Source organism: Pseudoalteromonas ardens, from assembly GCF_030125445.1.
GTDB classification, from domain to species: domain Bacteria; phylum Pseudomonadota; class Gammaproteobacteria; order Enterobacterales; family Alteromonadaceae; genus Pseudoalteromonas; species Pseudoalteromonas ardens.
The window spans coordinates 1-57671 of the sequence record NZ_JASJUV010000006.1 but is presented as its reverse complement, the minus strand read 5'-3'; the positions used below and the strand labels follow the sequence as shown (position 1 = coordinate 57671).

48 protein-coding genes, 7 tRNA genes and 1 rRNA gene (1 of these 56 running past the window's edge) are annotated in these 57671 nt (G+C 49.0%); 34 read left to right on the top strand and 22 right to left on the bottom strand.

Annotated elements, in window-relative coordinates:
* From QNM19_RS17470 to QNM19_RS17455, 4 genes are all read right to left on the bottom strand, one after another.
* On the bottom strand, positions 1-1126 hold the 5' portion of the coding sequence (locus QNM19_RS17470; RefSeq protein WP_049865830.1) for an MATE family efflux transporter. Its footprint begins 254 nt before the window's first position; only the first 1126 of its 1380 coding nucleotides appear in the window; it begins with the start codon at positions 1124-1126; its stop codon lies beyond the left edge, outside the window.
* A gap of 99 nt (positions 1127-1225) precedes the next feature.
* A complete protein-coding gene (locus QNM19_RS17465) occupies positions 1226-2128 on the bottom strand; it encodes a substrate-binding periplasmic protein (protein ID WP_197094374.1) in 903 nt (300 codons plus the stop codon).
* Between the two features lie 192 nt (positions 2129-2320).
* Positions 2321-3289, bottom strand: a complete 969-nt coding sequence (gene cysK, locus QNM19_RS17460; protein ID WP_049865829.1) for a cysteine synthase A — start codon at positions 3287-3289, stop codon at positions 2321-2323.
* Positions 3290-3491: 202 nt separating this feature from the next.
* Entirely contained in the window at positions 3492-5801 is a 2310-nt protein-coding gene (locus QNM19_RS17455; protein WP_284027010.1) for a carbohydrate binding family 9 domain-containing protein, read from the bottom strand.
* 214 nt (positions 5802-6015) lie between these two features.
* On the opposite strand from QNM19_RS17455, the gene QNM19_RS17450 reads away from it, so the two are divergent.
* From QNM19_RS17450 to QNM19_RS17400, 11 genes are all read left to right on the top strand, one after another.
* A complete protein-coding gene (locus QNM19_RS17450) occupies positions 6016-7182 on the top strand; it encodes a dicarboxylate/amino acid:cation symporter (protein ID WP_284027009.1) in 1167 nt (388 codons plus the stop codon).
* 206 nt (positions 7183-7388) lie between these two features.
* On the top strand, positions 7389-8039 hold the full coding sequence (uvrY, locus tag QNM19_RS17445; RefSeq protein ID WP_010385932.1) for a UvrY/SirA/GacA family response regulator transcription factor: 651 nt from the start codon (positions 7389-7391) through the stop codon (positions 8037-8039).
* Positions 8040-8077: 38 nt separating this feature from the next.
* Positions 8078-9901, top strand: a complete 1824-nt coding sequence (gene uvrC, locus QNM19_RS17440; RefSeq protein WP_284027008.1) for an excinuclease ABC subunit UvrC — start codon at positions 8078-8080, stop codon at positions 9899-9901.
* 43 nt (positions 9902-9944) lie between these two features.
* Entirely contained in the window at positions 9945-10490 is a 546-nt protein-coding gene (gene pgsA / locus QNM19_RS17435) for a CDP-diacylglycerol--glycerol-3-phosphate 3-phosphatidyltransferase (RefSeq protein ID WP_058795033.1), read from the top strand.
* Between the two features lie 265 nt (positions 10491-10755).
* A tRNA-Gly gene (locus QNM19_RS17430) sits at positions 10756-10831 on the top strand.
* A 32-nt stretch (positions 10832-10863) separates the two neighbouring features.
* Positions 10864-10937: transfer RNA gene (locus QNM19_RS17425), tRNA-Cys, on the top strand.
* 37 nt (positions 10938-10974) lie between these two features.
* Positions 10975-11061 (top strand) — tRNA-Leu (locus tag QNM19_RS17420).
* A gap of 44 nt (positions 11062-11105) precedes the next feature.
* Positions 11106-11181 (top strand) — tRNA-Gly (locus tag QNM19_RS17415).
* 32 nt (positions 11182-11213) lie between these two features.
* Positions 11214-11300: transfer RNA gene (locus tag QNM19_RS17410), tRNA-Leu, on the top strand.
* Positions 11301-11399: 99 nt separating this feature from the next.
* Positions 11400-11475 (top strand) — tRNA-Gly (locus QNM19_RS17405).
* A gap of 33 nt (positions 11476-11508) precedes the next feature.
* A tRNA-Cys gene (locus QNM19_RS17400) sits at positions 11509-11582 on the top strand.
* Between the two features lie 18 nt (positions 11583-11600).
* Here QNM19_RS17400 and QNM19_RS17395 read toward each other — a convergent pair.
* The 7 genes from QNM19_RS17395 to QNM19_RS17365 are packed head-to-tail and all read right to left on the bottom strand — an operon-like array spanning position 11601 to position 20006.
* Positions 11601-12695 (bottom strand): hypothetical protein, encoded by a 1095-nt coding sequence (locus QNM19_RS17395; RefSeq protein ID WP_156202538.1) that lies wholly within the window; start codon positions 12693-12695, stop codon positions 11601-11603.
* 17 nt (positions 12696-12712) lie between these two features.
* Complete coding sequence (locus QNM19_RS17390; protein WP_082225620.1) at positions 12713-14047, bottom strand: sensor histidine kinase; 1335 nt, start codon at positions 14045-14047, stop codon at positions 12713-12715.
* Positions 14044-15375, bottom strand: coding sequence for a sigma-54-dependent transcriptional regulator (locus tag QNM19_RS17385; protein WP_284027007.1), 1332 nt, complete (start codon positions 15373-15375; stop codon positions 14044-14046). Before QNM19_RS17385 ends, QNM19_RS17390 begins: the two co-directional genes overlap by 4 nt.
* A gap of 52 nt (positions 15376-15427) precedes the next feature.
* Positions 15428-16648: an ABC transporter permease gene (locus tag QNM19_RS17380; protein ID WP_284027006.1), complete on the bottom strand. Its 1221-nt coding sequence runs from the start codon at positions 16646-16648 to the stop codon at positions 15428-15430.
* A 4-nt stretch (positions 16649-16652) separates the two neighbouring features.
* The gene (locus QNM19_RS17375) at positions 16653-18014 is read right to left on the bottom strand and encodes an ABC transporter permease (RefSeq protein WP_284027005.1); all 1362 of its coding nucleotides are present in this window, start codon (positions 18012-18014) and stop codon (positions 16653-16655) included.
* A 9-nt stretch (positions 18015-18023) separates the two neighbouring features.
* A complete protein-coding gene (locus QNM19_RS17370; RefSeq protein WP_010385947.1) occupies positions 18024-18719 on the bottom strand; it encodes an ABC transporter ATP-binding protein in 696 nt (231 codons plus the stop codon).
* An 18-nt stretch (positions 18720-18737) separates the two neighbouring features.
* Positions 18738-20006, bottom strand: coding sequence for an efflux RND transporter periplasmic adaptor subunit (locus tag QNM19_RS17365; RefSeq protein ID WP_284027004.1), 1269 nt, complete (start codon positions 20004-20006; stop codon positions 18738-18740).
* Positions 20007-20284: 278 nt separating this feature from the next.
* Between QNM19_RS17365 and QNM19_RS17360 the strand changes: the two genes are divergently transcribed.
* From QNM19_RS17360 to QNM19_RS17350, 3 genes are read left to right on the top strand one after another with little or no spacing between them, the layout of a single operon-like run.
* On the top strand, positions 20285-20941 hold the full coding sequence (locus QNM19_RS17360; protein ID WP_284027003.1) for an ABC transporter ATP-binding protein: 657 nt from the start codon (positions 20285-20287) through the stop codon (positions 20939-20941).
* The gene (locus tag QNM19_RS17355; RefSeq protein ID WP_049865590.1) at positions 20934-23348 is read left to right on the top strand and encodes an ABC transporter permease; all 2415 of its coding nucleotides are present in this window, start codon (positions 20934-20936) and stop codon (positions 23346-23348) included. Before QNM19_RS17360 ends, QNM19_RS17355 begins: the two co-directional genes overlap by 8 nt.
* 10 nt (positions 23349-23358) lie before the next feature.
* Positions 23359-24435, top strand: a complete 1077-nt coding sequence (locus QNM19_RS17350; protein ID WP_049865589.1) for a lipocalin-like domain-containing protein — start codon at positions 23359-23361, stop codon at positions 24433-24435.
* A gap of 170 nt (positions 24436-24605) precedes the next feature.
* Here the strand turns inward: QNM19_RS17350 and QNM19_RS17345 are convergent, their stop codons facing one another.
* Positions 24606-25532: an acetoacetate decarboxylase family protein gene (locus QNM19_RS17345; protein ID WP_284027002.1), complete on the bottom strand. Its 927-nt coding sequence runs from the start codon at positions 25530-25532 to the stop codon at positions 24606-24608.
* A 305-nt stretch (positions 25533-25837) separates the two neighbouring features.
* Here QNM19_RS17345 and QNM19_RS17340 point away from each other — a divergent pair, with 305 nt between their 5' ends.
* Positions 25838-26209 (top strand): hypothetical protein, encoded by a 372-nt coding sequence (locus QNM19_RS17340; RefSeq protein ID WP_284027001.1) that lies wholly within the window; start codon positions 25838-25840, stop codon positions 26207-26209.
* Positions 26210-26232: 23 nt separating this feature from the next.
* Entirely contained in the window at positions 26233-26529 is a 297-nt protein-coding gene (locus QNM19_RS17335; RefSeq protein WP_049865587.1) for a hypothetical protein, read from the top strand.
* A 36-nt stretch (positions 26530-26565) separates the two neighbouring features.
* Here the strand turns inward: QNM19_RS17335 and feoB are convergent, their stop codons facing one another.
* The gene (gene feoB, locus QNM19_RS17330; RefSeq protein WP_049865586.1) at positions 26566-28650 is read right to left on the bottom strand and encodes a ferrous iron transport protein B; all 2085 of its coding nucleotides are present in this window, start codon (positions 28648-28650) and stop codon (positions 26566-26568) included.
* Positions 28651-28669: 19 nt separating this feature from the next.
* Positions 28670-28894 (bottom strand): FeoA family protein, encoded by a 225-nt coding sequence (locus QNM19_RS17325; protein WP_049865585.1) that lies wholly within the window; start codon positions 28892-28894, stop codon positions 28670-28672.
* 269 nt (positions 28895-29163) lie between these two features.
* Between QNM19_RS17325 and QNM19_RS17320 the strand changes: the two genes are divergently transcribed.
* Together QNM19_RS17320 and QNM19_RS17315 are read left to right on the top strand one after the other, a co-directional pair.
* Positions 29164-30669 carry a YHYH protein gene (locus QNM19_RS17320; RefSeq protein ID WP_049865584.1) on the top strand — a complete coding sequence of 502 codons (1506 nt, stop codon included), beginning with the start codon at positions 29164-29166 and terminating at the stop codon, positions 30667-30669.
* Between the two features lie 10 nt (positions 30670-30679).
* Positions 30680-31165 (top strand): hypothetical protein, encoded by a 486-nt coding sequence (locus QNM19_RS17315; protein ID WP_284027000.1) that lies wholly within the window; start codon positions 30680-30682, stop codon positions 31163-31165.
* Between the two features lie 34 nt (positions 31166-31199).
* Here the strand turns inward: QNM19_RS17315 and QNM19_RS17310 are convergent, their stop codons facing one another.
* From QNM19_RS17310 to QNM19_RS17300, 3 genes are all read right to left on the bottom strand, one after another.
* Positions 31200-35435 (bottom strand): DEAD/DEAH box helicase, encoded by a 4236-nt coding sequence (locus QNM19_RS17310; protein ID WP_284026999.1) that lies wholly within the window; start codon positions 35433-35435, stop codon positions 31200-31202.
* Positions 35436-35517: 82 nt separating this feature from the next.
* Positions 35518-36027, bottom strand: a complete 510-nt coding sequence (locus tag QNM19_RS17305) for a GNAT family N-acetyltransferase (RefSeq protein ID WP_049865441.1) — start codon at positions 36025-36027, stop codon at positions 35518-35520.
* Complete coding sequence (locus QNM19_RS17300) at positions 36014-36442, bottom strand: hypothetical protein (RefSeq protein ID WP_049865442.1); 429 nt, start codon at positions 36440-36442, stop codon at positions 36014-36016. The genes QNM19_RS17305 and QNM19_RS17300 overlap by 14 nt, the downstream gene beginning before the upstream one ends.
* A gap of 122 nt (positions 36443-36564) precedes the next feature.
* Here QNM19_RS17300 and QNM19_RS17295 point away from each other — a divergent pair, with 122 nt between their 5' ends.
* Both QNM19_RS17295 and QNM19_RS17290 read left to right on the top strand, forming a co-directional pair.
* Positions 36565-37374: a helix-turn-helix domain-containing protein gene (locus tag QNM19_RS17295; protein ID WP_049865443.1), complete on the top strand. Its 810-nt coding sequence runs from the start codon at positions 36565-36567 to the stop codon at positions 37372-37374.
* Between the two features lie 215 nt (positions 37375-37589).
* On the top strand, positions 37590-38522 hold the full coding sequence (locus QNM19_RS17290) for a GGDEF domain-containing response regulator (protein ID WP_010385976.1): 933 nt from the start codon (positions 37590-37592) through the stop codon (positions 38520-38522).
* Between the two features lie 32 nt (positions 38523-38554).
* Here the strand turns inward: QNM19_RS17290 and QNM19_RS17285 are convergent, their stop codons facing one another.
* Entirely contained in the window at positions 38555-39829 is a 1275-nt protein-coding gene (locus QNM19_RS17285; RefSeq protein ID WP_049865444.1) for an aromatic amino acid transport family protein, read from the bottom strand.
* Between the two features lie 324 nt (positions 39830-40153).
* On the opposite strand from QNM19_RS17285, the gene QNM19_RS17280 reads away from it, so the two are divergent.
* The 3 genes from QNM19_RS17280 (at position 40154) to QNM19_RS17270 (ending at position 42423) form a co-directional block, all read left to right on the top strand.
* Entirely contained in the window at positions 40154-40624 is a 471-nt protein-coding gene (locus tag QNM19_RS17280; RefSeq protein ID WP_049865445.1) for a GNAT family N-acetyltransferase, read from the top strand.
* A 78-nt stretch (positions 40625-40702) separates the two neighbouring features.
* A complete protein-coding gene (locus QNM19_RS17275; RefSeq protein ID WP_049865446.1) occupies positions 40703-41926 on the top strand; it encodes a DEAD/DEAH box helicase in 1224 nt (407 codons plus the stop codon).
* A 41-nt stretch (positions 41927-41967) separates the two neighbouring features.
* A complete protein-coding gene (locus QNM19_RS17270) occupies positions 41968-42423 on the top strand; it encodes a GNAT family N-acetyltransferase (protein WP_049865450.1) in 456 nt (151 codons plus the stop codon).
* Between the two features lie 10 nt (positions 42424-42433).
* On the opposite strand, the gene QNM19_RS17265 is transcribed toward QNM19_RS17270, so the two are convergent.
* Positions 42434-43285 carry a DMT family transporter gene (locus tag QNM19_RS17265; protein WP_049865447.1) on the bottom strand — a complete coding sequence of 284 codons (852 nt, stop codon included), beginning with the start codon at positions 43283-43285 and terminating at the stop codon, positions 42434-42436.
* A gap of 216 nt (positions 43286-43501) precedes the next feature.
* Positions 43502-43771 (bottom strand): hypothetical protein, encoded by a 270-nt coding sequence (locus QNM19_RS17260; protein WP_049865448.1) that lies wholly within the window; start codon positions 43769-43771, stop codon positions 43502-43504.
* Between the two features lie 245 nt (positions 43772-44016).
* Here QNM19_RS17260 and QNM19_RS17255 point away from each other — a divergent pair, with 245 nt between their 5' ends.
* Both QNM19_RS17255 and QNM19_RS17250 read left to right on the top strand, forming a co-directional pair.
* Positions 44017-44580 carry a lipid-binding SYLF domain-containing protein gene (locus QNM19_RS17255; RefSeq protein ID WP_010385986.1) on the top strand — a complete coding sequence of 188 codons (564 nt, stop codon included), beginning with the start codon at positions 44017-44019 and terminating at the stop codon, positions 44578-44580.
* A gap of 143 nt (positions 44581-44723) precedes the next feature.
* Positions 44724-45446, top strand: coding sequence for an NAD(P)-binding oxidoreductase (locus tag QNM19_RS17250; protein WP_284026998.1), 723 nt, complete (start codon positions 44724-44726; stop codon positions 45444-45446).
* Here QNM19_RS17250 and QNM19_RS17245 read toward each other — a convergent pair.
* Complete coding sequence (locus QNM19_RS17245; protein ID WP_284026997.1) at positions 45443-46642, bottom strand: porin; 1200 nt, start codon at positions 46640-46642, stop codon at positions 45443-45445. The two genes, QNM19_RS17250 and QNM19_RS17245, sit on opposite strands and share 4 nt — an antisense overlap.
* Positions 46643-46732: 90 nt before the next feature.
* Between QNM19_RS17245 and QNM19_RS17240 the strand changes: the two genes are divergently transcribed.
* From QNM19_RS17240 to QNM19_RS17215, 6 genes are all read left to right on the top strand, one after another.
* Positions 46733-48616 (top strand): methyl-accepting chemotaxis protein, encoded by a 1884-nt coding sequence (locus QNM19_RS17240; RefSeq protein WP_010385991.1) that lies wholly within the window; start codon positions 46733-46735, stop codon positions 48614-48616.
* A 57-nt stretch (positions 48617-48673) separates the two neighbouring features.
* Positions 48674-49135 (top strand): YaiI/YqxD family protein, encoded by a 462-nt coding sequence (locus QNM19_RS17235; protein ID WP_049865786.1) that lies wholly within the window; start codon positions 48674-48676, stop codon positions 49133-49135.
* A gap of 230 nt (positions 49136-49365) precedes the next feature.
* Positions 49366-49848 carry a GNAT family N-acetyltransferase gene (locus tag QNM19_RS17230; protein WP_049865787.1) on the top strand — a complete coding sequence of 161 codons (483 nt, stop codon included), beginning with the start codon at positions 49366-49368 and terminating at the stop codon, positions 49846-49848.
* Positions 49849-49956: 108 nt separating this feature from the next.
* Entirely contained in the window at positions 49957-50310 is a 354-nt protein-coding gene (locus tag QNM19_RS17225) for a hypothetical protein (protein ID WP_284026996.1), read from the top strand.
* Between the two features lie 178 nt (positions 50311-50488).
* Complete coding sequence (locus tag QNM19_RS17220; protein WP_049865792.1) at positions 50489-51655, top strand: efflux RND transporter periplasmic adaptor subunit; 1167 nt, start codon at positions 50489-50491, stop codon at positions 51653-51655.
* Positions 51656-51666: 11 nt separating this feature from the next.
* A complete protein-coding gene (locus QNM19_RS17215) occupies positions 51667-54810 on the top strand; it encodes an efflux RND transporter permease subunit (protein WP_284026995.1) in 3144 nt (1047 codons plus the stop codon).
* A 48-nt stretch (positions 54811-54858) separates the two neighbouring features.
* Here QNM19_RS17215 and QNM19_RS17210 read toward each other — a convergent pair whose 3' ends face one another.
* Positions 54859-55782 carry a DMT family transporter gene (locus QNM19_RS17210; RefSeq protein WP_049865789.1) on the bottom strand — a complete coding sequence of 308 codons (924 nt, stop codon included), beginning with the start codon at positions 55780-55782 and terminating at the stop codon, positions 54859-54861.
* Between the two features lie 233 nt (positions 55783-56015).
* Here QNM19_RS17210 and QNM19_RS17205 point away from each other — a divergent pair, with 233 nt between their 5' ends.
* From QNM19_RS17205 to QNM19_RS17195, 3 genes are all read left to right on the top strand, one after another.
* A complete protein-coding gene (locus tag QNM19_RS17205; protein WP_049865790.1) occupies positions 56016-56480 on the top strand; it encodes a nuclear transport factor 2 family protein in 465 nt (154 codons plus the stop codon).
* A gap of 94 nt (positions 56481-56574) precedes the next feature.
* Positions 56575-56910 carry a hypothetical protein gene (locus QNM19_RS17200; RefSeq protein ID WP_049865791.1) on the top strand — a complete coding sequence of 112 codons (336 nt, stop codon included), beginning with the start codon at positions 56575-56577 and terminating at the stop codon, positions 56908-56910.
* A 651-nt stretch (positions 56911-57561) separates the two neighbouring features.
* Positions 57562-57671 (top strand): 16S ribosomal RNA (locus tag QNM19_RS17195); the annotation flags it as partial.

The window sequence follows — 57671 nt, the reverse complement described above, 5'->3', positions numbered from 1 at the left end:
AGGCGACGAGTGGCAGTCCCCACAGTGCGGAGTGTATCATTTCCTGACCCTGATATATCAGTAATGACTGGCTGGTAAACCAGGCCATGATATTTGGGGCAAACAAAACAAGTTGGATTGTCACGAGTGTGGCATACAGCATCATTGATATGAGCGCGATTTCAATTGATTTACGCACTCGTTCGGTGTTTTGTGCTGCAAGGTTGTAGGCACATAAGGTTTGAAAGGTAACTAGCATGGCAACTATGGGCAGAGTTGCGAAGGTTAGCACCCGACTTAGCATACCGTAAGTGATCACCCAGGTTTCTCCGGCGGTTTGCATGAGCTGAAAATTCATGATGGCCGTTTGCCAGCCCAGGCAGAGATGCGTGATCAGTACAGGTGTCCCTGTCAACACAATAGGTAACCAGGCTTTATAATCAACCGCAAAATCAATGGGGGTAAATCTGTCTGGTCTGAGTAGCAGGTATAAAGCCAGTATCAAGGCGATAGCCTGCGATACCACCGTGGCGAAAGCTGCGCCGGTAACACCCCACTCAAATACGGCAATAAACACGTAATCCAGCACAATATTGAGCCCGGAGGCCGTTAACATTATCAGCATGAGCTTATGCGGTTGGCCTTCTGCACGAAAAATATCTCCCAATACAGGCAAAATTATCGCAACAAAACTGCATAGCATAATGGGGTGAAGGTAGGCGTAAGCGTCGGCTTTGAATACCGGGTCGACGCTGAGCCAATTTAGTATCTCAAGAGGGTAGAGCCAGCCTAGTATCAGGAGAATTACGCTTAATAGCATGGCCATTTGTAAGGTGTGGCCAATTATGATCCCGGCTTTGGCTCTTTGTTTGGCGCCCAGCAGCCTGGTAACCATGGTTGCCATGCCGGCAGAGAGCATCGCGGCTAGCGCGGCGATCCCCATTTGTACAGGGAACACCATGGCAACCGCGCCCAGTGCCTGTTCGCCAACAAAATGGCTGATAAACAGGCCATCAATCAGGTTGTACAGGCCGATGACCAGCATACCGATACATATTGGAAAAAAATGTTTCAAAAACAAGATGGCGACCGGCTCGGTCGCGAGGTGCTCTGAACTACTAGACGAGCGATTTGGATCAACAGACATCCATCATTACCTGATATTGAATTAATGTCTGGCTAGTCTATTGCGCTCATTCTATGAAAAATATTCAAATCTTGCGCACTTGAGCAAAGTAAGTATCAGTTAATAACACTCTGAACTGCCCATTTCGATGATGCGATCGGTCTCACCACTGTTTTTAAACAGATAAAGGCCTTTATTGAGGTCATTCAGGACGCCACGCCAGTTGGGCTTGGCTTTACTGAGTGCAAAATAAAGATTGTTGTACCTCAAAGCTGGCTCCACATTTTCCAGCCCCCTTAATAAGGTGACCTTTTCAGATTTAGCCAAATCTGAATAACTTACGGTAAAGCGCAGCACTTTGGGATCGCCAATAATCAGGTCAACACGTTTACCTATCAGCAGCTTAACCAGTTGTAAATCATCGACGGCTTCGACAATGATGAATTCATTGTTGTCCATCATGGCGTCAAACTCAGGGGTGTTCTGATAGCCCCGCACCACACCTATGGTAGCGCCTTTGAGTGCATTGAGGTTGCCCTCAAAGCTGTCTGACTCACCGCGACGTTTTAGCAGGGTAATTTCACCACCCGGGTATGCATTAGACAGTGCCAGTAATTCACGGCGTGTTTTGCCGGGGTAGTTATCAGAGGGGGAGGCATCTTCGATAAAGTACTCAGGAAAGAGAATGTCAGCCCGGCCGGACTCAACGGCTTTGACAGCGCGGGCCCAGGGCAGGAATTCGACATAAACAGGGTAGTCCTGATCCGCCAGTAAGGAGATTGTAAATTGAAACACCCAACCTTTGTTGCACAACTGGTCGCCAATATAGGGAGGCCAGTCCAGTGTTACCAGATGCAATAACGGCTTATCTCCGCTTTTATTGTACAGGTACCCATTTTTATATTGCTCACCCTGAACCATCAGGTACTTGCCTTGTTTAAAGTAGCCGACATTCAAGCTCGCAAAGGCAGTCACAGAGACGCTGCACAATAACAGCAACAATAGCCGGGTGAGTATTTTCATAACCTGTTTCCTGGTGCGCACAATTGAGATAAAAGCGTTTAAAAATAAAACGATGAGTTTGCTTTTAGGCTACATCGATTATTCATTAAGTCTAGACATTATCACGCTAAAAGGAAGGGAAGAAGACAATAAGGCCAGCATTTAGCTGGCCTTATTATAGACAATTAGTCTAACGAGCGTGAGGGATTCAGATTACTGAACCAACTCCTGATCGGTGAACTCATCAGCAAACATTGGGCTCGATAAGTAACGCTCTGTTGCACTTGGCAGAATAACGACGATGTTCTTGTCTGCATTTTCAGGCTTCTCTGCCAGGCGCTTTGCGGCAACCACAGCAGCACCAGAAGAAATACCGACTAAGATACCTTCGTCTTTCATTAGCTGATGCGCCATTGCAATCGCATCTTCGTTTGACACTTGTTCTGTGCCATCAAGCAGCTCAAGATCCAGGTTGCCAGGAATGAAACCTGCGCCGATGCCCTGAATTTTGTGCGGGCCAGGCTTCAACTCTTCACCAGCCAGAGCTTGAGAAATAACGGCTGAATCAACCGGCTCTACCGCAATTGATTTAACGTCCAGGCCTTTTTCTTTCTTCAGGAAGCGAGTTACACCAGAAATTGTGCCACCTGTACCAACACCGGCTACGAAGTAGTCGATTGCACCGTCCATCGCTTCGAAAATTTCAGGACCTGTGGTCTCTTCATGGATTTTCGGGTTAGCCGGGTTCTCGAACTGTTGCAGCAGTACGTATTTTTCAGGGTCGCCAGCCAGGATTTCATTGGCTTTCTCGATGGCGCCTTTCATACCTTTAGCACCTTCAGTTAGTACCAGGTTTGCACCTAGTGCTTTTAGTAGCTTACGGCGCTCAAGACTCATGGTATTTGGCATGGTCAGGGTTAGCTTGTAACCACGGGATGCTGCAACGAAAGCCAGTGCAATACCTGTGTTACCAGAAGTTGGCTCGATCAGCTCTTTGCCTTCGCTTAGCAAACCGGCTTTCTCGGCTTCCCAAATCATAGAGGCACCGATGCGGCACTTTACGCTGAAGCTCGGGTTGCGAGATTCAATTTTGGCAAAGACATTGCCACCAGTTACGCGGTTAAGTTTAACAATCGGGGTGTTGCCAATTGCCAGGCTGTTATCTGCAAAAACGTTCGACATAATTTTCCCTTCAATGAGCTAAGGATATTTAATACTAGTCACACTTTACTGGGGCTGGAGCAAAACAAAAGGAAAGAATGGCTATAAGATATATTAAAAAGGCTTATGCCCTGATGGAATAAAAAAATAAATATGTATAATAAAAGAGCAGTAAAGGCCCGGGCAGAGTAAATGTGTCTGATCAGGCCTTACCGTGTCAGGTTTACAGCAACCAGGCGTAACTAAACTTGGCAAAAAACGTCTTGTTGTCTTTGCTGATTTTACTCAAATCGTCATCCTGATACCCATTGTCTGAATAGCCGGCAAAAAACACGGTCTGCGGATTCAGCTTATAAGCGTAAAGTAATTGGGTGCTCAGTCGTTTATAGTGACTGTCTACATCATCAATGTAGTTGGCCTGATTACGGCGAATATCCGTTTTAATGAAGGCCAGCCTCAGATAACTGTTAATGTTAAACTGATAGGTGAAGCGCACGTCGCTCAGGTTCGCTGTAAACACTTCCATACCTTCAGCGGTGAGCTTTTGATACGTATGACGAAGTCGGATCTCAAAGTGCTGGCCAAGGTAGAAGTCCAGCAGTGGGCGTATGTAACGCTCGTCCGCCATGCGATTATTGGCTAAATCAACGCGGTTACCTCTACGTAAGGTGAGCCCACTGAATACGCCTGGTGCGGGTTTACTCTCCAGGTAAATCCATTGCGTGTTTTCGGTAAATAAATCCGTGTTGCCATCAATGGCCAGGCTGGTTTCGTCATGGCGTAATCCGGTACGCTTACGATGGTCGAAACCAAAATCAATGATACTTTGCAATGGTCCGCTGATAGCAATATTACTCTGGACTTCTTTTTCCAATAATTCACCGTTTTCATTGTGGCTGATATCCCAGTCAGTATACCAGCGTGTGCGGTTCCACCAGGTGTTTTCGTCACCATACCAACGGTATTCAAACCCGGTAATAAACTTATTGAAGTCTACTTGCGACAAGAACCCCATGTCGGCACGCAGCGCGGCATCATAGTTGCGATAGCTGGCAAAGGCTTTCCAATGCTTGCGGTTATGACGATAGTCCAGCATATAACCCAGGCCTTGATTATCATCTTCAAGCTGAGTGCGCAGTACGCTTTCGTCTATTTCACACTCTTCCAGGATTTCGTCATCACAAAGCTCTTTGACCATAGCCGGATCATAGTCTGTTTTTGACGTTAAGATCTGTGCTTTGAAGGTATCGTTAGCAGTGGGCTCGTATTTACCGTCCAGGCTGAACAGCTGATTCTTGTAATCATTACTTTGCCGGGTTGTGGTTAATGCGCCCACAGAGAGTGTCTCGTCGGCATCATAGCGGTAGCGCAGTGCGGCATTTTCACTTTTTTGTTCTAATGAAACGACATTGGAGCCCAGGTTTCCCGGCACCATCACATTGGTAAACTCATCGTTAGTGACAAAAGCGGCATAGGTGTGGCCTTGCTTGCTACCGGTCAGTTTGGCACCGTAATCCGGCGCAGCAATGTTACGGGTGTGCAATAAATTGATGTGTGAGGAAAAGTAGTCTGCATTGTCGAGGAAGAAGGCCCGTTTTTCCGGGAAGAACAAGCTAAAGCTGTTATTTACACTGAGTTGACCATTGTCGGCTTCTACCTGAGAAAAGTCCGGGTTGAGCGTTGCATTCATTGTTGTGTCTGGGGTGATTGCCCATTTGACATCCAGCCCGGGTTCATAGTCGGTGTCGTTTTCCCAATCCGGGATCGTGCTGCCGTCAATGTCTCTGGTTTGCTGGCGACTGACAACCATAGAAGGTATCACGGCAAGGTTGCTGCTTTGCTGTGCGCCAGAAAATCCGGTGTATGCTGGCATCTGGCAAACCCAGCATTGATTTTCGTGGGCGATTTGCATGCTGGAAATGCGCAGCCTTTCGCTACGTGGGTAAAAGCGCAGAAACTCCATGGCCATAGTTTTGGTGTCCTGGCTGTTATCAAAATTGAGTACACGTAAGGGGATCTCTACTTCAACCACATACCCAGATTCATTGATTTGTCCGGCAGAGTCCCAGATGCCATTCCAGGAATCGTCCTCGCTGCCACTGAGTACATTTTCTATCGAATCTTGTTGAACACCCAGTGGGTTGATGAAAAATTGATAAGCACTGCGACCTGTGTTGAAGGAGTCTATTTTTATGCCGACCAGGTCATCGTTCCAGTTGCGGTCCCGGTCACGGAAAAACGCCCTGATCTGACTGGGGTCTGGATCTTTGGCATCAAACGCCAGAAATAGCGACTGACCATTTTCGAATACCCGTACACTGGTTTTTACCGGGCTTGGCGCATTTTCGTAAGGCCAGGTGACATTATCGATGGCAACCACTTTGGCCTGTTGCCATATAGTCTCGTCTAGTTTTCCGTCGATGGATATGCTGGCATTGAGATAAGGAATAGCAGGCTCCGCTGCAAAGGCGCTGGCACTGAACCACAAAGAGGGAACAGTGAAGCACAGTGAACTAAAAATTTTATTTAACATTATTAGAGAGTTCGATAGCACAACTTTGATGGTGCATTAAATAACAGAGATACAGTGTGAACAATTGTTTATCGTTTAATAGCGAACTAGCGGGGTTAAGTGGTGTTTTATTTCTATTTTGTGAACAGTTGGTCAACTCGTATCGCACAACTATGTACCTGCATTGTCATTCCGTGGTAAAAAGGCGCATCTGTTTTTTACTCGGGCGTGTTGTATGTCTCTTATTTTAAAACTTGTCGCTGGTATTTTCGCCGGTGTCCTGGCGGGCTTTTATCTGCCTATACTGATGGTCGAGCTGCTGTACACTGTAAAAGTGATTATTGGTCAGCTTATTTCCTTTACTATTCCGCTTATTATTTTGTTCTATATCGCGTCAGGCATTGCCGGCTTGCCTAAGGCATCAGGGCATTTACTGGGTAAAACGGTTGGTTTTGCTTATGGCTCTACCGTGATTGCTGGTACTTTGGCGGTGGTGCTGGTCGGTATGGTTGTGCCTATGTTTGACGGCAGTGTGGCCTATCAGGCCGCAGAAGCGACGGAAGTAGAGAGCCTTATCAAGCTTGAAGTTCCCCCTCTGATGGGCGTGATGACCGCACTGGCGACTGCTTTTGTGTTTGGTATTGGGATCAGCCAGCTTCACCTGACACAGCTGAAGCAGGTTGTGGATCAGGGGCGCGATGTCATTGATGCTTTACTTGCTAAAGTGATTATCCCGGCTTTGCCATTTTATATCGCCGGCGTGTTCGCTGAGATGGCGGTTGCGGGCACGGTAGCGGATACCCTGAGTACGTTTGGCGTGGTATTGCTGGCTGCAGTTGCCATGCACTGGTTGTGGTTGGCATTTTTATATATCACCTCAGGCGTGTTGTTAAAACGCAACCCGGTGGAGTTGATTAGAAATATGCTGCCGGCTTACTTTACCGCAATCGGTACTATGTCCAGCGCCGCGACGATCCCGGTTTCCCTGCGAGCCAGTAAATCCAATAAGGTGAAAGAGGAAGTCGCTAACTTCACTGTACCTTTATGTGCAACTATCCACTTGTCTGGTTCTACGATTACCATTGTTACCTGTACTATGGCTGTGATGTTGCTGTCACCAACGATGGCTTTACCCTCGCTGGCTGAGATGCTGCCTTTCATCTTTATGCTGGGTATCGTTATGATTGCCGCACCAGGTGCGCCGGGCGGGGCGGTTATGTCTGCTCTGGGATTACTTAGTACCATGCTGGGCTTCGATGAAAGTGCGGTTGCGCTGATGATCGCTTTGTATCTGGCACAGGATAGTTTTGGTACCGCGTGTAACGTAACGGGTGATGGTGTAATTGCATTGTGGGTAGACCGTTTTTCGGAGCGGGATCTAAAATTACACGGTAATTCTTAGTCTTACTGTCATACTAAAGACTGTTTTTACCTTAATTGGAAACTGGAATTGATTATGCTTTGCAATTTTCTGTGTTACTCTTGCAGAGCATAATCGCACACCATCTGTGTGCAATAATGGATGTATAATGCATTCATTATCAGACGATTATATAAATGACATTTGGCAGTTATTGCCATTACCAAGGCTAGTGTGAGGGTGACCCGTTGATTAACGTACTTTTAGTTGATGATCATGAACTTGTCAGAACCGGTATAAAGCGCATTCTGGATGACGTGCGCGGGTTTAAAGTGGTCGGAGAGGCTAAAACGGGTGAAGAGGCGGTCAGTTACTGCCGCCAAAGTGAACCTGATATCGTGTTAATGGATATGAATATGCCAGGTATTGGCGGTCTGGAAGCAACAAAGAAAATTTGTCGCTACTGCCCGGACGTGAAAGTGATTGTACTGACCGTGCATTGTGAAGATCCGTTTCCCAGCAAGGTCATGCAGATTGGTGCACACGGTTATTTAACCAAAAGTGCAGGCCCGGATGAGATGATCAACGCGATCCGAGCTGTAAATGCAGGCCAGCGTTATATCGCGCCTGAAATTGCTCAGCAAATCGCGTTGGCGCAATTCAGTGGCAAGGTAGATGAAAATCCGTTCCAGTCTCTGTCTGATCGCGAACTTCAAATCATGCTGATGATCACCAAAGGTGAAAAAGCGCAGGACATTGCGGACAGGCTTAACCTAAGCTCTAAAACAGTGAATAGCTATCGCTATCGTATGTTCGAGAAGCTGAATGTCAGTGGCGATGTTGAGCTAACACACCTGGCCATTCGCCATAAAATGATTGATATAGACAGCTCTCACTAAGTGAGTCAGTTGTTCTAAGTAAGAGACAAGTCTCAACCATGGCAGTGTTTGATAGTCAGGCGTTTCTCAGAACGCTGACCACGGAACCTGGTGTGTATCGTATGTATGACGAAGACCACCAGGTTATTTATGTCGGTAAAGCTAAAAACCTCAAAAAGCGCGTCAGCAGCTACTTTCGCAGCAATATTCCAGATGCCAAGACCCGGGTCCTTGTGAGTAATATTCGTCATATCGAAGTGACCTTGACGAATACCGAGACCGAAGCGTTATTGCTGGAAAATAACCTGATCAAAAAATATCAGCCCAGGTACAATATTCTCCTGCGTGATGATAAATCCTATCCTTATATTTTACTGACCGATCATCGTCACCCCAGGCTTGCCTTTCATCGCGGTTCCAGAAAGAAAAAAGGCGAGTACTTTGGCCCTTTTCCCAGCAGTGCTGCTGTATCCGAAAGCTTGCGTCTGATGCAGAAGATTTTTCCTGTCAGACAATGTGAAGATGCTTACTACCGGGCGCGCAGTCGTCCTTGTTTGCAACATCAATTAAAGCGATGTTCCGCGCCTTGCGTAGCAAAAGTCAGCGATGATGACTACGCTGAGCAGGTTGATATGGTGCGCCAGTTTCTTAGCGGTAAGTCACACCAGGTGATTGCCACTTTGGTCGGTAAAATGGAACAGGCGAGCATGACACTCAACTTTGAAGCGGCGGCTAAGTATCGGGATCAAATTGCATTGCTACGGCAAATGCAGGAGCAGCAATCCGTGGCCGGTAATTTTGCCGAAATGGATGTGATAGGTTTTGCCCAGCTAAATGGCTTGTGTGCGGTTCATATGCTAATGATCCGGGAGCACAAAGTGTTGGGGTCCAAAACGTTTTTCCCTAAAATACCAAAAGACTCAGGCAGTGAGGAAATTCTGACCAGTTTTGTCGGCCAGTATTACGTGTCTACGGGTAGTCATGGTCGGATTGCCAAAGATATAGTGCTGCCCTTTGAGATTGCTGAGTTAGACGATTTGGCCGCAGCGCTCACCCAGGTTGCCGAACGTAAAGTACAATTACGGGTAAACGTGCGAGCAGAGCGGGCACAATATCTGGAGCTGGCCAATAAGAATGCGCTCAATAGCATTATGGTCAAGCAAAATGCACAGGATTCTATCGACAAACGGTATGCCAGATTAAAAGTGGCGCTTGGCCTGTCCGATATCAATCGTATGGAATGTTTTGATATCAGTCATACCATGGGTGAAAACACCGTGGCATCCTGTGTGGTATTTGACGGTCAGGGACCTAATAATCGTGAATATCGTCGCTATAATGTGACCGGTATTACACCGGGAGATGACTATGCGGCCATGGCGTTTGCACTGAATAAGCGCTACGGCAAAGTCACCGATCCCGATAAAGTGCCTGATATCATTTTTATTGATGGTGGTAAAGGTCAGCTATCCAGAGCAGAATCTTTCTTTGAATCCTGGACGCTGGATAAGTTACCTATGCTGATTGGTGTGGCGAAGGGCACCAGTCGTAAGCCTGGTTTGGAAACTTTGCTCATTGATGGTGGGCGTAAAACCATTAATCTGGAAAGTGACTCACCAGCATTGCATCTGATCCAGCATATCCGTGACGAATCTCATCGTTTTGCCATTGCGGGGCACAGAAGCAAGCGTCAGAAACAACGTACTCAATCGGTTCTGGAAGAAATAGAAGGCGTTGGCCTGAAGCGACGCCAGGCACTACTCAAATACCTTGGAGGAATGCAAGGCGTAAAAGCCGCCAATATACAACAACTAAAACAAGTGCCCGGGATCAGCCCTCAGCTGGCTGAAAAGATATTTAACCATTTGCATGACAAAGCTTAAGCGTTCATGCGAACATAGTAAAAAAGAGTCTCTCTTAGTAGTTATGTGGAACATTCCAAACACGCTCACAACATTTAGGTTGTTACTTATTCCTGTTTTCGCAGTGGTCTTTTACTTGCCTTATTCATGGGCGTTTTTTGCTGCCGCTTTTATCTTCTGGCTGGCATCAGTGACTGACATTCTCGATGGCTATCTGGCACGCAAGCTGGAGCAATCAACGCCATTTGGCGCTTTTCTGGATCCTGTGGCTGACAAAGTGATGGTCAGTGTGGCACTGGTCGTATTAGCAACGCATTATCAGAACATGTTTATGACGGTAGCCACCATTGTCATTATTAGTCGTGAAATTGTTATCTCTGCATTGAGAGAATGGATGGCAGAGCAGGGCAAGCGCGGTCATGTGGCTGTATCTTCTTTAGGTAAGTTTAAAACGGCAGCACAAATGTTGGCCATTATTGGTCTTATCTGGCAGTTTGCACCCTGGATGGTGACATTGAGTTATGCATTGTTAGCCATTGCAACTTTGCTAACTGTGGTGTCTATGGTGCAATATTTCTATGCTGCCCGTACAGAATTGATTAAATCTTAGTTTAGGTTGGCTGAATACAAAGCGTTTTAGATAAAAAATAAGCAAACGATTAAAAAGCTTCATTTTTTATGTTGACGCCTCCCGGAACTTCTGTAGAATGCGTCCGTGTTGAGAGGCAACAGCCTAACAAAAAGAGAAGTTCAAAACGCTTCAATTTACTGAAAGTATTGAACTTGTACGGAAGATGAGTATAACTCAGCTGGATTAAAGGAAAGACGCAACCTTGCATCTTACCCATTCACTAAGTTAAAAAAGCTTCTGGAGTGCGAGTATAGCTCAGCTGGTAGAGCGCAACCTTGCCAAGGTTGAGGTCACGAGTTCGAACCTCGTTACTCGCTCCAAATTCTCTTTTCTGACTTGGTCAGGTTAGTGTGGCGGAATGGCAGAGTGGCCATGCAGCGGATTGCAAATCCGTCTACCTCGGTTCGACTCCGGGTTCCGCCTCCATTTTCTCAACAAACTCCACATGCGAAAGCAGCCCGATGCCCGGGTGGTGGAATTGGTAGACACAAGGGATTTAAAATCCCTCGCTGGTAACAGCGTGCCGGTTCAAGTCCGGCCCCGGGCACCATTGTTTAGAGCAAGTTAACTTAATTGTTAAAAAGCTACTGGAACGCGAGTATAGCTCAGCTGGTAGAGCGCAACCTTGCCAAGGTTGAGGTCACGAGTTCGAACCTCGTTACTCGCTCCAATTTAAACAATGAATGCTCTAGCAAGCCCGATGCCCGGGTGGTGGAATTGGTAGACACAAGGGATTTAAAATCCCTCGCTGGTAACAGCGTGCCGGTTCAAGTCCGGCCCCGGGCACCATTGTTACTCACAGCTTAATCGCTTGATATGACAGTAAGATTAAGTTAAAGTAGCGAAAATAAAATGTGTTTTTATTTTCTATAAAACACAATATGGAACGCGAGTATAGCTCAGCTGGTAGAGCGCAACCTTGCCAAGGTTGAGGTCACGAGTTCGAACCTCGTTACTCGCTCCAATCTTTCTGATACACTAAGTATCAATACAATACGGCGGAATGGCAGAGTGGCCATGCAGCGGATTGCAAATCCGTCTACCTCGGTTCGACTCCGGGTTCCGCCTCCATTTCCTTATCAAATCTTCTTAATTCATTATTTCCAATAACCAGACATAAATCACCGGCACATCATTTTTGTACTGAATTTTCAGGTCAATCAACTCACCGCTGACATGTTCGTTAATGGTAAACTCGCTGCTTTCGAGCAGGTAGTGCCCTTTGTGTTGTGTTACTTCAACCTGCGTCTCTATCGTGATCCCTTTGTTCTTTGCAAGCTCGATCAGTGCGTCCTGGATGGCGAGTCTGATGGCTGTGCTGAGCAGGTTATCTGAAGTCATCGTACCATCTTCACCAAAGGCCCCCAATACAAGCTTGCCCTGTTGCGTCATGTCGTTAATATCTGGCAGCACTGGCGCATTGAGTACAGCCTGGTCTGCGGGCTTATACTGGCCTATCAGCGTTGAGCCATACTGACAGCTTTGATGTAAAGCCAGGCGTGTGGGCGTGCCCCGAGCATCGACTTCAGCGTTGCGATTGTAGTTCACTTCATGATGTACGTTGCCTTCACGGCTGACAGCCCGCTGTTTTAGGTATTCTGTGGCATTGACCTGGGCCTGCATCAGAAAGCTCGCGACGGTCATTGCGTTGCGCTCGCTAATCTGGAGCTGCTCATGCGGCGACGCGGTATAGTAACTGACACCCAGGACCTGCCTGTGCGTATCATTGTCGCATAGCCAGGCAGGCTGACACTGCACAAAATCACACTGGCGAACAACACAGGTGGCACTGGTTTTCAGCGGCTCGAAGCTAACGTAACTGTATTGTGTATCTTCGGTGTTAAAGGGCGTGGAGTAATAAACAGTGTGGCCTGAGGATAAAACTTGAGTGGGTTGATCATGTGTGACGTTTTGCATATCACGGCGTTGCAATTGAATATTGTGGTAGGCCGCCAGTTTCTTCAGTGCCCGGGTGCGACTGGCCAGCTCAGACCCATTGGGGATCGCACTGAATGGGGCTGCGGTGCCGACAAAGCCAAGTTGATTGGCTTGTTTTGGGGACTGAACCCAGCAAGGCAATGTGCTTTCTTTCGGGGCTTGGGGGATCTGAGAGCGCATTTTACAGCCACTAAGTATTAGGGTTCCAAGCAGCAGGCTACAAAGCAGAGGTGAGTGAACAGTCATTCCTTGTCCTATTTAGGTTAGTGGGGGTTTTCCCCTAAAGGTAAATCGAATTCTACCATCAGGCCACCCTTTTCTCGGTTGCGCAGCCTCAACTGACCCTGATGAGCCGTGATAATGTCATGACACAGGCTTAAACCCAGCCCGGTTCCTTGTGCTTTGGTTGAATAAAAAGGTTGCAGTGCCTGATGTAAATTACCTGGCAGGATCCCAGAGCCTCGATCGACAACGGCAAACCTCAGGCGTGTTTGGGATTGAACTACTCTTACAGAGATCTCGCCCTTGTCACTCCCTGACTCATGCGCATTTTTGAGCAAATTCAGTAAAACCTGTTCAACTTGCGCAACGTCGAAGTAGCCGGTGTCCGCAGGAACTGTCCCCAGCAAAGTAAAAGGATACAGAGCCTGCAAACGTTCGAGTAGCGGTGCAATCGCATGGGCTGCGCAGCTGGGGGCTGGCAAGCGCGCATATTCAGCATAACGCTGGATAAAATCGCTGAGGTTATGAGCGCGTTGTGACACGGTATCCAGCATGTCTGGCAGCAGCTCTAGGTGCTTTTGTTGGCTTAACATGGTTTGTGCCGAGCCAGTCAGTGACTGGATCGGTGCCAGCGAGTTATTCAATTCATGGCTGATCAGACGTATGGCATTTTTCCATAGCATGATCTCTTCGCGGTTTTGTTCTGCAGAGACGTTTTTGCAAATGACCAGACTATGTGGCTGGTAATTCAGCGTGACAGGTTCAACACCAAGATAATAGGTATGTTTTTGTTCTTGTTGCTCGAAACTCAGCATGCCGGTATATCCGCTATTGAGTGCCTGAGCCAGTGCTGTCGGCAAGTCATCGCACGCGACTTCTAGTGAGCTGCCTGTGAGTGCGCCTGGTTGTTTTTTCAATAGCTGGCGAGCAGCGGCATTGTGGTAAACAATGTGACGCTGTTTATCAAGTAACAAGGTTGCCATAGGGGAGGCCTGAACTATGCTGTCCAGTACCAGTTCTTTTTGATTCAGCTTTTGTTTTTGTTGCTTGAGGTTTGTGGTGAGCTGGTTATATAAGTCAATCAGCCTGGCCAAATCAGGATCCGGAGTTGGTGAAATGCGCAGTGACAGATCGCCATCCTTGATACTTTTGATCCCATCTTCCAGCGTGGCCAGTATGCGCTGACGACGTCTGGTATAATGGCCCAGCAGCAAAAACAACATCATCAATGACACCAACAGGATCACTGAGCAGGCAAAGAGCACTGGTACCTGATGGTGCAGCGCAATGGCCAGTGCAAGCAGTGCACACGTAAGCACAAAACCACTGCTGAGCAATATTCTGCCTGAAAAAGACCAATGTGAGGACGTGCTCATCGCTTGATCCCAAACTTGTCCATACGGCGGTACATTGCCTGACGACTCAATCCCAGGCTTTTTGCTGCATGGGTGACGTTACCCTGGTGTTTGTCCAGCGCCTGGGTTATATCTTCGATGCTAAATTCATGATTGACCATAGTTGAGGCCGAAGTGCTCAGTCCCAGATCTGCGGCCTCAATCCGTTGTCCACTGGCAAGCAGTTCTGCCCGACCTATGACATTTTGCAGCTCGCGAACGTTGCCCGGCCAGCTGTAGCGCTTGAGCAAACGCTGGGCACCTTCACTGAGTACTTTATCTGTGGCTAAAAAGTATTGGGCAAGTGGAATGATGTCGTCAGGGCGCTCTGCCAGCGGTGGCAAGCGCAGTTCAATCATATTGAGTCGATAGTATAAATCTTGCCTGAATGTGCCTCGCGCTATGGCTTCATTGAGGTTGGCATTGGTTGCGCTGATCACTCTGACTTTAACCCGCTGGGTTTTACTGCTGCCGACGGCTTCGAACTCGCCGGTTTGCAGCACTCTCAATAGTTTTTGCTGGCCTGTCAGTGGCAAATTACCAATTTCATCGAGGAACAGGGTGCCCCCATCAGCGGCAGCAAACCGGCCTTCACGACTTTTCGTGGCCCCGGTATACGCGCCACTGACGACTCCAAATAGCTCAGCTTCAATCAGCTCAGCAGGCAGTGCACCGGCATTGACGCGAATAAAGGGCTTATCCCGGTAGGCACTGTTGGCAACCAGGAGTTCTGCAATTTTCTCTTTACCCGCACCGTTGGGACCAGTGATTAACACTTGCGCGTCGGAGTAGGCCACCTGTGTTGCCGTTTCAAGCAGTGACAGCATAGCCTGATCGGCAAAGATCAAACCGCTGAGATCATAGTGCGCGCTCAGCTTATCTCGTTTGAGCTTGAACTGCTTGTTGCTGCGTGTCTGGGACTGTTGCAGCTGATACATCTCTAGCAGGTTATTGACCGAACTGAGCAATTTATCATCCTGCCAGGGCTTGGCGATATAATCTGCGGCCCCGTGCTTAATTAACTCTACGGCCATTTCCAGCTGGGCCCAGGCGGTCAGCAGGATAATGGGCAGATCCGGGTTGAGTGTTCGGATCTGGTGGTACAGGGCCTTACCCTCTTCGCCGGAGGTGGTGTCACTGGTAAAGTTCATATCCTGGATCACTAAGTCGTAGTCCTGGGACTTTAGCATTGCCAGCCCTTGTTCAGGCGAGCTGGCACCTTCGCAGTCGATGTCATTTATTAAAAAAAGAATCTTGAGCGCTTTTATGACATCTGTATTGTCATCAATGACGAGAATTTTATGTTGCATCGTGTTTTTATCGTTATTGTTGTAAACATGAAAGGGCTTTTCAGCCCTTATTTTAATTGGTCTTGGTAACCCTGGCTGGGGCTATATTAGCTGCTTTACGGACAGGAATATAGACCGCAGCGGCGCTGAGTAGCCAGACTGAGAGTGCAACCAGCACGGCGAGCCAGGGTTCAACCAGGCCTTGTGCGCGCAAATGGGTGACAAAATAATTGTTTAACCACAGGGCCGCGAAACTACCCAACAGAATGCCAGCCAGTGCCAGCAGGGCGTTTTCCATCAGCAGCGCCTTGAGCACAGTATGCTGGCTGGCACCCAGTGCACGCAGGATCCCAATGTCTTTTTTACGGATAGAGACCGAAAAGGAAACCAATCCAATAATACCAAATCCGGTCACAATAATGGCGATAACGCTGATCCCTATCATGATGAATGCAAAGGTACTGCGGCCATCCCACAGGCGTTTTTTCGCTCTGGCGGCAAACTCAACCCGCTCTACGATCCGTCCATGTTGTAGATACAATTGATCTTCAACTTCCTGAAGAATGGCTTCGCTGGTGCCTTTTTTGACTCTGAGTAAGTAGTTTATGTCTGTGCTGCCAAAGTGCGCCTGAGGCACTATGGTAGAGTGGTACCAGTGTTGTTCATAAACAGCACCTTCCCCCAGCATCTTATCGGCATACACACCGACCACCTGGTAGGGGCGACGGGCGCGTTGTAAATAGATGGTTTGACCCAGCGCGCTTTGCTCGCCAAACAGCGTTTTGGCAAGGGCTTCGCTGATCAACACGACACTGGCGTAGCGATTTTGCGAGGCAGCGGCATAAACAAACTCATTGGGGTAGAAGTCGCGCCCTTGTGTGATGTTTAATCCCAGCGTAGCTACCCCCTGTGAGGTTACGTCAAATTGCGCGTTTTCAAAGCCTGCTTCATCTTCCTGGATGGTTTTATATACCAGGTTGCTGCCTGCGACGGTGGCCAGTACCAGCTCATTGCTGGCGTAGGTCACCTGAGTCACATCAGACAACGCGCTGAGGTTAGTTAAATCCCGTTGGATCATCGCCGATTTATCCACCTGGTTGTCGAATACTTTGGTGTAAACGTTGAGTATCTCCACTTCGTCCAGGTGGGAGGGGATCAACCAGTTTTTGAGCGTACCGTAGCTGATAAAACTGGCGTTGCCGACTATAGTCACCGCAATGGCAATTTGGATCAGGATCATCAAGGAGATATTGCGGTGCTTAAAGATGATTTTGATTATATGTTTCAAAGACATAATTTTATCCTCTTAACTGTGCTGCGGGCGCGGTGCGACTGGCTTTCATTATGGGGTAAAGTCCGGCGGTAAATATCGCCACAAAAATACCCACGGCTGCTTGCAGCGCAAAGGGGATGTCCATGCTGTACATACGACGTACCTGCTCGGCGTCAGCCAGGTAATCGGCCTGATACAAGGCCAAATGGAACATCGCAATCAAGCCAAACTGTGCCAGTAATAAGCCCAGTACAATGGCAGCACTGCTGAGCATACTGAGCTCCAACAGTTGGATTTTAAGGATATAAAGTTTGTTTGCGCCCAGCGCCCGGTACAAAGACACCAGTTTTGCCCGGCTCTGGTTTTTTGCCAGTAGAATACCAATGGTGTTGATCAAACAGATAGCAAATAGTAAGTAGGCGAACTTGAGATAAATTTGCTCCCAGTACAGGTTGTCACTCATTCTGTCATTGAGGCTGGTCAGCTGTGTCAGGTAGTAGGGCTCGGCGTGACTGAACCGCCCCTGTGAGGTCTGTTGCTGTGCGTAATTACGTGCCCACAAGGTCAGCTCTGCATGACTATTATTGAGTTGCATGGGGTCCAGCATTGCCCAGCCATGTAGATATCCACATTCGGCGTTTTTAAGCCCCTGCACATCTTCGCGACGATACCGTGTCCGCGCGGTTTCTTCTTGAGTCCGGCAGGGCATATAGCCAATGCGAGGCAGGTTGTTGGCATGCGCATACCCTAAAGGAACAACCGCCATATCATTGACCCGGCCCTGAAAACGCATGTTCTGAAAGCGACGCAGGTAGGCTGAAATGTCCATGACGCCAACCACTTCCAGCTGACGGTTGTTGATCACCACCTGTTTGCCGACCGAGTTTTCTCCGCCGAACAGTAAGTCATTGGCTTTTTTATCCAATACTATCACAGCGTCATCTTGCATCTCCTCGCGCCATGGGGCGCCATAAATAAATGGTACCTGGAGCAATTCAAAATAATTCGCATCAGCAGCAGAGGCCTCCGCGGTAACCGGTCTGACACTTTTATCAGGCAGATCAAGCACAAACGACGTGGTGTAATTAAGTGATAATCGGATCCTTGGGTTTGCTTTAAAGGCCTCAGAAACGGCTTCTGCATCCCGGTAGGTCAGCGGCGGCGAGCGAAACGCCGTGCGCCGGTCAAACTCCGGGTCCATAAAGTTAAGGCTGACGTGATATACCTGATCGGCTCTTTGGTCGATAGGAGAGTGTCCGCTGCGTGTCACTATGGTACCCATAGTTAACAGCAGGGTGATCCCGATAGCCAGATTGAGTACCATCAGCAAGGTCAGTTTGCGTTTTTGTTTCAGGCCGCGCCAGGCCAGTTGTATCAAATCCTTCATCGCAGTCACCTAAGAGATCAGTTCGACCAGTTCATTCTTGTTAATATCGCGCAATTGACCGTCGAGAATTTGTATATTGCGATGTGCCCGCTGTGCCAGTTCATGATCATGGGTAACCATCAGCAAAGTAGTGCCCTGGCGGTTTATCTCTTCCAGCAGATCCATGACTTGTCTGGCCATCATAGTGTCCAGGTTACCGGTTGGCTCGTCGGCGAGTAAAAATCGCGGTTTACCGGCAAGCGCCCGGGCAATTGCGACTCGCTGCTGCTGACCACCACTGAGCTGGGCAGGAAAATGGCTGGCACGGCCACCCAGACCCACCAACTCCAGACTTTCCTCGATGCGTTGTTTGCGGGCTTTGGCTGACAGACCCCGGAAAATCAGGGGGACCTCGATGTTGTCATAGAGGTTGAGGTCGCCAATCAGGTTAAACCCCTGGAAAATAAAGCCAATTTTTTCATTACGAAGCTGAGAAAGTTGCTTGTCACCTAGGGTGCTGACATCTTCGCCGTCCAGTTCATATGTTCCTTGCTCGAAGCTTTCGAGTAATCCGGTGATATTCAGAAAGGTGGTTTTACCTGAGCCAGAAGGGCCCGTAACGGCAATAAACTCACCTTCTTCAACGGTGAAGTTAACGTCTGACAGGGCGTGTGTTTCGACCAGCTCGGTACGGTAGATTTTACTGATGTTTTTCATACGTAACATGGGATGTTCCTTTTATTATTATTCGCTGAGGATCACGTGCTGTGATTGCCCGAAAGCAGCCAGACTTGAGATGATGATTGTATCACCAGGTTGCAGCCCCTGGGTAATTTCCACTTCTCTGACACTTTTGACACCCAGTGAAATGGGGGTTCTGAGCGCGGAGTTTTGTTCAATTTTGTAGGCCGTGCGGGATGCACCGGTTTCCACAAAGGCACCGCGTTCAACTTTTAATACGTTTTGTTTTTGGGCAATGATGATTTGTGCATTCACTCTTTGGTTCTGACGTAAATTGCCTGGCTGCTCGCTAAAGCGGATACGGCCGCGCACCTGGCCTTGCTCAACTTCAGGAGAAATGGCGACTAAGGTTGCGCTGTATTGTTCGTTGTTGATTTGCACGTTGGCGTGCAGGCCTATTCCCAGCTCATCCGCCAGGTTTTCCGGAATGTAGGCCTCTACTTCCAGCTCATTGAGGTTAACCAGCGACATTAACGGCGTATCTCGTTGCACATGTTGCTTTTGCTGTACATTCAGGGTGCCGACAATACCGGATAAAGGCGAGTGCAGTGTCAGCGCCTCAACCTGACGACGCAGTTCTTCGGTAAGGTGACGCTGACGGGTCAGGTTCAGCTCGCTACTTTTTAGTTCAAAACTCAGGCGCTCCTGCGCCAGTTGCAGACTCGCGATGGCGTGGCGCTCGTTAAGTTCAGCACGCTTCAGGGCCACCTGGGTCTGTTCCAGCTCTTCTTTTGAAATGATCTGTTTTTCAATACTGGTGTGGGCACGGGCCATTTCACTTTGCGCGGCTTCCAGCTCGACTTTGGCCAGTTCCATTTGCTGTGTATTGTCCAGTTGCTGTTGTTTTATTGCTATTTTCTGACGGCTTACTTCTATCTCCAGACGTGCCAGCGTCGCCTCCTCCTGAAGGAGTTGGTTGCGAAGCTCCGGGCTGTCAATGGTCAGCAGGGCCTGACCTGCTTCAATTTCGTCGCCTGCTTTGACAAACAAAGTGACCGTTCCGGCTGCAATGGCATACAGGGAAGGACTGTCTGCGGCCATAGTGCGGCCTTCAACGCGCAGGTCCTGGACCATGTCGCCTCGTACAACGGTGGCGGTACGCAGTGTTTGTAAGGACACCACCTGATCAGCACTGAGTAGTTGGTCAAAACTGCTGTATGAAGCAGTGGCGGCACCGATCAGTCCGACGGCGGCGGCTGCACCTATCCACCAGCGCGGTAATCTGCGCGTCTGTGGGATTGCTTTATCTTGTTGTTTGGTATCTCGGATCATGCCAGGTACGGCTCCTTGTTTGCTCGATTACAAGTACTTATTACAAAATCGATGCCAGTTTTTAAGTTATTGAAATTATAGGGTTATTTGTTGTTTATGTTGCGCGTTGTAACAACAACGGACGGACAGCGGACAGTACGCGGACAGTGGGCGAGTGTCCGGACAGTATGTCACTGATGGGGAAATTGGTCTGTCAGAATACACTGGCTTTGCCGATTCGATCCTGTACCATGATGACTATACTAAGTTGCTGTTAAGTAAGTGGTAATGGAGGTGCGATGATCCAGTTAGATGAGATAACATTCAGACGTCGCGATGGCGCTGGATATCGGAATGTGCTGGACGGCCTGAGCTGGTCGGTATCGGGGGCTGAGCAGGTTGCGCTCACTGGCGACAGTGGCTCTGGCAAAACGACCTTACTCAACATACTGGCGGGGTTGCTTAGTCCAGACTCTGGCACCGTTCGTATCAACGAGCAGGCAATACATACCTATAATGCCAAACAGCTGGCCTTGTATCGTCGTACGATTGGCATGATCTTTCAGCATTATCAGTTACTTAGTCCGCTTAATGTGGCGGATAATATGGCCTTTCAGGCCCGTCTCAACGGCCGCACCGTAAGTCACAAAGAAATTACCATAATGGCAGAGCGTCTGGGACTGGGTGACAAGCTCGATGTCTATCCAGCACAGTTAAGCGGAGGCGAGCAACAGCGTGTCGGGATCGCCCGGGCCTTGCTTAATCGGCCCAGTGTACTGCTTGCAGATGAGCCCACAGGGAATCTGGACAGCATGCGCAGTCAGGAAGTACTGGAACTGTTGATGACCTTATGTCAGGAGCAAAGGGTAAATTTGATCATGGTTACCCACAGCCGGGCCTTGGCTGCGCAGTTACCCCGTCAGGTGGCGCTACGCGACGGGCGTTTACATGAGTGAACTGAGACTCATCCTGCTGACCTATGCTCAGTATTATCGGCGCCATAGAGGCCTGCTGGTGTTGTTTTTGATCGGTCTGAGCCTCGGCAGCGCCTTGCTCAGTGCCACACTGGGTTTAAACCAGGAAGCCTCAAAGCGCTATCAAACCAGTACAGCGTTGTTAGCGCAGCCAGTAAGTGACTTTATTCGTCCGCCGTTGGGAAAAACAGGCTTACCTTTTTCACTTTGGCAACGGCTTTCTGCGGCTGGGTTTGAGCAGGCTCACCCTGTACTGGAGGGGCGCCTCAGAAGTGAGGACGACAAGCTGGTCGCCATCCGGGGTATCAATTTACTGCAATGGCAAACGGCTGGTGCTGCAAAGCCGGTATCAGGCGACGCTGGCCAACCCCACAGCGATTCTCCCTTGTTCGACACACTGTTTATGTCACCTGAACTGACGGCCAAATTACAGCTTAATGCGTCTGCATTGCGCATTAAAGGAGGCAGTTATCCAGTTAGTCAACTGGAGGGGGCTGGTCACTATGCACTGATGGATATCAGTCTGGCAGACCGATTATTGAATGCGCAGGGGCAGATCAGCTATTTTGAAGTGACGGGTCTGAATGCGCTTCAGCGGCAGCAGCTGGTGGATATGCTTGGCAGTGCCGCACGACTGGAGTCTGCTGAGGCACAAACCTTCGACGCTCTGTCGGGGGCCTTTTTCTTTAACCTACAGGCACTGGCCTTACTGGGCTATGTGGTGGGCGCATTTTTAAGCCTCAATGCCATCAAGCTTGCTTATCAAAGCCGCTTGTCTTTGCAACAGCAAATGGCCACGCTTGGTTGCCGGCAGAGCCAGTTACTTAAGGCGCTGTGTCTGGAAGTTGCGATATTGAGTGTGCTGGCAGCAACATTGGGTAATCTGCTTGGAGTGCTGATGGCCAATGCCATGATGGGTGACATCAGCACGGTATTGAGCAGTTTTTATCAGCTGGACCGGGCTTTGACAGTGCGCTTTGATGCCGTACTCGTGCTTATCGGCAGTGTGCTGAACTTGGTGATACTGGCTGGCTTTGTGGTGTTGCAAACGCGTCTCGCGCAGCAATTGGCTAAATGGCTGACGCTGGCGCTACTATCTCTGGCTTGTGTCGGAGGGTTGTTATTATTGCATCTGGCACAGACCAAATGGCAAGCCTTGCTATTGTGTGTTTGTGTGTTGCTGGTGTTTTTCGCGTTGACACCGCCACTGGTGCGCTTGGTGTTTCAGGTGCGCTGGCCAACCCGGGCGCCGTTACTCGGCTGGCTCAGGGCCGATAGTTTGACCCAATTACCAGCGCTGCTGAGTTCGGTGTTAGCCATTTTGATGGCAATGGGCGCAGCGATTGGCATGCAGGTGATGGTGGGCAGTTTCAGCAGTGCACTGGATACCCACTTACAAACCCGCCTGAATGCCGATCTGTATGTCAGGCCGGATAATCCGACTGCACAGATGCGTCAGGCTTTGGCAGATATGCAAGCAGTTAAACAGGTGGGGATTTACTGGTCGGCACAAAGTGAAGTGCACATGGCCAATGAGACAGTGCCTGTGACATTGATGAGCTTCGGCGAAGACCATCGTTATCATCAGCATCTGACCTTGCTGAACAAACAGCCTCTGGAGGCTGTTCACCTTAACCTGAGCAATGATAGCATCCCTTGTCTTGTCAACGAGCCGGGTATGCGCCGCTATGGCCTGGTCGTTGGCAGTCAGCTTGAAGTGCTGCAGGGACAACACGCTTTTCACTGTCAGATCACCGGCGTATTTTATGATTACGGCGAGCCTGGCATGAGCCTGGTAGTCAGTAACTCAGTCATCACACAGCAGGCATTTTTGTACGAAGCGGTCGGCTTTATGTTGACACTTCATGAAGGGGTTGACTCAGAACAACTGGCAGATGTCATTAGCCAGCACTGGTCACTGGCCGGACATCAGTTGATCCACAATCAGGTATTTAAGCGCTTTGCAAAGCAACTATTTAGTCAAACTTTTCTGGTAACCCATGCATTGAATATCTGCATTATGTTGATTGCGCTATTTGGCGTTTGGGTGAGCTTTTTAACGCTCGGGCGACAGCAGTTGCAGCCAATGGCCGTATTACAAACGTTAGGGGTGACTCAGGGCCAATTATTGGTGCTGAAACTATCTCAGGCCGGGCTTATTCTCGGTCTGACCTTGTTCCTGGCAGTGCCGCTGGGGATCCTGTTGGGCTGGGTATTGCTAACCTATGTGATGCCCATCGCTTTTGGCTGGAGCATGGCAATGGTACTTAGCTGGCGCGATATCTGGGGGTTCTGCGCTGTGGTGCTGTTGTTGGCTTTGGTGGTCAGTGCTATTCCTTTATTAAAACTGATCCGGCGCAATGTGGCTGATAATGTCGCACAGTTATAAGGAGCTCATTATGTACAGCATCAGATTGCATTGTCTTTTAATTCTGCTCATGGTAACAGGGTGTCAGCCTGCTGCGCCAGAAACCGACAATAACAATGCGGCGATGGCGGTGCTCGGTCAGACGCTGGGCACCCCAGTGGATGCCAATCAGACATTGGTATTTCCACGCGACCACGGTGCCCATTCAGAACAAGGAGTGGAGTGGTGGTATGTGACGGGTAACCTGACGGCACAAGACGGCGCTCAGTTTGGGATGCAATGGACGCTGTTTCGGATCCGCGATCCGGGGTTTTCGGCCGTTCAGTCTTCTCCCTGGTGGGATGGACAGCTTTATTTTGCCCATTTTGCTTTACAAAACGGTCAGACACATCATGCGTTTGAGCGCTATGGCAGAGCCGGGCAGGTTGACGTACAGGCCAGTCCTTTTATCGCCCGGTTGGATGATTGGCAGCTGGCCAGTCAAGAGGCGTCGTTTCTACCTTTACGATTGCAAAGTAAGGAGGCCGATTTTGGCCTGGATATTACGCTGGCAAACAGCCCTCTGGTATTGCATGGCAAGCAGGGGTACAGTCAGAAAACCCAGCAAGGTCATGCCTCCTTCTACTATAGTTACCCCTTTTTACAAGTGACAGGCACGCTGACCTATGCTGGCAGATCACATGCTGTCTCAGGTCAGGCCTGGTTAGACAGGGAATGGTCATCAGGTCTGATTGATAGTCAGCACGGTGGATGGGACTGGTTTAGTTTACAAGGCGAGGACCCCGGGCAAGGTGCACTGATGGCATTTTGTACCCGAGATGAAACGCAAGCCTATGCCTATTGCAGTGCCTCAGAGGTAGCGCCATCTGGCAAGGTTACGGCCTACCCGCATGAAGAGGTCACTTTAAAGGTGCTTAGCAGGACACAAACCCGCAATGTAACGCACCCGACAAGCTGGCAATTACAGGTACCTGGGAAAGAGGCTGTGATCATTGATGTCCTGCAGGCAGATTCTTTCAACACTTTAAGCGTCCCTTACTGGGAGGGCAGAATACGCAGTCGGGGTGGGTTTGTCGCAACGGGTTATGGTGAATTGTTTGGCTATTGAACGATACGTCCTCACCGTGGCCTGGGCGCATACAAGTTGAGTAGGTGGGCAATCTTGTACTAAGGGCTGTGATGATAAAGACATACATGTTCAGCATTTCATTCACACAGCCCTGCAACGCCAGTGTATATAATCGGTAATTGATTATGTGGTCTGGCGGGGGTCAGAGGTTATTCCCGGTCGTACAAGGGCATGGCAACGCCAGTGACGTCAGGAAACTCCAGGACTGCAATAGGGGTAAAGTCACTTTCAGCGAGGAAAAAAGTCGTCAGGCTGGCACGAGAGTGAACTGTGAACTCACCCACAAATGGCATCATCCAGCCACTGTCGCTCGATAATACGCCGCTTAATTGAGGCACTTTGCTGAAATCGGGTAGCAGATAGTCAGGAAGTACATTGTCGCCCACAGAATGGAGTGGCAGGTTGACCCCAATCTGGCGCGTGTAGGAGACATCCAGCATCGCCTGTCCAGTGTGTCGGTTGGCCAGAGTTAGCTCATGCTGGTCTGGCGTAATATTAATCGACACATCCGCAGCTTGCTTAGGGTAACCCCAGATCTCGCGACCCGCTTTGATGGCAATGGGATTGTCGAGCATCAGGTGTTGATTGTACAGCGCATAGTTATGTGGTTTTCCAGCCGCTTGTTGCTCTGCGTTTGCTGTTGCCAACGCAGCGAGCACTTTACCAGTAAAATCCAGCTGTGCACTGGCAAGGGTCATATCTCCCGGGCAGGGTAAATCCGGGTCAGTGCTGCCGCGGCGTTTAACATAAAAGCTTGATATCGTCTCGTTGTACGCACCCGCAGGGCTGGTGGTGATTTTTTGTGTATACAGTGCACCTATACCTTTTGAGGGGGTTCCTTCACAATGCAGCCTGACAGGCTCCCATTGCCAGTTCCATAAAAAGAACTGTGCAACATTGGCATCAATTAAGCCGACGACGGCACTGGTGGCTTCGCCTTTAACGTGAAAAGGCATGCTAACGGGGGTGCCATCAGACAGATAAGTGGTACTGGTCACCGGGTAGGTTTCACTGAGATCAGCAGCATAGCTGGTGTTGCTCATTGCCAGCATGGCACTGAGCAGAAGTGGTTTCATGTTCATTAATGATCCTTGTTTAGTTAGGGTTTTCCTTGCATGGAAATAGCCAATGCGGATTAGTTTAATTGTTAGGGCGCAAAAGCGGGACTAGGCTAACACGCTTTGGTGAAAAGTAAATGGAATAGGGAAACCAGAGGGTGGCACTGTGCAAAATGTATAAGAGTGTAAATCAACTATTCTTTCTTTTTTCGCAATATTGTACACTGCGCGACCATTTAAATGGACTGGCCGAGCATAACGATCTGTTGTGTAGCTAGTTGCGTAATCAGGCTCGCTCCTGAGTCAATATAAAGAAGGTAGTTATGATCCCTTTTGTGGTGTTAATCACCGTGTTGGTGTGTTTTGTCGGCTATGGCCTTTGGCCGCTAGCCACTTCTGTATTGGGGTACCTGATATCTGAGCAGGCGCCGGAAGCCATGATCCTGATGCTGTTCTGGTTAACTATGGTGTTTATCCAGTTTGTGGCGATGTGGCACATAGCAAAGAAAAAGCCCAGCGGACGTAAGTTCTTTTTTTATACCGTGTGGATTTGTGTCTTTGTGCAGGGCGCCGACTTGCTGCTTGCTGCTGAGGGCGAGATGCCTCTGTGGGCGCTGGCGGATGTGTTTATCTATCCTGCGTTAGCGATGTGGGTGCTGTACGCCAGTGACGCAAAACAGTATTTTGAACAGTAAAACCTAATATACAGAGTAATAGTATGAGTAAATGTGGTAAATGTGACAGCGATATTTCTTTTATGTCGGTATTGAATACCCCCAATCCATTCAAGTTAAAATGCGGTAGCTGCAAAGCACCGATTGCACTGAGTCTGGTGAGTGCGGGGCCTGTGGCGGGTATTCTGCTGGCAGTGATCAGTGCCATTTTGTGGTACTTTTACGGGTCAGAAGGTTACTGGATCAAGGTGGTTTTACCGACTGTCCTGGCTGCAGAAGGCCTATACTTTGCGGCCATACGTTTAGGGTTGGTGAAAGTCAAACCAGAACAAGCAGAGTAAATAATGGGAGCCAGTGGCTCCCGTGTCATTTCAACCTTAGCTTAATTCAATCTTATAAGTCGGAACAGCATGAAGATGTTTGCTCAGGCGTCCGAGTATCAGCCACCAGGCAAACAAGGCTGCTAACATCAGGACTATCCACATCATTGCCGACGCCCCGGCCGTACCAAGTTGTCCGATTTGATAAACCAGGGTCGCCAGTATGTAGGCAATTGAGGTTGTCCAGCCGATGACGACCCACATCCACACACTGCCCGATTCACGCTTAATGGCCCCCAATACCGCCACGCACGGGGTATAGAGTAAGATCAGTACCAGATAGGCAAATGCCCCGAGCTGACCATGGAATTGAGCAGCCATGGCACTGAGTAACTCGTTCCCTGCGTCGCCGCCTTCTTCAACGGCACTCAGACCCAGTGGATCGCCCAAGTTGTTGAGTAAATCAACAGAATTGTCCCATAAGGTCATGACCGCTTCATTTGTAGCATCTTTGAGAGACCACTCACCGGTTTGTTCCTGTGCGCCCACATACAAGGCATCCATGGTGCCCACAATGGCCTCTTTGGCGAACAGGCCTGTGACTATCCCAACCGTTGCTGGCCAATTACCTTCTGCGATACCCAGTGGTGCGAACACCGGTGTCACAACCTGCGCGGTTTTAGACAGTAAAGACGCCTCGCTGTTTTCATGACCAAAGCTGCCATCCGTGCCGATGGAATTGATCATGCTCAGCAGAGTAACTACAAATACGATGGTTTTCCCGGCACGGGTGATAAAGCTACGTAAACGCTGCCAGGTGGTCATAACCAGGTTACGCCAGACGGGCAGATGATAGGCTGGCATTTCGACAAAAGAGGGGACTTTTTCTTGTTTAAACACGCGTTTTCTGAACAGGTAACCGGTACCTACAGCCACCAAAATACCAAACACATACAAGGCAAATACGATGTTGGCACCGTTCATCGGGAAAAATGCCGCAGCAAATAAGGCGTACACGGTTAATCGTGCGCCACAGGACATAAAGGGTGCCATGATCACTGTGAGCAGGCGATCCGACTCGCGGCTCATGGTACGGGCACTCATGACCGCAGGGACGTTACAGCCGAAGCCTACGATCAAAGGGACGAATGCGTTGCCGGGCAATCCGATGGCGGACATCAGACGGTCGATCACAAAGGCGGCACGTGACAGATAACCACTGTCTTCAAGAATCGACAAACAAAAATACAAGACGGCGATAACTGGAATAAAGGTCGCAACCAGCTGTAAGCCTGCCCCAAAGCCGTCCCCTAACAGGACGCCGAGCCATTGGGGAGCACCGAGGTTGGCCAGCAGCAGCTTAGTCCCGTCAATAAAAATAGCGCCGATCAGAATGTCGAAGAAATCAATAAAGACGGCCCCGAAGTTAACCGCTATCGTGAACGTCAGGTACATCATAAACAGAAAAATCGGCACCCCGAGCCAGCGGTTCAGCACCAGTTTATCAAGTGATGTGGTGAAGTCAGAGCGCATTTTCGACATGATACTGACGCCATTGCTGAGCGTTTTGACGTTTTGGAAGCGCTTAACGGTGTCTTCAATGCTGGGGTCAGGATTAGGCGCTTGTTGAGTGCGCCTTTGTGGGGGCTTGCCTGTGCAGTGCTCACTCAGTGCATCCGTTAGTTGAGTGAGCCCCTGACCGGTCGAGCCGACCATGGCGATGACAGGTACACCTAGACGCTGTGCTAACAGGTCCAGATCTAACTCCTTGCCTTGCTGGTGTGCCACATCGGTCATGTTGGCAACCACGATAAGGGGAGTACCCGTTTCCTGCATTTGTGTCGTCAGAACCAGGTTGCGTTCGAGGTTAGCGCAGTCGATCACGTTGATGATCAGGTCGGCATCCTGAGCGCAAATATAGTCAATGGCAATTTGTTCATCCTGACCCGGGTCAATTTGGGCCATGCTGTACAGGCCTGGTAAATCAATTAACTCAACTTGCTGACCTGGTAGACTTAGCTCGCCACTTTTGCGCTCTACAGTGACGCCGGGCCAGTTGCCGACTTTTTGTCTGGCACCCGTAAGGCGGTTAAACAGGGTGGTTTTACCACAGTTGGGGTTGCCAACGAGGGCGATTCTCACGTTATCTTACTCCTTGAAGTTAGCGGCTTAGCTGGATAAAACGCGCATCAGTTTTACGGATACTGATATAGGTATTGCCAACCTGAGTCTGAATGGGACAGCCCAGCGGCGCGACATTTAAGACGGTGATCACCTCTCCGGGGATCAGGCCCAGTGCCATTACGCGGCTGATCAGGGCTGCATCAGGGTGAGCAATGCCTGCGATAATCGCTGAATCGTTTGGTTGTAAATCTGCAAGTGTCATAGGGCGTAATACAAACCTAGATAGGAATTATTTATTATTAGGGTGGCATGGTACCGCAACTTAAATGTCATAAACAAGCGAGTGCGGCAAAAGATATGCGTTATTTCTTGGGTTGATAAATCTATATATTTTATATGGTTACGTGTATTAAGTTAATGTCACCAGAGTGTTGAAGGGCACTTCATACTCTTTGCACATTGTTTGCCATCTGTTTGCACATTGTCTCGTTAGGCTGATGCTCACAGGCCTAACAGCAACGGAGACAGGCAATGGGATCAAAGAACACAATAAAACAACCCGGCACACTGAATATACTGACCGCGATTATCACTGCCACACTGCTTGGTGCATGCGGCTCTGGAGGTTCAGAGACGACCACGGGCACCAGTCAGAGTACTCAATCAAGCGCGGTTGATGAGACAAACACCAGCCAGTCAAATGCACATGCTGATACGGCTTCGGATAATTCAGACTCAGATACAGACAACGCCGACGGTGACACGAACTCGACGGCAGGTGAGGGTGATGCAGCGCCTGACCCTGGGGATGAAGATGAGGATGAGGGCGATTCTGATACAGAGCCTGAAGAGGGTAACGGTGAGGAAGCACCGGATAATCCGGACCAAAACGATACGCTGACGGGCTGGATCCTTAACTCAAATGGGGCCACTGCCGCCATTATGCTGGATGAAGCAGGTCAGCTTGCTCAGGTCAATGTGCAGGCGGTGAGTGCGCTGGAGCAATCCGGGCAACAGTATACGGTGGTGACGGCATCGGGCATGCCTGATTATCAAGTAGTGGTCGATGAGGAAATGCTGTCAAGCTTATCCTCCCGGCCCAGAGCTGCATCAGATTTTGCCACAGGTTCGCCGCAAGTCGCGCTTGGGGATGTGGTCGAGTTCGGTCAGGATATTGGCTACAACAGCAATAGCAGCTGTGCACTGGATGCCGGGCAGGGTTACTGGCCGCCCGGACCGGTCTGTCCAGAAGTGATGGATAGAACCGGCACGTTTCCCAATCAGCCCACACAGAATACAGACACCTGTGAAACGGGGTTAGGGACAGTCGGCTTTTGGGTCAATGGGACCTCTGTATATAACTGGGGTGATGGTCAGAGTTACAACAACGAAAGGATATGGCAAACGCTGGCACCGGTTGCTGAACAATACGACGTGGATGTGTGTGGCGGTCATGCCGCACAAGGAGACTATCACCACCACTATTATTCATCTTGTCTGGCTAAGGTGGTTGGTGACACAGGAACCGGGCACTCTCCTGTTTATGGATATGCTGCAGATGGTTACGCCATATATGGTCCCTGGGAGTCGCAAGGGGAGTTGGCTATCAGTAGTTGGGAAGTCCGCGATTATCGCGCTAGTGCGCCAACCGGGTGTAGCGATGGTGCACGAAGCTGTGTACTGAATGACCAATATGATGTCAGTCAGGGAACACGTAATGTTTCCAGTGGGCCAGGCTTCGACACTGTAGTACGCACGTTATCACGTAATGAGCTGGTTGCTGAAAATGGCTACTTCAAAGAAGACTTTTACTGGAACAGCGCACTGAGTGCACAGGGCGGCAATTATCTTGATCAGTACAATGGTCATTATGATGAGCAGCGGGGTTATCACTATCATGTGACTGCCCGGGATGATAACGGCAAGCTCATTCCTACATTTCCGTATACCATAGGTGACAGGTTTGCCGGTGAATTACAAAGTAACGCACTGACCAGTTGTGGTGGCATAAGGCCTGGTGGTCCGGGTCGTGAATAGGAGTAACATAATGAAAATAATAGCGATATTAATTGCTGCGAACATGTTTTTCATCACCATGACGGCCCAGGCTGATAAAGCCATTCATCAGCACAAAAGCCTGGAAATCAAGCAACAAAGCCTGTTACCCCGGGTTGCGCTGACCCTGGTACGGGATGAAACCGACGGCCTCAACCTGACAATTGACATCGCCAACTATGTGCTGAATTCGCCCGCTGTGGTGGAAAACGCGCAACAGCGGCTGACAGGTCATGCCCATTTGTTCATCAATGGTGAGAAAAAAATGCGTGTATATGGTCAATACGTCCACTTGCCTGCCAGCTGGTTTAAGGCTGGTGTCAACCAGATTGCGGTATCGTTAAACAGCCATCAACATGAGAACTGGACCTGGCAAGGCAATACCGTGATGGGGTCGGTGTTTGTCGACCTGGCTGAGCCCCAGTTGATATTGCATCAGTTTTCTTCACAGCCGTTGCTCAGCCATCATCACCATTGATACCGGGCGCTGGTCACATTACTGTGGTCAGCGTTTAAAAGGTTTCTTTGAGTAAGTTAAGCATGTCCTCAACCGACAGCTTGCTGGCCTGTTCGTTGCCAGCCAGCAATTGGTCAGCCAGATCTCGCTTATGTTGGTGCAGTGCGACGATTTTTTCTTCTATGGTGTTCTTGGCAATAAGGCGATAAATGGTCACCGGACGCTGCTGGCCCATTCGATGGGCCCGATCTGATGCCTGTGCTTCAACCGCCGGATTCCACCAGGGATCCATATGGATCACATAGTCTGCTGCGGTGAGATTCAAACCTGAACCACCGGCTTTGAGGCTGATCAAAAACACTTCGCCATTGCCGTGCTGGAAGGCGTTGACGCGTTCCTGACGTTGTGCAGCCGGGGTACTGCCATCTAGGTACTGATATGGCACGTTACTTTGCTCAAGGAGATTTTTAATAATCTGTAGGTGACCCACAAACTGGCTAAAAATCAGTGCTTTATGATTGTTTTGCCGTAATTCACTAAGCAGCTCACTGAGCGCTTCCAGCTTGCTGCTTGGCAAAGTGCTTTCAGCCATGACCAACTGCGGGTGGCAGCAGGCTTGACGTAATTTGGTGAGTTCCGCCAGCATTTTGATGCGTTGCTCTGCCGCCGAACTGGTGCTGGAAGATTCCATGATCTGGTCAATGGCATGCTGTCGCAGTGCTTCATAAAAAGTCATTTCGTCCTCACTAAGCGAAACGGTGAGGTTAATTTCCGTTTTCTCTGGCAGTTCGGTGAGGACCTGGCTTTTAAGGCGACGCAGAATAAAGGGTTTGACCAGTTGTTTAAGGCTTTGACGTGCTTTATGTGCCGCCAGCTTGTCTTGCTCGGCATTTTCCATTGGCTGAGCAAAGCGGGCATTAAAGCGCTTCAGGTTGCCCAGTAAACCCGGATTGACGAAACGGAACAGCGACCACAGTTCGGTCAGATTGTTTTCTATTGGCGTGCCTGTGGTGATCATTTTAAACTCGCCTTTCAGTGCACAAGCGGCCACGGTGCGTTTAGCCAGCGGGTTTTTAAGCGCCTGGGCTTCATCGGCGATAATGGTGTGCCAGTGTTTTGCTTTTAGCAGCTCAGCCTGACGTTGCAGCAGACCATAACTGATCACCACACAATCAAACGGGCCAGCCTGAGTTAATAGCTGCTCACGCTCGTGCGAACTACTGTGATCGCTGAATAAGGTCATGTTTAATGCCGGTGCAAATTTGCTCGCTTCCTGTTGCCAGTTAAAGCATACAGAGGTCGGTGCGATGATAAGCGCAGGTCCTTCACTGGCACGTGCTAAGATCACAGCCAGTGCCTGTAGGGTTTTGCCCAGTCCCATGTCATCAGCCAGGCAAGCGCCGCCGCCCCAGTGGGCTAGGCGCATTGCCCAGTCAAACCCCGCCAGTTGATAATCGCGCAATTGCGCCTGTAAGGTCGCTGGCACAGTGAGTGTCAGCGTATTGGCCTGGTACATTTTTTTGCTTTGCTCTTCCCAGGCGGGAAGGGTTTTCATACGCATACCGGTTGTCGCTTCTGCGACCTGACCACTGGCAAGCGGATGAAACTGGCCCTGATCAGTTACGGTATCAAGCTGAGCGAGCTGATTACGTAAGTCTTGGGACAGTGCCAGGATTTGTTCACCGTCGAGGCTGACAAAGCGGCCATGGCTGGTGGCCATCAGACTCAGCAACTTTTTCAACTCTACGACTTGTGTATCATCGACCTGAAGTTCACCCGTGACGTCAAACCACTGATTTTGCTTGCTCATCGCCAGGGCCAGATGTTGGGATTCAAGGGGGTTGCTGAGGCGGAACTTCTTCCCGCGTGGCCAGCGCAGCCTTAAGGTGAAGCCCGGTATATCGGATGCAACACACCGCTCAATCTGCTCAAGTGCCTCGAGCGCCATTTCCAGGTCGTCCAGTTGCAAACGATTATCAGACATCGCCAGAAATGCCGGACAGTGTTCATCCAGTGACTCCATCCAGCGTTGTTCTTGTGCTAAATCACGTTGGGTGGCCACCCGCTTATGCTCAATTTCTGTGGTCAGATTGGGGCTGCCAATGCCCGGGTGCAACATGGGGCCCTTATCGCCAAAGGGCATACTCACACAGTGAAACTCCAGGCCACCCTGATAAGGCGTGATGTTGATCACCAGTTCGTTGGCAGGTGTAACTGTGGTCAACCCGGTGTCGACGCCGTCCAGGTCGGACTGTATATTCAGTAATGGCGCGATGGCTGTGATACTCTCAAGCAGTTTGGGCTTGGCTGCTTTGGGTACGACCAGACCACTTTCCCCGATGATCTCTGCGACCTGCAGATGCTGACGAGTGAACAGGGTAAATCCATAGCGATGGCCCTGAAGCGGGAAAAAGGCGTACTCACTCTGCCTTGCGCGCTCTTCGAGTTGTAAACGATAGTCTATGCCTTGCGGCAGGTTGGGTATCGACATCATCAGTTCATTGCCGTTGTCGCGGATCTGAAGCTCGGCCGGATATTCTGTCAGTTCTATTTCGCGACTGAAATCTTCGCCCAGATAGAGATTATGTGCACCAGATGCGGCACTCAGGGCGTTTGCTCCTTCCAGTTCAAAGGTGCGTCCACCATAATAGCCGTGGTTTTCATACACCCGAATAGCAGCGATAATTTCTTTATCTTTATCGCTTAGGTAATCAAAGCGCTCACGCTCATCGACCAGGCGCTTCAGGGCCACATTGCGGCCTTTACTCCAACCTTGCTTACCCAATTTTTGCTCTCTGGGCTTGAGTGTGAGTTCAAACCGAGATTGCTCAAGTTGCCAGACAAGCCGGTGGGTTTGCGACGATTTATCTGCGCTGGATGGTGGCGTGGATGCCAGGCTTTGCAGTTTTTCCAGTGCCAGCTCCCAGTCACTTTTTTGTTCTACCAGTTTGGCAAAGTTAACCACAAGGCGCTGCGGCAGTGGTGGCACAGGCGCCTGATGGAGCACCAGCAGATCGGCACCCATACAGGCAAACAAAGGTTGCTGTATTGCACTGAAGGTATTGCAGGCTTCACTGAGACGAGTCAGTTGTTGGGCCTGTAACTGGCCCCCGGTCCAGTGCGTCGCCAGAGCAGTTAGTATTTGTAGCAGTGCATAGTCATAGGGCTTCGCTTTACTAAATGCCTCATATTCCTGATATTGGTTAACGAATGTCTGGCCACCACTGAGGCATTCTGCAAGATATTCGACCAGGCTCAAAAGGACATAATTTAACCCTGGCGCTTTTTTGTCAGCGGACTCTGCCTGCACCAGCTGACGCACCGATTTAAACAGCTGAGGCTGTCCCTGACTGGCCTGTACCAGCGTCGCCAATTTATGAAACAAACCGGGCAGGCCACCCAGATATTGCTGCTTACGCCGGGCAAGTTTGTTTTTAGCGACCATTGCCTGTTCAAATAATGCGTAAGCGCTCTGGTGTTCGCCGGAGCACATTGCGACCATGGCACGTAACTGAAGCGCATAGCAGCTGCTATCATTGCCCAGTACGGCGACACTTTGATCCAGTTGCGCCCGATAAATATATTGCTCGGCCAGTAAACAATGCAGCGTTTGATTATTCGGCTGACGTTCGCAGAGCTGTTTAATAAGCTGAAATGCGGCAAAATTGTTCTGACAGTCACTTTTTAAGCTGTGGATTAATGTCGAGCATGCTTGATACAGCAATTGCGGAGGCAGTTCAGCCAGATGCTCAATATCTGCCGGAAAGAACAGGGTGTTGACCAGCACCTGATTGGTGTGGTGGTCAAGGTGTTGCGGATTTTTGTGAAATGACAGCAAAGCAGTGGCTTTATCGTATTGGCCCAGGGTAAGCAAATCGCGGATAAAGCGTTGCTCATCAGAGAAATCGCGTTCCCACTCATATAAATTGACCACAGGCACGACTTGTTCGGCACAATTTAGTGTGCTGATAAAACGATCCTGACGAAGCGCATTGTGGCACAGTGAAATCTCGATCAGCGGCTGAGCCCGGAGGCCTTTTTGGTTACTGATTAACAGCCCGGCTTCGATCAGTGCGGTTCTCTGCTCGGGCAGCATACCCTGACTGAGCGCGGGGATGTCGTGCACCTGGGTTTCAACCAGCAAGTTCAGCAAGCGTTTTAATCTACTTATCGCAACCGGCTTGCCGATCAGCGCCAGTACTTCCAGCATGATCTGTTGTTCAATGGGTAGCTGCGCGTAGCGTGTCAGGAGTTCGGTGATGTGTGTCTGGCTGAAAGGAGTAAAGTGCATGCTGATAGACCGTTTCGGGTCTTGCTCCGCGAGTTATTATTCATTGCGGAGCAAAGTAGCAGAAGCGCGGTGTGTGCTCAAGTCATACTATTCTGTTGGCAAGGGTGTAATACAGTTGTGAGCTGGTATTGCCCGGCTCAGACGAGCAGCACACAAAGCCGGCTTTTTGCAGTACTTTGATAGAAGCCGGGTTGTCTGCTGCAACACCTGCATTGAGTGTAACACTGGGCTGAACTGTGCGCAGATGCGCTACTAAACCCTGTAGCAATTCACTGGCATAACCTTGTCCCCAGTGCGCTTCGCCTATCAGGTAGCCAAGCTGAACCGTGTTTTCGGCTGCATACAGCATAACCAGGCCCAGAATGTGTGTCTGTTTGTCCTGCACCAGTAGCAGCTCACAGCGTGTTAGTTTGTCCGATATCCAGTCGGTTAGTTGGTCAGCAGTGTGCGGACACTGTTGCCAGTCATCGGGCAAAAAATGTAGTGTGCCTGGTGTCAGCAAATCGAGTAGCTGTTGTACGTGTGCTGTGTTGAGAGCCGGTGTTGCAGGCATTATTTCTAATCTTGCTGTACTGAACTTATGCATTGTCATGGGTGTGTTCCTGTGATGATTTTGCCTGTGTTTCAGACAAGCCAGCTTTAAATGCCATGGTTAACTCGTGACCCTTGATGGCCGGTAATGCAAGCGCCTTTAGTGCCAGACTGCCAACCATGATCAACAGGGCAGTGGCCAGAGCATCGAGACTCATACTGAGTACCGTGCCAGTTGCGCCGAATGTGGCTGTCAGAGACGACAGTTCAGGTAAAGTATAGATACCCGTAAGCTGCTGCAGGAGCAGGGCTATCCAGAATCCAAAACAATATGGGCAGTGCCATGCCGTGTATAGATAGGCCAGGGGGGCTGGTAAACGTGCCACTAAAGTCTTAAACCAGGTGCCCCAGTCGGGTAATTTTTCCCATAAAAGCACGTGGACTGACAACCCTATTAAAACGAGTGAAAAAGTCATAGGTCTCTCCTGTAAATCGGTGTATTGTTTTGTCGATGTCTATTATTCTCAATAAAGCCGTAGCACGTTATTGTCTGCTTTTTGAATTAATCGGCTTATTTTAATATTGTGAGTGAAATAAAATGACCAACCATGTTGCCGCCTGTGGCCAGATGAAAGTAGCGACACTGGAGCAGGAGCCCCACGGCACGCACAGCGAAAGTGTGTTGAGCTATATTCGCTCAGGCTCGCTGGATATGTTACATGGCGAAACGTTTACAGCCACACAGGGCATGTTTGTACTGGTACCCGGCGGCATGCCTCATACTTTGTTGTCCGGGTCTGATTTGCATGTGCACTGGATGAGCTTTTGCCCGGACTGTCTTGGGCTTACGCCCGAATCCAGCTTGTTGCAGCCCTTTCAGCAGGTGCGTTTAGGTGCTTTACCCGCATTGGCGCTATCTGGCGAGCGCGTCGAGTTTGTGCAGACTTTGTATCAGGAGTTTGAAGCCGCATTGCAGCATGCTTTACCGCTTGACGTGATGAAGAGTTTTGTTTTTTTGCTGCTGCATGAGGTGTCACTGGCACAACAGCCGGTGAGCTGGCGCGCAGGTATGCACCCTAAAGTCGTCGCAGCCCTTTCCTATATTGAGAGTCAGGGCTTAAAACCGGTTTCTTTGCAGGATGTGGCGAGTGCGGTATTTGTCAGTGCCCCTTATCTGGCGACCTTGTTCAAACGCGAAACAGGCTACTCCGTAGGGCAGTGGCTCATCAAAAAACGCCTGGGTGAGGCCTGTAATCGTTTGCTGCACACACATACACCAATTGCTGCGTTAGTTGAAGAGCTGGGTTGGTCAGATACAACGCACTTTATCCGTCAGTTTAAGGCGGCTTATGGCGTCACGCCTGCGCTGTGGCGCAGGCAGCACAGCCAGGCGGCAAAAAGTCGTTAATAATCTGTACTACCGGAGTTGCTAAATTCAGGGATGTTTGGCGCGTTAAATCGTTGATCTGAAGTCTCTAATCCCTTTCTCTGATCAAGGGGACATGATAAGTTAGTCGTACAATGTTAACGGGTATTTATTTGCGTGCCTGCTATAATTGCAATCAAGACCGAAAAAATCCGGTCTATGTCGAGCCGAAGAATCACTGTAATAGGTAATATACTTTGTTTAAGGAAATTGAAGACCTGAGCGAGAGTCTGGTGCTGATTGTTGAAGACTCAATGCTGACACAAAAAGTCATCTCTTGCTTTTTAGAGGGGATTTGTTCGGTCCATATGGTGACATCCGGAGAAAAAGCCATCGAGTTTTGCCGTGCTACACCGCCGGATCTGATCCTGATGGATTGGGTGCTTGAGGGGATGTCTGGGGTAGAGGCTTGTAAACAGTTGCAGGAAATGGAAGGTCTGTCTGATATTCCTATCATTTTTGTGACCTCCAACATCAGCGAGCAACAGCAAGACTTGTGCTGGGATGCGGGCGCGGTTGATTTTATTCCTAAGCCTATCGTGGCAAAGACCCTGATGAACAGGGTTAAAACCCACCTTAAATACAAACAGCAAGCGGATACACTCAAGCGCTACTCATACTATGACGGGCTAACAAAAGTGTTCAACCGGCGCTTTTTTGATATGGAAGGAGCACGTCAGTTTAAGCAGAGCATTCGCCAACAGCATACCTGCTCTGTGGTGATGCTGGATATCGACCACTTCAAGAAGTTTAATGACCGCTATGGCCATCTTAATGGGGACGACGCCCTCAAAGCCGTTGCCAGTGCCATAGACGGCCAGATACGTAGGCCAATGGATGGAGTATATCGCTATGGCGGCGAAGAATTTGCGATTTTATTGCCAGACACAGAGCCTGACGGGGCGAAGCAGCTGGCTAACCAGTTTGTTGATGCTGTAAAAGCATTGGCCATTGTGCATGAAGACTCGGAGTTTGGTGTCGTTACCATCAGTGCAGGTGTTGCAAGTAATGATGGTGGCGAGCATTACCAGGATTTGGCTCAGTTGATTGCGGCGGCAGACCAAGCCCTATACAACGCAAAGCATCAGGGTCGCAATCAGGCGTGTGTGGCAGAAAAAAAGGGCGCTTAGGCCCTTTTTTAATCAATCCACCCAGAGCTTGTTTAACCTGCCATGTTAAACAGCAGTGCCGAGACGGCTAAAATGCCGACCAGCAGAATAAAATAGGTGCCAACATGATGGCGGTACTTCTGTAGTGCCGGTACTTTGAAAATGGCGATGGTTGGCATGATAAACAGGATCATGGCAATGATCGGTCCGGAAATGGCACCCATCATATCCAGAATACTCGGGTTCATCACAGCGCACACCCAGATGGCGATAAACATCAGGCCCACACCCAGTTTATCAATCAAGTTTGCGGATAGAGACGACTGCTTACTAAGCAGACCATTGAAGCTCTCGCGTGCGCCCAGAAAGTGTCCAAGGAATGAAGACGTAATGGCAATGAAGGCGACCAGCGGACCCAGCATGGCAATAAATGGGTTGTCATATACATTAGCCAGGTAAGACAGCACAGAAACGTTGGCCTCTTTGGCTTCGAGCATTTGCTCCGGGCTCAGGGACAGCACACACGAGAAGACAAATAACAGCACAAAAACGATCAGCATCAAGGAGGTATTGCGCAAGATTGCTTCTGCTTTGTGTGTCGCACGGTTTGCATAATGGCGGCGTTGCGCATTGGCAAAACTGGAGATAGCGGCTGCATGGCTAAATGAAAAAACAATAATTGGTACGGATAGCCACAGTGTCTCACTCAGGCCTGCCATATCCGGTGTTGCCACAACTGGTGCTTGCCAGTGTGGGATCAGATAGAGTGACAGCATCAGCAAGATCCCAACTAACGGATAGACCAGCAGTGCAAAGGCTCGCAGCAGTAATTTTTCTCCGCCCATCATAATCGCAATCATGCCTGCAACCAGGAGTCCGGAAAGGAGTATCCGAGGTGGGGATGCCATGTCCAACTGGTTAACCATGAAGCTGTCCACGGTATTGGTTAGGCCCACACCATAAATTAACAGAATAGGGAAGATAGAAAAGAAATACAGTAAGGAAATCAAGCGGCCAGCGGTGGCGCCAAAATGCTCTTCAACGACATCGGTAAAGTCACTGTCACTGTGTTTAGAAGACAAAACAAAACGTGCCAGTCCTCGGTGAGCCAGGTAGGTCATTGGAAAGGCCAGTACAGCCATGATCACCAGGGGCCAGAACCCGCCGATACCGATATTGATAGGCAGAAACAAAATACCGGCGCCTACAGCGGTACCAAACAGGCTAAGTACCCAATTGGTATCGTGTTGTGTCCAGCGTCCCCGACTGCTTTGGGTACTCTCTGTGGCGAATGCCTCCGTAGAGAGCCCTTCAGGGGTATTACTCATACTTGTTGTCCTATGATTAGAATTATATGCGCGCGGATAATATAAAAAATGCGGCACATATGCATGCTTTCGTCGGTAATCAATGTAAAAGTGAATGAATATTCGACAGGTTTGGGTGTAATTTAATCATTTAGCCAAGCGAATTGCAGAAATCTCATTGTGATATTTGACTTTGTGACTTTAAAAGGTACGATTGAGCTCAGAAAATAAGCTAGTATCATATCAAAGAACATAGTATTTTAGTCTCTATATCATGCCCGGTCTTACTATACCGACATGCGTCGTGTCGTGAAGCTGACAGGGTAAGCAAGGTAATATCACGTTATGGAAATAATTAATCTTGACCCGCATCACCCGGAAGTGTCGCAGTTACTGAGAGACATTGACGAGCTGATGAATACACTCTACCCACCGAGCAGTAATCAGCTGATCCCGGCGGATGAGCTGGCTGCGTCGGACGTCTATTTTGTCGGTGCCCGCACGGAATCTGCATTGATGGGGTGTGGTGCCCTGGTGCCAAAAACGGATGAGACCGACAGCCTGACACCTTATGCTGAGCTAAAGCGGGTTTATGTGCAACCACCGTATCGGGGCCTGGGCGTGTCGCGGCACATTATGCAAACTTTGATTGACCATGCACGCCAGGTTGGCTTCAGCGTATTGCGGCTTGAAACCGGGATACGGCAAACTGAAGCAATTGGGCTATATACGTCGTTGGGGTTTGTACAGCGTGAAGCATTTGGCAGCTACGAGCCCGACCCTTTGAGTGTCTATATGGAATTAGCGCTGTCATAAAGAGGTCATATCTTTGCGGGCGACGCTTGGCATTTTTGCTATAATCCCGCCATCTATTTTTTGAGTTGTACAAAAAACATGTCCTTTGAATCTCTTGCCTTAGCACCTGCCTTGTTACAAGGGTTACAGGCGCTTGACTTTACTGAGCCAACAGCCATTCAGGCGCAAAGCATTCCCGTGATCCTGGCGGGGCACGACTTGCTGGCGTGCGCGCAGACCGGCACAGGTAAAACAGCCGCATTTATGCTTCCTATTATGACCCAATTACTCAGTCAGCCGGGCTCAGGTGTTCGCGCTTTGATCCTCGCGCCGACCCGAGAGTTGGCTCAGCAAGTGACGCAGCACGCCAATACCTATGCTGCTCACTGTGAACTGAAAACGGTGTGTTTGCATGGTGGAGCAAATATTGGGCCCCAGGAAAAAGCGCTACGTGAAGGGGCAGACATAGTGGTCGCTACGCCAGGCCGTTTGCTCGATCATTTAATCAAAGGCACATTGAATTTGTCAGCGGTTGAGTATTTGGTGTTCGATGAGGCCGATCGTATGCTGGATATGGGCTTTATGGGTGAGATACGTCGTATAATGCGCAAAATGCCACCTGATCGGCAAACCTTGTTGTTTTCTGCTACCGTTGATGAAGCCGTTTTTAATCAGGTAAAAGACTGGCTGAAAGAGCCAAAACGGATTGGCATTGAGGCTCAGAATCAGGCTGCTGCAAAGGTTGAACAGATCTTTTATGCCGTCGATGAAGAGCGCAAACGGGAACTGATCGCTCATCTTATCGGCAAACAAAACTGGCATCAGGTGTTGATTTTCACCCGCACAAAGAAGCAAGCTGATGACTATGCCAAGGAACTCAATAAAGACGGCCTTAAAACTCAGGCTATCCATGGTGACAAATCTCAGGGGGCGCGGAACAAGGCGCTGGCACAATTTAAGGATGGTGAAATTCGTGTCTTAGTTGCTACTGATGTTGCAGCACGCGGCATTGATATCCAACAATTAAATTATGTGATTAATGCTGAGTTGCCTTATGTCGCGGAAGATTATGTACACCGTATTGGCCGAACCGGCCGGGCTGGTGAAGCCGGAACTGCTATTTCGTTAGTGAGTATTGATGAGCAGTGGTTACTCGAAGAGATTGAAGTTTTGTTGGATGAACGGCTTACGCCGCAATGGTTGAGCGGCTATGAGCCAGATCTCACCCGCGAGCCTAAAAATGATCGTCAAAACTCGGCCAAATCTCGTCGTCAGCGCGATAAAAAGCGCGTGCTGGGTCAGCGTGGTAAGCGCAGACGTTAATGCACTTAGTGGCTTCTAACAACCAATTGATAGGTGAGGCGATGACGCAAGTACAATGGCAGATTCATCAGGGGAGTATTGAACAGGTACTCTCTGTAGAGCAGCAGATCCCGGAGTTTTCTCAGCCCAAGACGCAAGCAGATATCCTTCAGAGATTATCAGGTCGCACTTACCTGGCGCTGATAGCCAGCTGTGAAGGTCAGCCGGTTGCATATAAGCTAGGTTATGAGCAGGCCCCACAGCTGTTTTATAGCTGGATTGGGGCCGTCATGCCGGCCTACCGGGGCAGAGGGTTGGCGCGAGCGTTATTGCTGGAGCAGGAGCGTTGGTGCCGTGAGCAGGGATTCAGGCATATTGAAGTAAAAACGATGAACCGCTTTAAAACCATGTTGCAGATGCTGGTCAGCCACGACTACCATATCGCGGAACTGACACAGCCAGCAGCGTCGTCGCAGACTTTACTGGATATGCAGATCCGGTTTCGCAAGGCGCTTTAACGTAAACGTGTTAACGTAAACGTGCGTCAAAGTACTGATTGACGCCCAGGGCTAAAAAGATAATCGCGCTGCCAAGCCCCAGACTGACTAAATCGGCGGTGCGATTCCAGATCAGGATATTCACCAGGATCCCGGCAGGGATCAGCACATTGTTCATGACTGCCAGTGCTCCTACTGAAACTAAGGTGACGCCTTTATTCCAGATAAAATAACCAAGGGCAGAGGCAATGAGACCTAAATAAATTAAGATCCCCCATTGTAGCTGCGTCGAAGGGAGCCGGTTCAAATCACCAAAAAGAGCAAAACTTAACGAGGACATGGCCAGCGCGCCGATAAAGAAAAAGCCAAAGCACTGATGGTGGACTAAGGCATGTTGCTCAGCCAGTCGTTTATATAAAACCTGCCCCAGTGCAAAACACAGATTGGCACCCTGAACTACCATAAAGCCAAGCCAGAAGTCCGGGTTAGGCGTTGTCAGACGAATGACGAAAGCGCCCAGTGTTGCGATTAATGCGACCAGCAAATAGCGTGCATTAAAGCGCTTTGCGAACAGGTCATTAAGTAAAGTGATGTATACCGGTGTCATAACAGTAAACAACAGGACTTCCGGTACAGTTAAAAACACAAAGGCATGGTAATAGAAACCATACATAGCTCCAATCTGTATTGCACCTATTGTCATTAATCTGAACATCACAGGGCGGGCTGTTTGCTGCCAGCGAATAAATGGCAAGAAAACCAGGGTTGCCAGCGCAATACGACTCAGGGCGGCGAACCAAAGGTCAACCGAACCGGCGAGATAAACGCCTATCAGGCTGAATGAAAACGCCCACAGCAGGGTGACAAAAATCAGATGATGCATATCAGGTCAGTCAAAATGGTGTGCAAGGATAGTGGCGATGATACCTCAGAGTGGTTTGATTTAACTAACAAAATATCAGCTGTGTTGAAGACTCAGGCGTTGCCATTTTCCGAGCTTTGCTAAGCGAATGAGCAAACATAAACGAGGAAAAACTATACATCGAAAATACCGAGCATAAGGCGCGTTATAATATGATTTTATTTTATAGCGACCGAGTTACAATGATTTTGTTTTCACATTTATCCCTTCATGATTACCCATGATGTGTGTTAAGGCCGCTTTATGCGGCCTTTTTTTTGCCTGAGTTTTCTGCTGTGTTGCGCCCAAAACATGAGGTTTTGTTGTGGGTCGTCTCTTCCTTTCACTGCCTTTTTCAGCAGGACAATATAACTCCATAAAAACAACAAGGGCATCGATGACAAAGGTATTGCCAGTAAGGCCATCATATTGAGGAGTAAGCAAATAGAAATGAGGAAAGTAACTCATCGAAAATACCGAGCTAAAGAAACGTTTTAATATGATTTTAATTTATAACGGCCGAGTTACAATGATCTTGTTTTCACATTTATCCCTTCATGATTACCCATGATGTGTGTTAAGGCCGCTTTAATGCGGCCTTTTTTTTGTCTGCGTTTTCTGTTCAGCTGCGCCTAACCTGCCTACCCTTAAGATGACGTTTTTCTGTGGGCAGCGAATCAACTGCCTGCTTCTAACTGTAAAAGGAAAAAGGTATGCGTACAATTCCATTGCTGATGTCGGTTGTTTTGTCTGTGTTACTGAGCGCTTGTGCGTCTATGGGGCCGGGTGATGCTGTCCAAAAGCGTTCCGAAATTCAAAAGATGAAACGAGATACTTTAACCAAGCTCTATAGTAAAAAGCCGGATGTTCGCGCCCAGCTGAGCAATGCGCCTGGATATGCGGTGTTTTCCAATGCGAATCTGAATATTATTTTTGTTGCCGCAGGCACCGGCTATGGTGTCGTAGAAAATAACACCACAGGTCAGTCAACTTACATGAATATGGCCGAAGGCGGTGTCGGACTGGGTCTGGGTGCAAAGGATTATCGTATCGTGATGGTGTTTCATACCCAGGCAGCGATGAAACAATTTGTGGAGTCCGGCTGGACATTTGGCGGAAATGCCGATGCTGCTGCAAGGGCAGCTGATAAAGGAGCCTCTATTGAAGGCGAAGTCTACTATGGGGATGTAACAGTGTATACATTTACCGAAAGTGGCCTGGCATTGCAGGCGACAGTCAAAGGAACGAAATTCTGGCAAGACAAGGAATTAAACTAATTCCACTTGCCCCTGGCAACGACACCTAGCCGGCCTGTTGGGCCGGCTGAAAAATCTACTTACCATTTGTCACATTTTTGTGCCTGTTTTAATCCACTCCCTTCACGTTACACTCCCAACAAATGACAGCCAAAGGATGCGTTATGATTTTAGTGATTGGAGCAAGCGGGGCGACGGGCAGGCTGGTTGTTGAGCAGTTGATGTTGGCACAGGTGCAAGTCAGAGTCCTTGTCCGGCAAAGCAGTGCACAACTGGAAACGCTCAAAGCTAACCCGCAACTGGATGTCAGGGTGGGTAATATTGCCGAGTTGAACACCCGGGAACTCGAAGCGTTAGTGGCGGACGTGAAAACGGTTATTTGTTGTCTGGGACATCGGGCAACGTTTCAGGGTATTTATGGCCATCCCCGCCGCCTGGTGCGTGATGCAGTGCAAAGTGTGTGTCAGGCAATTGCAAACAAAGATAGCGGGAGTCCTGTTAAATTTATCTTAATGAACAGTACAGGGTGCACCTGCGAGTCTTTACATGAGCGGCCACCTCTGGCACATCGTGCCGTGGTGGCATTATTACGTTTATGTCTGCCACCTCATCCTGATAATGAGGCTGCTGCGAAGCTCTTACGTGCCCGCTCCCCCGCAAAGGAGGGGATTGAGTGGGTCGTGGTTAGGCCTGATTCGTTGACAAATGATGCTCAGGTCACAGCTTATGACGTTCATCCATCTCCAATACGTGACGCCATTTTTGATGCGGGAAAAACAAGCCGGATCAATGTCGCACACTTTATGTGTCAGCTAGCGCTTGACCCGGCACTGTGGCAGCAATGGCAGGGCTGCTCTCCTGTACTGTATAATCAGGATCAGGGCTAATACTCAACCGTGGTTTTGTAGTCATACCTGAAGCCGATAGAAATGGAGTCGAAGTCATCGCCATTGACGAACGACTTGTTAAGGTACTCAAGGTGAATTCTGAGTACCTTAATGGGGCTCCACTCCAGTGTCAGGTTATAGCCATCAAAGCCGCCTGCGGATGGATCTGAATCCTGGTATCCGTCATCAAAATCAAAGTAGCCTGCTTTCAGTTTGTAGGCTTTGGCCAGTTGGTAAGCAAAGGATAAATCGAAGGTGTGCCCACTGCGGTCTGCACCTGCGGCATCTCTGTTGTAATCCTTATCCTGATAAGCGACGGCGGCATAGAAGCGAGGTGTAAATTGATAGGCCAGCGAGGTTGCCCAGAGACTGTTATCCCCGAGCTGGACATCATCGGCATAAACGTCGTTTTGCTGGTAGGTGACAGCAGCATGCAAATCGTTAGCATCATAACTCAGACCAACATTGACCAAATCATCTGAATTACTACCCGACTCGCCATTAAACTGTGCAACTGCAACAAAAGTAAAAGGCCCGGGTGTAAGCCGGTAACTGATCAGATTGTCGACGAAGAAGAGGCTCTCAGGGTCATACGCAAACGGACTATTGGCATGATTGAAGATATCAACATACTCGGCAATAAAAAGATATTGTGCCGGCCGTTGCTTACCTATGCCAAAGCGGCCAACAGGTGTGTTGAGCGCGGTGTAGGCCCGCCGGGAGCGACCAAAGTTGCCTTCGTTAGCAACGTCAATACTCCACTCTCCATGCAGCTCTGCGCTCCAATCTTTGTCAAATTCGTGGGTAACCTTGAGTCCGGCATGGGACAGGGCGTCACGCACGTCCCAATTATCCTCACCATTGGTCTCCAGGCGACCGTATGTCGGGCGCATGGTCGCGTATACGTCCAGCTTGCGCTTTTCTTCCGTAGGCGCTGATTTAGCTGAACTGGCAGAGGAAGCGGCTTTTGCATCTGCAGCAGCTGCTTTATTGGGTGTGGGTTTAGCGTTTTGTGTTGTTTGAGCGGCAGATGGGTTTTGCCTTTCAAAACGGGCCTTGAGTGCTTTGAGCTGAGCTTCGAGCGCTTCGATGTCAGCCATAGTGACAGCGCGTTCGGTGTTAGCTTGAGCACAGGTGAGCGGCACACAAAGTGCAACCAGGATGGCTTTAGCCACAGAAGAGATCGCGTTATTCATAGCAAATTACCAAATTTGTTGCGTTAGTTGCGATAACTGGAATTATAGACAACACTTTGGCAAAGGGTGATTTTATTTGGCCTAAATAATATGAAGATTCGCAGCAAGTTCTCTTTGGCATCGGCGTTACTCATCTTTATGATCATTCTGGTGATCAGTACGACAACCTATTGGCTGGTCAATGCCTCTATGAAAAAGAAAACCACTGCATATGTCAGTGATTCCGCACAATTGCTGGCACTGGGTATTGATAACTGGTTGGCAGAAAAAGCCGCTTTAATTCGATTACTGCGCAGTCAGATTGAAGCTGACTTTAGCCCCGAGCAGTTTCAAAAGGGGCTCGAATCCCCTTATTTTAAAGACGCCTTTTTATTGTCATTTGGTACCTTAAGCACAGAGAGAATATTGCGTTCGAACAATCCCAACAGGCAAAACCCACCAGATGTGGATTTTAGGGAACGAGGCTGGTACCGCCTGGCCAGAGACAAAGGTAAAACGGTGTTTACCAGCCCTTATACCGATGCAGCAACCGGTGAATTGTTGCTCTCAGTGGTTGCGCCTATTAATTCAGGCGGGCAATTTCGCGGCGCGATTGGGGGCGATCTTAGCTTAGATACCATAGCCAAAAGTGTGAATGCGGTGAACTTTGATGGCACAGGCTATGCCTTTTTAGTCGACAGTAAAGGGATTATTGTCTCTCACCAAAACGCCAAACTGAATGGCAAACCGCTCAGTAGTTTGTCGCCACAACTGAATAAATCAGCTGAAAAGACACTATTAGAAGTGACGGTTAAAGGGGAAGCCAAGCTGCTCTATTTTTATCCGTTATCGCAGCAGTATGGGACCGATTGGTATTTGGCCGTGTTGCTGGATGAAGCGCTGGTTTTCAGTGATTTAAGAGAGCTTTCAATGAGCACATTGATGTTGGCAGTGGTTGCCATATTGCTCGGAGCCTTTTTGAGTCGGGCTTTGGCCATTCAGTTATTGAGACCGCTGAAAGATCTCAATGATGCAATCACCAATATTGCGTCGGGGAGTGGTGATCTTACTCAGCGAGTGCGTATAAAACACGAAGATGAATGCGGTAAGGTCGCGCAGGAATTCAATCAATTTTTGGGGTCACTACATAGCCTGGTGACAGATGTGAAGCAACGCGCTGATCTGGTGGTGGCCAGCTGTGACGAAGCGAGTACGCTGGCGAATCAGTCCAGCAGTCAGCTCAATGAACAGGTACAACTGATTGAAGGGCTGGCAACGGCGATGCATGAGATGAGCACGACTTCCAGTGAGATTGCCGGTAGTGCCCAAAATGCCGCGACATCGATCACCTCCGTCAATGAAAGGGCGGCAGAAGGGCAACAGGTATTTCAGAAAACCCGTGGTGAGATCAGCGCACTGGCCGATGAGATAAATATCTCGCACGAGATGAGTACACAACTAGCGGAATATAGTCAGAGTATTGAGAATATTTTGTCTGTTATTAATGGCATTGCCGAGCAAACCAATCTCTTGGCGCTGAATGCCGCCATTGAAGCTGCCCGGGCCGGCGAGCAGGGCCGGGGCTTTGCGGTGGTTGCCGACGAAGTACGATCTTTGGCAACCAAAACGCAAGAATCGACCACTGAAATCAAATCAATGATTGAACAGATCCAGGCATCGTCTATTCAGGTCCAAAGTGCGATGGGCAGCAGTCGTGATAAAACGTTACTGTGTGTAGAGCAGACTGAGCAGGCTACAGGGATGTTGAATGAGATTTCAGAAGCGGTGAAAGACATCATGGACCGCAATATCCAGATAGCAACCGCGATTGAAGAGCAAAGCGTGGTAATTGAGGAAATCAATAAAAATACCTCTAATATCAATGATATTAGCGTCGAAGTGGGGAGCTTTGCCGTTCGCCAGTTCGAGTCAAGTAAAGTGCTGACACAACATGCCCATGAGCAAGAAGGGCTATTATCGAAATTCACGCTTTAGCTACGCTGCGGCAAGTTGTACACTTGCCGCATAGCAAACCGAATTAATGAGCCAGTTTTGGACAATAAGAAAAATATATGGGTGGACGCAGATGCGTGCCCTGTGGCGATCCGTGAAATCTTGTTTCGTGCCGCAGTCAGAACCCAGATCCCAGTGACATTCGTCGCCAATCAATATATTAAAACGCCGCCTTCACCTCATATCCACAAGCTGCAGGTGAGTAGTGGCTTTGATGTGGCTGACAATGAAATTGTGCGCCGCATGTGTGCCGGCGATCTGGTGATCACCAGTGACATACCATTGGCAGCCGAAGCCATTGAAAAAGGCGGGTTAGCACTGAGCACGCGTGGAGAAGAGTTCACAAGAGAAAACATTCGATCGCGGCTTAATATTCGCGATTTTATGGATACCATGCGCAGCAGCGGCATGGTCAGTGGGGGTCCACCGCCATTAGGACAGGCTGAAAAACAACAGTTCGCCAACAGCTTAGACCGCTGGCTACAGCAAAATAAAGGCTAATCTCAGGCACCGCGCTATGGTGCCTCTCTTTTGTTTAAAAATGACATCCCTCTGGATTATAAACAAGCTGATATTCGGCAGCCTTGATTGTGCGTTGAAAATATCATCGGTTAAAAGCCGCTAAGTAACCGGCGTTTGATATCGTATTGCAAAAGCCAGTGGGATTACGCAGATGACAGTAACGCTGCTTAACGACAGGGTTTTGCCTGTAATGCTGAATTGGAGAAAACATGATAAGAATAATGACACAAAACGACTTTCAACATTTCTGGCCAACGTTTAAAGAGATCATTGAGCAACAAGAGACTTATGCATTTGACCCGGATATGTCACAACAGCAAGCTTATGCGCTGTGGTGTCAAAAAGTAGATAATGCGTATGTCATGGCAGAAGGGGATGAGATCCTTGGGAGTTACTACCTTAAGGCCAATGCCATGGGCCCCAGCAACCATATTTGCAATTGTGGCTATATGGTTGCCCCCCAGGCAAGAGGCAAAGGCGTTGCTCGTACATTGTGTGAACACTCTCAAAGTGAAGCAATCAAGCTGGGCTATCGTGCGATGCAGTTTAACTCTGTGGTTGCCAGTAATCAGGTGGCGGTACAGTTGTGGCAAAGGTTGGGTTATCAGATTATTGGCACGATTCCAAAGGCTTACCGTCATCCCAGGTTAGGATTTGTTGACAGTCATATCATGTATAAATGGCTCCAGTAACATTAATAATGTTATTTCATATCAATATGATAGGATGAGGAGAGGCATTGACATCTACGTCTTGCCAGCATATATTGCTGGCAACTTAATCGACAGTCAGAGGGTAAGTTGCGCTTAATACAGGGTCTGCTCACATTAATAATGGTATTACTGATTGGTATACAATCGGTGACTGCTGTGATCGATCCCGGCAACTTTCATCAGCCCACCAAGGCACATTTGCAAACCAATCATGTCCATGAAGAACGATATCCGGCCTCACAAAGTGCGATCTTTGACGAGCAGGGTCACGTGATTTCTGACTGTCATCATTGTGGCCATTGCAGTGGTAGCCATACAATCTGGATGTCAGTTCGCTTGTCTCCGATTTCTGGATTGATAAAACCCGATATCCCGTTTTCACCTGCTGATACTCAGGTTCGCCGGCGTATTGAATCTCAGTTTAAACCTCCCATCGCTTAACTCTGTTTCCTCCAAACTTTTTTAGTTCTTGTTATTTTTCCGTTTGACGGATCGTTTCTGCATGCCTGTTTTAATGCAATTCAGGACAGTGCGATTGGTCATGTCGATTTTTGCCTGAAACAGACAGGCAGTGGAGTGTGGTACGTCACACACTACAAATGAAGAGGTTTACACCATCATGAACAAGCGTATTTTGAGTTACGCAGCAGGGCTTTTACTGATCTCACTGAAAGCCAGTGCCATCTCGAGCACAGAACCAGGTCATAGTCACGATCCTGATGCTTCTTTCCAGGCTGAATCATCTCATCAGCAAAGCGTGTTGCTCAGCCAAGCCCAGCAGTCACTAGTCAATCTCCAGCTGGTGACACTACAGGCTCAATATGAGCAAACACCGGTCTATGCACCGGGCGAGCTTAAAGCAAACCGTTACACCAGTTATATGGTGACGCCGCGGGTTGATTCCGTGGTAGAGCGCCGTCATGCGAGCTTAGGCCAGATTGTCAGGCCCGGGGATAAATTGGTCACGTTATTTAGTCAGGATATGGCTCAGGCGCAGGCGGACTATATGATTGCAGCCAGCGAGTGGAAGCGGGTAGCACGATTGACCGATGCGAGCATGAGCGAAAATCAGCAACTGGTCGCCAGAGCTGAGTATAAAGCGGCCCTGGGTACGTTATTGGCGATGGGCATGAGCCACTCTGCCGTTAACCGTTTAGAGACGGGACAAACTCAGTCTTTGGGTACTTATACTCTTTCAGCTCAACGTGAAGGGATTGTACTGGAGGACGGCTTTGTACAGGGGCAGCGCTTCGGTTCAGGTGAAGCCATTATGAAACTCGGTGACGAATCGACATTGTGGGTTGAAGTCAGATTAGCCGCAACGCAGCAGCGTTTGATTAATACCGATACACCCGTTGAGATTGAGCACAATCAGCGCAGATACCCGGCAAAGGTGATCCAGCAGGGGCATACATTGGACCCATTAACGCGCACGCGGGTGGTTCGGCTTGAGGTTGATAATCGGGACGATACATTACATGCCGGTATGTTTGTCAGTGCGTACTTTTTGTTTTCGACGGCTCAGCCCGTTATTACCGTACCTGAATCTGCGCTAGTGCGCGATGTGGATGGCGGGTGGCAAGTGTTTGTGGAACATGATCAGGGTGAGTACGTTGCCACGCCCGTAAAACGGGCTGCACCGACAAAAGACGGAGTGATTATTGAGCCCATGCCGCTACTGGAGGGGGCAAAGGCGATTCGTTCTGGCACCAGGGTGGTGGCTCAGGGGGCATTCTTTATTGCGTCTGAAATGGCAAAAAGTGGCTTTGATCCACATAACCACTGAGGGCGAACAGGATGTTAGAGAAAATCATAAATGGTGCAATCGCACACCGTGTTGTGGTGCTGTTTGCAACACTGCTAGTCTTGGTCGCGGCAATTTGGCAAGTACCGCGTTTGAATCTTGACGCTTTTCCGGACGTGACCAATATCCAGGTGACAGTGAATACTGAAGCCCCCGGACTCGCGGCACAAGAAGTCGAGCAGCTCATCACGTATCCCATTGAAGCACTTATGTACGCGCTGCCGGATGTTGAGCAAGTGCGTTCTATCTCCAAAACCGGGTTGTCCGGGGTGACGGTTGTCTTTAAAGAAGGGACTGATATCTATTTTGCAAGACAATTGGTGTTTGAACGTCTGCAAACAGCCCGTTCACTGATCCCGGATTCAGTTGGGATGCCGGATATGGGTCCGAATACCTCTGGGCTGGGACAAGTCTACCAATATTTGCTGGTGGCTGATCCCGATTCAGGAGTGGATGAAATGACGCTGCGCAGTATCAACGACTGGCTGGTCAAACTCCTGTTGATGCCGATAGAGGGGGTGACTGAAGTACTGTCATTTGGCGGCCAGGTTAAACAATATCAGGTGGACTTGGACCCCACGCGTTTGCTGGCATACAAATTAACCCAGTCGCAGGTACAGCGTGCCTTATCGGACAATAACCGTAATGCAGGCGGCTGGTATCTTGACCGTGCTCAGGAGCAGCTCGTGATCCGAGGTGTGGGCTGGTTTAGCAGTGGGGCACCGGGCTTGGAGCAAATTCGTCAGGTACCCATTAAAACAATTGATGGCACCGTAGTGAGAGTGGCTGACGTCGCTCAGGTCAAACTTGGCGGCGAGATACGTCAGGGGGCGGTCACTCTGACCTTGCGAGATGCTTCTGGGCAGGCAACCTCTCGGGGGGAGGTTGTCAGTGGTATTGTACTGAAACGGATGGGTGCAAACACGAAAGCGACGATCGACGGGATAAAAAGCAAAGTGGCGCAGATCAATCGGGCGTTGCCACCGGGGGTCGAATTTGTGCCTATTTATGATCAGAGTATGCTGATTGATAAGGCCATCACCACGGTGGCAGAAGCCTTGCTGCTAGCGTTTGTATTTATCGCTGTGGTGCTCTTACTGTTCCTGCTCAACCTGAGGGCCGCTGTACTGGTGATACTCTCTGTGCCCGTTGCCATTATTCTGGCTTTGGGTCTGATGTCTTTGATGGGGATGCCTGCAAATCTAATGTCTCTGGGCGGGCTGGCCGTGGCCATTGGTATGTTGGTCGATGGCTCAGTGGTGATGGTTGAGCGGATTTTACAACAACAGGCAGCTCGGGGGGCTTCGAACACCCGCAATGAATCATTTTCTGAACTGGTTCGTCTGGCTGCGAAAGATGTCGCACGACCTATCTTTTTTGCATCTGCCATTATCTTATTGGTTTTTTTGCCGCTGTTTTCTTTTGAAGGGGTTGAGGCCAAACTGTTCACACCTATGGCCAGCAGTATTATGCTGGCTGTGGTTTGTGCCGTTGTGATTGCGTTGTTGGTAATACCTGCTTTGGCTTGTTATCTGTTGAATAGCTATAAGCCGATACCGCGTCACGCTGTGTTAGAAAGAGCAGAAGGGGTTTACCGGCAATCTTTAGAACTTGCGCAGCGAAACAGCAAAGCGCTACTAGTGGGAGTTTCGGCTCTGTTTGCCATAGCTGTGTATACATTGACACAAATTGGTAGTGAATTTGTCCCTGAACTTGAAGAAGGGACGCTCAACTTGCGCGTAACACTGGCACCATCTGCCAGTCTTGAAACCAGCTTATCCATTGCACCTAAGCTGGAAGAAATAATACTAGGGTTTGAGGAGGTGACTTATGCACTAAGCCGCATAGGTCGCCCGGAGGTTGGCGGTGATCCTGAACCGGTGAATAACATTGAGATCTATATCGGGCTTCGGCCGGTTGAACAGTGGAAAAATGCCCGCACTCGGGTCGAATTACAAGCTAAGATTGCGTCGGCTTTATCTGTCCATCCCGGCTTATTACTGAATTTCTCTCAGCCGATAGCAACTCGGGTGGACGAATTGTTGTCAGGCGTTAAAGCCCAGCTGGCAATTAAATTACTTGGACCTGAGTTGCCGGTACTGATGCAAAAGGGGGAAGAGCTTGAACGTCTGGTAAAAGCCTTACCCGGTACCACGGATGTCGCTTTAGAGCAGCAAAGTGGTGAGGCTCAGCTGGTGATAACGCCTAATCGGGACGCTTTGTCACGCGTCGGGCTTTCTGTAAACGATATTATGGACCTTGTCAGTGGTGGTTTAGGAGGCGATGTAGCCGGGCAAATAGTCAGGGGTAACGAAAGGTATGATATCTACGTCAGGCTGGCGGAATCGTTCAGACGCGATCCGGCGGCAATTGAGGCGTTAATGCTCATGTCTCCAAGTGGCGCCTGGGTTAGCTTAAATGAGGTGGCAAAGGTAGAGTTTGCTTCTGGTCCGGTACAGATCCGTCGTGATGATGTACAGCGCCGGATCGTTGTACAAGCTAATGTAACTGGCAAAGACATGGGCAGCGTAGTCGCCGATATAAAGGCCAAAATTGACAGCACACTGTCGCTACCACCAGGATATAGCATTGAATTTGGGGGACAGTTTGAAAGTCAGCAACGTGCACAACAGCGATTGGCCATTGTGATCCCAGGCGCACTGATGCTGATGGCGGTATTGTTAGTGCTGACCTTTAGATCGGTTTCGCAGGCGGCGCTTGTCCTGAGCTGTATTCCTTTGGGGGTTATTGGTGGCGTCTTTTCGCTCTATCTGTCCGGGCAGTATCTGTCTGTGCCTGCGTCGGTCGGCTTTATCACCCTGTTTGGTGTTGCTGTACTGAACGCTGTGGTGTTGGTAGAGAGCATTAATCAGCGGATTGCTGCGGGAGTGGAGATAACCAAGGCAATTAAAGAGGGAGCGACTTCGCGATTGCGCCCTGTATTAATGACTGCACTTACCTCCGCATTGGGTCTGATCCCGATCCTGCTGTCGACTGGTGTGGGGTCTGAGATCCAAAAGCCGCTGGCCAGCGTGGTGATAGGCGGGCTGTTTACCTCAACCTTGTTGACTTTGTTTGTGTTGCCCATTTTATTTGAGCGATTTTGTGCACAACGCCTTGCAAGGCGCCAAGCTTAGCAACGAAAATATCAACAAAGCCGGGGATTAACCCGGCTTTCTTATGCATTATTCAGATTTTTCGGCTTTTTTATTGAGCAGATAAACCGCGCACAGTGCACAGGCACCACCTACAGCCACGCCCAGACTTAGTCGCTCTGCGAAGTACCAGGCTGAAAGCCCCATTGCCGTCACGGGGACCACAAAGACAAAAGAGCTGGAACGATTAGGCCCCAGTTTTTGGGTTGCCAGGAAGAACACGCTGGTAGCAATACTGACAACGACAATCGATAAAAAGAGTAAATGGTGCCAGTAATATGCAGGGTATTGTGATGCACTGCTAAATGGATCATGCTGGTAGGCAAATAAATAGCTTAGTAAAGAGGCCCAGACATACATCAGTGTACTGAAAGTAATGAAATCAGCGTAACGTGTTCCGCGTTGACTGATTAAAGTAAGAAACGCCCAGGTAAGTGAAGCGAGTATAAAGTAGGCGTTGCCTGAAGCCAGTATCTGTTCCAGGTTAAAATGCCATACTTCTATCATTAACAGCCCGCCACCTAAACCGAGTGCGAGTCCAATCCCCTGACGTTTGTTGATCGCCTGACCCAATAAAACGGCACTCAGAATAAAGGTAAATACGGGATTAGATGTGGTGACTAGCATACCGCCTTTACCGGGCAAGCCATCCGCCAGGCCCATAAAAAACAGCTGGTTATAAGCTGCGAGTAAAATACCAGCGGGCAATGACCAGAGCAGGGCACGTACGTTGTAATTCAGATTGAGTAGCTTAAATTTGTACAATATCCACATGATTGGCAGCATGCTGATGGCGGCAAGGAACAGTCGATAGAACACGGTAACCTGAGCTGGGGCGATATCAGCGATGATTTTTCCTGAGATCCAACTCATTCCCCAAAAAAGCATGGCTGACACGAGCGCCAGGACGATTGGTGCATCATTGGGCTGATCGTTGCAAGTGGTCGTCGACATGGTCTTCCTTTTGTTTAAAGTCATACGGCAGGAGGCGATAGCGTATCAAATTTCACTAATGGTCAGTATATGTATTGCGAACATTCCTCTATATTTCTGAACTACAAGGTTTTATTTATAACACTTTGTGGATTCAGAAAACCTTTAGTTGAACATTTAACCCCAAAAGATAGGGTATGCGATACGGCCGTTATATCGAACGGCAGCATTATTATCATTGAAAGGAGCCAACTATGGTGACATTTATCCGGTTGATTTTAATCTGGTGTGTTTTATTGCCAGCGCATAGCTATGCAAACTTGACTTTGGATCGGCATGCAATAGAGCAAGTAGCTAAAAGTTATTTGATTGCGCAAATCGAAGTGAGGCCAAAATTGATGGCAAAAATAGCCGATGATGAGTTGGTAAAAAGAACCTACTGGCAGGGCAAAACGGATGGGGAATTTGTCATGTCCATGGATAAAGCTGGGTTAGTTAAGCTTGCAGCTGAATATAATGTGTCAGGTGACCGTTTCGCAAAGCAGCCAAAGATGGAGGTAAATGTGCTGGATCTTGATGAACGAATAGCCTCAGTAAAGCTGACCACAGATGAATGGGTGGATTATATGCATTTATATAAAAATGCATCGGGGGAATGGCAGATCCTGAATGTATTGTGGCAGTTCCATCAAGTTGCAAGGCACCGTAGTGGTGGGTAACGTGCAAGAAGTCAAACTGTAATGGCCCGTAATTGCTTTTATCTGACAGAAATCTATAGTTTGCACATAGATTATTCAGTCAGGGAACGCCGCCGTGATTACCAATGTTGCAGTTACATACGAAAACAAAACATCAAAGCCAATTTTTGCCTTTTTATGTCAAAAAGGAGAGATCAAAGCGCTCACTTTAACGCAGATCTTTCCTGGCTCTACCTACAAGTTGTCTGTCGAATTTGAGGATCTAAATGATCTGGAAGTTGGCTTCGGTGACTCTTGGTCTAACCCTAAACTGGTCATGCCATTGACCGCTGTTACCGGGTGCAGTGAATTTCAGGTTTGTCTCGATGACAATAATATGATGGAAATTGAGCAATCGGGTGTTTCAGTAAAAAAGCACAAGCGCTACTTCTATGATGCGGTTTGCGTATAACTTTAAACAGAGAGTATGTTTTGTCGTTATGGATCACTTTTTAGTGTAACTCCGTCGGCATTTCTCTGGGGACTAATCGCTTTACTGATTCAACCGGGTTAATAAAGGGGATTATTAATACAGGAGTGTGCTTATTTTGATTCTGTTCTGTATTAATTTTAACCGAGTTGGTTTTATTTTGTTCGGTTGAGTGGTTTTTTTCACTTTTCCTCAAAAAAGGGGTTGTGCTGGGTTTCGATTTCCCTATAATGCGCATCCACCGACACGGGGCACAACGCTGAAAAGCAACGAGCAAACGAGTTGGGAGTCAAATAAAACTAGGTTGTTTTGAAAAGCAAATCGAACGCAACCAAGTGTTGACATAAAGTGGGAAGTGATTAGAATGCACAACCCTCAGCGCTAACAGCGCAGCGACATTAAGTCGCACTGTTCTTTAAAAATATGAAGCAATCATCTGTGTGGGCACTCGTACAGATTGAGTTCTAACAGCGAAATTCAGTTTACTGAATGACGCACAAAAATTTAGAGTCTCAACTGAACTGAGTGACTAACATAGTCAATTCGTTTTGATTTTACTTTTTTAAAAGTAGAAACAGACAAAATCAGAATTCATTGAGCATGGTTTGAAGTTTACTTCAAACAAAAAACTTTTAATTGAAGAGTTTGATCATGGCTCAGATTGAACGCTGGCGGCAGGCCTAACACATGCAAGTCGAGCGGTAACATTTCTAGCTTGCTAGAAGATGACGAGCGGCGGACGG

Coding starts and splice junctions, on each gene's coding strand:
- QNM19_RS17465 (WP_197094374.1), bottom strand. CDS start 2,128: ATGAAAATACTCACCCGGCTATTGTTGCTGTTATTGTGCAGCGTCTCT.
- cysK (WP_049865829.1), bottom strand. CDS start 3,289: ATGTCGAACGTTTTTGCAGATAACAGCCTGGCAATTGGCAACACCCCG.
- QNM19_RS17455 (WP_284027010.1), bottom strand. CDS start 5,801: ATGTTAAATAAAATTTTTAGTTCACTGTGCTTCACTGTTCCCTCTTTG.
- QNM19_RS17450 (WP_284027009.1), top strand. CDS start 6,016: ATGTCTCTTATTTTAAAACTTGTCGCTGGTATTTTCGCCGGTGTCCTG.
- uvrC (WP_284027008.1), top strand. CDS start 8,078: ATGGCAGTGTTTGATAGTCAGGCGTTTCTCAGAACGCTGACCACGGAA.
- pgsA (WP_058795033.1), top strand. CDS start 9,945: ATGTGGAACATTCCAAACACGCTCACAACATTTAGGTTGTTACTTATT.
- QNM19_RS17395 (WP_156202538.1), bottom strand. CDS start 12,695: ATGACTGTTCACTCACCTCTGCTTTGTAGCCTGCTGCTTGGAACCCTA.
- QNM19_RS17390 (WP_082225620.1), bottom strand. CDS start 14,047: ATGAGCACGTCCTCACATTGGTCTTTTTCAGGCAGAATATTGCTCAGC.
- QNM19_RS17385 (WP_284027007.1), bottom strand. CDS start 15,375: ATGCAACATAAAATTCTCGTCATTGATGACAATACAGATGTCATAAAA.
- QNM19_RS17380 (WP_284027006.1), bottom strand. CDS start 16,648: ATGTCTTTGAAACATATAATCAAAATCATCTTTAAGCACCGCAATATC.
- QNM19_RS17375 (WP_284027005.1), bottom strand. CDS start 18,014: ATGAAGGATTTGATACAACTGGCCTGGCGCGGCCTGAAACAAAAACGC.
- QNM19_RS17370 (WP_010385947.1), bottom strand. CDS start 18,719: ATGTTACGTATGAAAAACATCAGTAAAATCTACCGTACCGAGCTGGTC.
- QNM19_RS17365 (WP_284027004.1), bottom strand. CDS start 20,006: ATGATCCGAGATACCAAACAACAAGATAAAGCAATCCCACAGACGCGC.
- QNM19_RS17360 (WP_284027003.1), top strand. CDS start 20,285: ATGATCCAGTTAGATGAGATAACATTCAGACGTCGCGATGGCGCTGGA.
- QNM19_RS17355 (WP_049865590.1), top strand. CDS start 20,934: ATGAGTGAACTGAGACTCATCCTGCTGACCTATGCTCAGTATTATCGG.
- QNM19_RS17350 (WP_049865589.1), top strand. CDS start 23,359: ATGTACAGCATCAGATTGCATTGTCTTTTAATTCTGCTCATGGTAACA.
- QNM19_RS17345 (WP_284027002.1), bottom strand. CDS start 25,532: ATGAAACCACTTCTGCTCAGTGCCATGCTGGCAATGAGCAACACCAGC.
- QNM19_RS17340 (WP_284027001.1), top strand. CDS start 25,838: ATGATCCCTTTTGTGGTGTTAATCACCGTGTTGGTGTGTTTTGTCGGC.
- QNM19_RS17335 (WP_049865587.1), top strand. CDS start 26,233: ATGAGTAAATGTGGTAAATGTGACAGCGATATTTCTTTTATGTCGGTA.
- QNM19_RS17325 (WP_049865585.1), bottom strand. CDS start 28,894: ATGACACTTGCAGATTTACAACCAAACGATTCAGCGATTATCGCAGGC.
- QNM19_RS17320 (WP_049865584.1), top strand. CDS start 29,164: ATGGGATCAAAGAACACAATAAAACAACCCGGCACACTGAATATACTG.
- QNM19_RS17315 (WP_284027000.1), top strand. CDS start 30,680: ATGAAAATAATAGCGATATTAATTGCTGCGAACATGTTTTTCATCACC.
- QNM19_RS17310 (WP_284026999.1), bottom strand. CDS start 35,435: ATGCACTTTACTCCTTTCAGCCAGACACACATCACCGAACTCCTGACA.
- QNM19_RS17305 (WP_049865441.1), bottom strand. CDS start 36,027: ATGACAATGCATAAGTTCAGTACAGCAAGATTAGAAATAATGCCTGCA.
- QNM19_RS17300 (WP_049865442.1), bottom strand. CDS start 36,442: ATGACTTTTTCACTCGTTTTAATAGGGTTGTCAGTCCACGTGCTTTTA.
- QNM19_RS17295 (WP_049865443.1), top strand. CDS start 36,565: ATGACCAACCATGTTGCCGCCTGTGGCCAGATGAAAGTAGCGACACTG.
- QNM19_RS17285 (WP_049865444.1), bottom strand. CDS start 39,829: ATGAGTAATACCCCTGAAGGGCTCTCTACGGAGGCATTCGCCACAGAG.
- QNM19_RS17280 (WP_049865445.1), top strand. CDS start 40,154: ATGGAAATAATTAATCTTGACCCGCATCACCCGGAAGTGTCGCAGTTA.
- QNM19_RS17275 (WP_049865446.1), top strand. CDS start 40,703: ATGTCCTTTGAATCTCTTGCCTTAGCACCTGCCTTGTTACAAGGGTTA.
- QNM19_RS17270 (WP_049865450.1), top strand. CDS start 41,968: ATGACGCAAGTACAATGGCAGATTCATCAGGGGAGTATTGAACAGGTA.
- QNM19_RS17265 (WP_049865447.1), bottom strand. CDS start 43,285: ATGCATCATCTGATTTTTGTCACCCTGCTGTGGGCGTTTTCATTCAGC.
- QNM19_RS17260 (WP_049865448.1), bottom strand. CDS start 43,771: ATGAGTTACTTTCCTCATTTCTATTTGCTTACTCCTCAATATGATGGC.
- QNM19_RS17255 (WP_010385986.1), top strand. CDS start 44,017: ATGCGTACAATTCCATTGCTGATGTCGGTTGTTTTGTCTGTGTTACTG.
- QNM19_RS17250 (WP_284026998.1), top strand. CDS start 44,724: ATGATTTTAGTGATTGGAGCAAGCGGGGCGACGGGCAGGCTGGTTGTT.
- QNM19_RS17245 (WP_284026997.1), bottom strand. CDS start 46,642: ATGAATAACGCGATCTCTTCTGTGGCTAAAGCCATCCTGGTTGCACTT.
- QNM19_RS17240 (WP_010385991.1), top strand. CDS start 46,733: ATGAAGATTCGCAGCAAGTTCTCTTTGGCATCGGCGTTACTCATCTTT.
- QNM19_RS17230 (WP_049865787.1), top strand. CDS start 49,366: ATGATAAGAATAATGACACAAAACGACTTTCAACATTTCTGGCCAACG.
- QNM19_RS17220 (WP_049865792.1), top strand. CDS start 50,489: ATGAACAAGCGTATTTTGAGTTACGCAGCAGGGCTTTTACTGATCTCA.
- QNM19_RS17215 (WP_284026995.1), top strand. CDS start 51,667: ATGTTAGAGAAAATCATAAATGGTGCAATCGCACACCGTGTTGTGGTG.
- QNM19_RS17210 (WP_049865789.1), bottom strand. CDS start 55,782: ATGTCGACGACCACTTGCAACGATCAGCCCAATGATGCACCAATCGTC.
- QNM19_RS17205 (WP_049865790.1), top strand. CDS start 56,016: ATGGTGACATTTATCCGGTTGATTTTAATCTGGTGTGTTTTATTGCCA.